Origin of the sequence: Pseudomonas putida (genome assembly GCF_030159595.1) — a bacterium.
Classification (GTDB): domain Bacteria; phylum Pseudomonadota; class Gammaproteobacteria; order Pseudomonadales; family Pseudomonadaceae; genus Aquipseudomonas; species Aquipseudomonas putida_AC.
Map to the genome: position 1 here is coordinate 57,672 of NZ_BSKJ01000011.1, position 56,553 is coordinate 114,224.

Annotated in this window: 56 protein-coding genes and 1 tRNA gene (2 of these 57 running past the window's edge); 26 read left to right on the forward strand and 31 right to left on the reverse strand. The window is 62.0% G+C overall.

The window, feature by feature from the left end; genetic code table 11:
* From QQL85_RS21885 to QQL85_RS21935, 11 genes are all read right to left on the reverse strand, one after another.
* On the reverse strand, positions 1-75 hold the 5' portion of the coding sequence (locus QQL85_RS21885) for an ABC transporter permease (protein ID WP_284356712.1). The gene continues 636 nt to the left of window position 1, outside the view; 75 of the gene's 711 nt are visible here — the first part of the coding sequence; it begins with the start codon at positions 73-75; the stop codon falls past the left edge of the window.
* The gene (locus QQL85_RS21890) at positions 68-784 is read right to left on the reverse strand and encodes an ABC transporter permease (RefSeq protein WP_284356711.1); all 717 of its coding nucleotides are present in this window, start codon (positions 782-784) and stop codon (positions 68-70) included. Before QQL85_RS21890 ends, QQL85_RS21885 begins: the two co-directional genes overlap by 8 nt.
* Positions 785-844: 60 nt before the next feature.
* Positions 845-1,624: an ABC transporter substrate-binding protein gene (locus tag QQL85_RS21895; RefSeq protein ID WP_284356669.1), complete on the reverse strand. Its 780-nt coding sequence runs from the start codon at positions 1,622-1,624 to the stop codon at positions 845-847.
* A 267-nt stretch (positions 1,625-1,891) separates the two neighbouring features.
* Positions 1,892-2,527 (reverse strand): RraA family protein, encoded by a 636-nt coding sequence (locus tag QQL85_RS21900; RefSeq protein ID WP_284356668.1) that lies wholly within the window; start codon positions 2,525-2,527, stop codon positions 1,892-1,894.
* Positions 2,527-2,910, reverse strand: coding sequence for a RidA family protein (locus QQL85_RS21905; RefSeq protein ID WP_284356667.1), 384 nt, complete (start codon positions 2,908-2,910; stop codon positions 2,527-2,529). Before QQL85_RS21905 ends, QQL85_RS21900 begins: the two co-directional genes overlap by 1 nt.
* A gap of 11 nt (positions 2,911-2,921) precedes the next feature.
* Positions 2,922-4,235: an OprD family porin gene (locus QQL85_RS21910; RefSeq protein ID WP_284356666.1), complete on the reverse strand. Its 1,314-nt coding sequence runs from the start codon at positions 4,233-4,235 to the stop codon at positions 2,922-2,924.
* 17 nt (positions 4,236-4,252) lie between these two features.
* Positions 4,253-5,581 (reverse strand): MFS transporter, encoded by a 1,329-nt coding sequence (locus QQL85_RS21915; RefSeq protein WP_284356665.1) that lies wholly within the window; start codon positions 5,579-5,581, stop codon positions 4,253-4,255.
* Positions 5,582-5,776: 195 nt separating this feature from the next.
* The gene (locus QQL85_RS21920) at positions 5,777-7,003 is read right to left on the reverse strand and encodes a Zn-dependent hydrolase (protein WP_284356664.1); all 1,227 of its coding nucleotides are present in this window, start codon (positions 7,001-7,003) and stop codon (positions 5,777-5,779) included.
* 32 nt (positions 7,004-7,035) lie between these two features.
* Positions 7,036-7,965: a 2-hydroxyacid dehydrogenase gene (locus tag QQL85_RS21925; protein WP_284356663.1), complete on the reverse strand. Its 930-nt coding sequence runs from the start codon at positions 7,963-7,965 to the stop codon at positions 7,036-7,038.
* Positions 7,962-8,717, reverse strand: a complete 756-nt coding sequence (locus QQL85_RS21930; RefSeq protein WP_284356662.1) for a class II aldolase/adducin family protein — start codon at positions 8,715-8,717, stop codon at positions 7,962-7,964. The genes QQL85_RS21925 and QQL85_RS21930 overlap by 4 nt, the downstream gene beginning before the upstream one ends.
* A 12-nt stretch (positions 8,718-8,729) precedes the next feature.
* Positions 8,730-10,022 (reverse strand): MFS transporter, encoded by a 1,293-nt coding sequence (locus QQL85_RS21935; protein ID WP_284356661.1) that lies wholly within the window; start codon positions 10,020-10,022, stop codon positions 8,730-8,732.
* A 155-nt stretch (positions 10,023-10,177) separates the two neighbouring features.
* On the opposite strand from QQL85_RS21935, the gene QQL85_RS21940 reads away from it, so the two are divergent.
* Complete coding sequence (locus QQL85_RS21940) at positions 10,178-11,155, forward strand: LysR family transcriptional regulator (protein WP_105946561.1); 978 nt, start codon at positions 10,178-10,180, stop codon at positions 11,153-11,155.
* A 198-nt stretch (positions 11,156-11,353) separates the two neighbouring features.
* Positions 11,354-12,592 (forward strand): alanine racemase, encoded by a 1,239-nt coding sequence (gene alr, locus QQL85_RS21945; RefSeq protein ID WP_284356660.1) that lies wholly within the window; start codon positions 11,354-11,356, stop codon positions 12,590-12,592.
* 192 nt (positions 12,593-12,784) lie between these two features.
* Here the strand turns inward: alr and QQL85_RS21950 are convergent.
* From QQL85_RS21950 to QQL85_RS21980, 7 genes are all read right to left on the reverse strand, one after another.
* Positions 12,785-12,860, reverse strand: a tRNA-Gly gene (locus QQL85_RS21950).
* A gap of 64 nt (positions 12,861-12,924) precedes the next feature.
* Positions 12,925-13,485: a CDP-diacylglycerol--glycerol-3-phosphate 3-phosphatidyltransferase gene (gene pgsA / locus QQL85_RS21955; protein WP_016711578.1), complete on the reverse strand. Its 561-nt coding sequence runs from the start codon at positions 13,483-13,485 to the stop codon at positions 12,925-12,927.
* A gap of 33 nt (positions 13,486-13,518) precedes the next feature.
* Positions 13,519-15,342 carry an excinuclease ABC subunit UvrC gene (gene uvrC / locus QQL85_RS21960; protein WP_284356659.1) on the reverse strand — a complete coding sequence of 608 codons (1,824 nt, stop codon included), beginning with the start codon at positions 15,340-15,342 and terminating at the stop codon, positions 13,519-13,521.
* 6 nt (positions 15,343-15,348) lie between these two features.
* Entirely contained in the window at positions 15,349-15,987 is a 639-nt protein-coding gene (gene gacA, locus QQL85_RS21965; RefSeq protein ID WP_233692591.1) for a response regulator transcription factor GacA, read from the reverse strand.
* A 63-nt stretch (positions 15,988-16,050) separates the two neighbouring features.
* Positions 16,051-16,440 carry a helix-turn-helix domain-containing protein gene (locus QQL85_RS21970; RefSeq protein WP_284356658.1) on the reverse strand — a complete coding sequence of 130 codons (390 nt, stop codon included), beginning with the start codon at positions 16,438-16,440 and terminating at the stop codon, positions 16,051-16,053.
* A 116-nt stretch (positions 16,441-16,556) separates the two neighbouring features.
* Positions 16,557-16,988, reverse strand: coding sequence for a GNAT family N-acetyltransferase (locus QQL85_RS21975; RefSeq protein ID WP_016711581.1), 432 nt, complete (start codon positions 16,986-16,988; stop codon positions 16,557-16,559).
* Positions 16,989-16,998: 10 nt separating this feature from the next.
* Complete coding sequence (locus QQL85_RS21980) at positions 16,999-17,385, reverse strand: DUF488 domain-containing protein (protein WP_284356657.1); 387 nt, start codon at positions 17,383-17,385, stop codon at positions 16,999-17,001.
* A gap of 128 nt (positions 17,386-17,513) precedes the next feature.
* Here QQL85_RS21980 and QQL85_RS21985 point away from each other — a divergent pair, with 128 nt between their 5' ends.
* On the forward strand, positions 17,514-19,130 hold the full coding sequence (locus tag QQL85_RS21985) for an inorganic phosphate transporter (protein WP_284356656.1): 1,617 nt from the start codon (positions 17,514-17,516) through the stop codon (positions 19,128-19,130).
* Between the two features lie 5 nt (positions 19,131-19,135).
* Here QQL85_RS21985 and QQL85_RS21990 read toward each other — a convergent pair whose 3' ends face one another.
* From QQL85_RS21990 to QQL85_RS22000, 3 genes are all read right to left on the reverse strand, one after another.
* Entirely contained in the window at positions 19,136-19,831 is a 696-nt protein-coding gene (locus tag QQL85_RS21990; RefSeq protein WP_284356655.1) for a glutathione S-transferase N-terminal domain-containing protein, read from the reverse strand.
* A gap of 87 nt (positions 19,832-19,918) precedes the next feature.
* The gene (locus QQL85_RS21995) at positions 19,919-20,416 is read right to left on the reverse strand and encodes a PaaI family thioesterase (RefSeq protein ID WP_284356654.1); all 498 of its coding nucleotides are present in this window, start codon (positions 20,414-20,416) and stop codon (positions 19,919-19,921) included.
* Between the two features lie 57 nt (positions 20,417-20,473).
* Complete coding sequence (locus QQL85_RS22000) at positions 20,474-21,856, reverse strand: amino acid permease (protein WP_284356653.1); 1,383 nt, start codon at positions 21,854-21,856, stop codon at positions 20,474-20,476.
* 255 nt (positions 21,857-22,111) lie between these two features.
* Here QQL85_RS22000 and gcvA point away from each other — a divergent pair, with 255 nt between their 5' ends.
* Entirely contained in the window at positions 22,112-23,008 is an 897-nt protein-coding gene (gcvA, locus tag QQL85_RS22005; RefSeq protein WP_016711586.1) for a transcriptional regulator GcvA, read from the forward strand.
* A 154-nt stretch (positions 23,009-23,162) separates the two neighbouring features.
* Positions 23,163-24,413 carry a 2-aminoadipate transaminase gene (locus QQL85_RS22010; protein ID WP_284356652.1) on the forward strand — a complete coding sequence of 417 codons (1,251 nt, stop codon included), beginning with the start codon at positions 23,163-23,165 and terminating at the stop codon, positions 24,411-24,413.
* A 3-nt stretch (positions 24,414-24,416) separates the two neighbouring features.
* Here QQL85_RS22010 and QQL85_RS22015 read toward each other — a convergent pair whose 3' ends face one another.
* Positions 24,417-24,719, reverse strand: a complete 303-nt coding sequence (locus QQL85_RS22015; protein WP_012051778.1) for a hypothetical protein — start codon at positions 24,717-24,719, stop codon at positions 24,417-24,419.
* A gap of 140 nt (positions 24,720-24,859) precedes the next feature.
* On the opposite strand from QQL85_RS22015, the gene QQL85_RS22020 reads away from it, so the two are divergent.
* Together QQL85_RS22020 and fusA are read left to right on the forward strand one after the other, a co-directional pair.
* Entirely contained in the window at positions 24,860-25,285 is a 426-nt protein-coding gene (locus QQL85_RS22020; RefSeq protein WP_105946548.1) for a hypothetical protein, read from the forward strand.
* A 73-nt stretch (positions 25,286-25,358) separates the two neighbouring features.
* Entirely contained in the window at positions 25,359-27,479 is a 2,121-nt protein-coding gene (gene fusA / locus QQL85_RS22025; protein WP_284356651.1) for an elongation factor G, read from the forward strand.
* A gap of 70 nt (positions 27,480-27,549) precedes the next feature.
* Here the strand turns inward: fusA and QQL85_RS22030 are convergent, their stop codons facing one another.
* Positions 27,550-28,992, reverse strand: a complete 1,443-nt coding sequence (locus QQL85_RS22030; RefSeq protein WP_284356650.1) for a SulP family inorganic anion transporter — start codon at positions 28,990-28,992, stop codon at positions 27,550-27,552.
* Between the two features lie 288 nt (positions 28,993-29,280).
* Between QQL85_RS22030 and QQL85_RS22035 the strand changes: the two genes are divergently transcribed.
* The 16 genes from QQL85_RS22035 (at position 29,281) to nuoN (ending at position 48,041) form a co-directional block, all read left to right on the forward strand.
* Positions 29,281-30,045, forward strand: coding sequence for a secretin N-terminal domain-containing protein (locus tag QQL85_RS22035; RefSeq protein WP_284356649.1), 765 nt, complete (start codon positions 29,281-29,283; stop codon positions 30,043-30,045).
* Between the two features lie 492 nt (positions 30,046-30,537).
* On the forward strand, positions 30,538-31,863 hold the full coding sequence (aceA, locus tag QQL85_RS22040; protein ID WP_203652037.1) for an isocitrate lyase: 1,326 nt from the start codon (positions 30,538-30,540) through the stop codon (positions 31,861-31,863).
* Positions 31,864-32,041: 178 nt separating this feature from the next.
* Positions 32,042-32,704, forward strand: a complete 663-nt coding sequence (locus tag QQL85_RS22045) for a lysoplasmalogenase (RefSeq protein WP_284356648.1) — start codon at positions 32,042-32,044, stop codon at positions 32,702-32,704.
* 381 nt (positions 32,705-33,085) lie between these two features.
* Positions 33,086-33,499 carry an NADH-quinone oxidoreductase subunit A gene (locus QQL85_RS22050; RefSeq protein ID WP_003251427.1) on the forward strand — a complete coding sequence of 138 codons (414 nt, stop codon included), beginning with the start codon at positions 33,086-33,088 and terminating at the stop codon, positions 33,497-33,499.
* Between the two features lie 10 nt (positions 33,500-33,509).
* On the forward strand, positions 33,510-34,187 hold the full coding sequence (locus QQL85_RS22055) for a NuoB/complex I 20 kDa subunit family protein (RefSeq protein ID WP_008096180.1): 678 nt from the start codon (positions 33,510-33,512) through the stop codon (positions 34,185-34,187).
* Between the two features lie 79 nt (positions 34,188-34,266).
* A complete protein-coding gene (nuoC, locus tag QQL85_RS22060; protein WP_284356647.1) occupies positions 34,267-36,048 on the forward strand; it encodes an NADH-quinone oxidoreductase subunit C/D in 1,782 nt (593 codons plus the stop codon).
* A gap of 2 nt (positions 36,049-36,050) precedes the next feature.
* Positions 36,051-36,548, forward strand: a complete 498-nt coding sequence (gene nuoE, locus QQL85_RS22065) for an NADH-quinone oxidoreductase subunit NuoE (protein ID WP_019470486.1) — start codon at positions 36,051-36,053, stop codon at positions 36,546-36,548.
* Positions 36,545-37,906 carry an NADH-quinone oxidoreductase subunit NuoF gene (gene nuoF, locus QQL85_RS22070; RefSeq protein ID WP_284356646.1) on the forward strand — a complete coding sequence of 454 codons (1,362 nt, stop codon included), beginning with the start codon at positions 36,545-36,547 and terminating at the stop codon, positions 37,904-37,906. Before nuoE ends, nuoF begins: the two co-directional genes overlap by 4 nt.
* Positions 37,907-38,039: 133 nt before the next feature.
* On the forward strand, positions 38,040-40,754 hold the full coding sequence (nuoG, locus tag QQL85_RS22075) for an NADH-quinone oxidoreductase subunit NuoG (protein ID WP_284356645.1): 2,715 nt from the start codon (positions 38,040-38,042) through the stop codon (positions 40,752-40,754).
* The gene (gene nuoH, locus QQL85_RS22080) at positions 40,751-41,758 is read left to right on the forward strand and encodes an NADH-quinone oxidoreductase subunit NuoH (RefSeq protein ID WP_264312382.1); all 1,008 of its coding nucleotides are present in this window, start codon (positions 40,751-40,753) and stop codon (positions 41,756-41,758) included. The genes nuoG and nuoH overlap by 4 nt, the downstream gene beginning before the upstream one ends.
* A gap of 11 nt (positions 41,759-41,769) precedes the next feature.
* A complete protein-coding gene (nuoI, locus tag QQL85_RS22085; protein ID WP_027592814.1) occupies positions 41,770-42,318 on the forward strand; it encodes an NADH-quinone oxidoreductase subunit NuoI in 549 nt (182 codons plus the stop codon).
* Positions 42,319-42,328: 10 nt separating this feature from the next.
* A complete protein-coding gene (nuoJ, locus tag QQL85_RS22090; RefSeq protein WP_284356644.1) occupies positions 42,329-42,829 on the forward strand; it encodes an NADH-quinone oxidoreductase subunit J in 501 nt (166 codons plus the stop codon).
* Between the two features lie 3 nt (positions 42,830-42,832).
* A complete protein-coding gene (nuoK, locus tag QQL85_RS22095) occupies positions 42,833-43,141 on the forward strand; it encodes an NADH-quinone oxidoreductase subunit NuoK (RefSeq protein ID WP_003251446.1) in 309 nt (102 codons plus the stop codon).
* Complete coding sequence (nuoL, locus tag QQL85_RS22100) at positions 43,138-44,991, forward strand: NADH-quinone oxidoreductase subunit L (protein ID WP_284356643.1); 1,854 nt, start codon at positions 43,138-43,140, stop codon at positions 44,989-44,991. The genes nuoK and nuoL overlap by 4 nt, the downstream gene beginning before the upstream one ends.
* Positions 44,992-45,031: 40 nt before the next feature.
* Positions 45,032-46,564 carry an NADH-quinone oxidoreductase subunit M gene (gene nuoM / locus QQL85_RS22105; protein ID WP_284356642.1) on the forward strand — a complete coding sequence of 511 codons (1,533 nt, stop codon included), beginning with the start codon at positions 45,032-45,034 and terminating at the stop codon, positions 46,562-46,564.
* 7 nt (positions 46,565-46,571) lie between these two features.
* A complete protein-coding gene (gene nuoN, locus QQL85_RS22110; RefSeq protein WP_264360116.1) occupies positions 46,572-48,041 on the forward strand; it encodes an NADH-quinone oxidoreductase subunit NuoN in 1,470 nt (489 codons plus the stop codon).
* An 89-nt stretch (positions 48,042-48,130) separates the two neighbouring features.
* On the opposite strand, the gene QQL85_RS22115 is transcribed toward nuoN, so the two are convergent.
* Positions 48,131-48,394, reverse strand: coding sequence for an ogr/Delta-like zinc finger family protein (locus QQL85_RS22115; protein WP_284356641.1), 264 nt, complete (start codon positions 48,392-48,394; stop codon positions 48,131-48,133).
* Positions 48,395-48,573: 179 nt separating this feature from the next.
* On the opposite strand from QQL85_RS22115, the gene QQL85_RS22120 reads away from it, so the two are divergent.
* Positions 48,574-48,966 (forward strand): helix-turn-helix domain-containing protein, encoded by a 393-nt coding sequence (locus QQL85_RS22120; protein ID WP_284356640.1) that lies wholly within the window; start codon positions 48,574-48,576, stop codon positions 48,964-48,966.
* Here the strand turns inward: QQL85_RS22120 and QQL85_RS22125 are convergent.
* From QQL85_RS22125 to QQL85_RS22135, 3 genes are read right to left on the reverse strand one after another with little or no spacing between them, the layout of a single operon-like run.
* On the reverse strand, positions 48,963-49,325 hold the full coding sequence (locus tag QQL85_RS22125) for a hypothetical protein (protein ID WP_284356639.1): 363 nt from the start codon (positions 49,323-49,325) through the stop codon (positions 48,963-48,965). The genes QQL85_RS22120 and QQL85_RS22125 overlap by 4 nt on opposite strands.
* Positions 49,318-49,665 carry a head completion/stabilization protein gene (locus QQL85_RS22130; protein WP_284356638.1) on the reverse strand — a complete coding sequence of 116 codons (348 nt, stop codon included), beginning with the start codon at positions 49,663-49,665 and terminating at the stop codon, positions 49,318-49,320. Before QQL85_RS22130 ends, QQL85_RS22125 begins: the two co-directional genes overlap by 8 nt.
* An 11-nt stretch (positions 49,666-49,676) precedes the next feature.
* Positions 49,677-49,925 carry a helix-turn-helix domain-containing protein gene (locus QQL85_RS22135; RefSeq protein ID WP_019470477.1) on the reverse strand — a complete coding sequence of 83 codons (249 nt, stop codon included), beginning with the start codon at positions 49,923-49,925 and terminating at the stop codon, positions 49,677-49,679.
* A 220-nt stretch (positions 49,926-50,145) separates the two neighbouring features.
* Between QQL85_RS22135 and QQL85_RS22140 the strand changes: the two genes are divergently transcribed.
* Complete coding sequence (locus tag QQL85_RS22140) at positions 50,146-52,218, forward strand: TonB-dependent receptor family protein (RefSeq protein ID WP_284356637.1); 2,073 nt, start codon at positions 50,146-50,148, stop codon at positions 52,216-52,218.
* A gap of 53 nt (positions 52,219-52,271) precedes the next feature.
* Here the strand turns inward: QQL85_RS22140 and chrR are convergent, their stop codons facing one another.
* Entirely contained in the window at positions 52,272-52,832 is a 561-nt protein-coding gene (chrR, locus tag QQL85_RS22145) for a class I chromate reductase ChrR (RefSeq protein ID WP_284356636.1), read from the reverse strand.
* Between the two features lie 157 nt (positions 52,833-52,989).
* On the opposite strand from chrR, the gene QQL85_RS22150 reads away from it, so the two are divergent.
* Positions 52,990-53,208 (forward strand): hypothetical protein, encoded by a 219-nt coding sequence (locus tag QQL85_RS22150; RefSeq protein ID WP_284356635.1) that lies wholly within the window; start codon positions 52,990-52,992, stop codon positions 53,206-53,208.
* Here the strand turns inward: QQL85_RS22150 and QQL85_RS22155 are convergent.
* The 3 genes from QQL85_RS22155 to rnhA all read right to left on the reverse strand — a co-directional run.
* Entirely contained in the window at positions 53,192-55,441 is a 2,250-nt protein-coding gene (locus tag QQL85_RS22155; RefSeq protein ID WP_284356710.1) for an Orn/Lys/Arg decarboxylase N-terminal domain-containing protein, read from the reverse strand. The genes QQL85_RS22150 and QQL85_RS22155 overlap by 17 nt on opposite strands.
* A 173-nt stretch (positions 55,442-55,614) precedes the next feature.
* Entirely contained in the window at positions 55,615-56,373 is a 759-nt protein-coding gene (dnaQ, locus tag QQL85_RS22160) for a DNA polymerase III subunit epsilon (RefSeq protein ID WP_284356634.1), read from the reverse strand.
* 51 nt (positions 56,374-56,424) lie between these two features.
* On the reverse strand, positions 56,425-56,553 hold the 3' portion of the coding sequence (gene rnhA, locus QQL85_RS22165; RefSeq protein WP_016498736.1) for a ribonuclease HI. 318 nt of this gene lie beyond the right edge of the window; 129 of the gene's 447 nt are visible here — the last part of the coding sequence; its start codon lies off the right edge, out of view — the gene reads right to left on this strand; the stop codon is at positions 56,425-56,427.

Below are 56,553 nucleotides of genomic sequence, written 5' to 3' on the forward strand. Positions count from 1 at the left end.
CATGGCGAGCCCGGTCATGTTGTAACCATCGCTGTAAAGGAAGGGTCTCCAGTACTCCTGAATCAGTTCAAGCATGATCATGCCCTCTCACCCCAATGTTGTATCGCGCTTCCAACCGGCGCAGAACGATGTTGGAAAAACTGGTGATAAGCAGGTAAAGCAGCGCGGCCAGGACCAGAAAATAGAGCATGTTGAACGTGGCCTTGCCGGCATCCTGGGCCACCTTGACGACGTCAGCCAGGCCGATGATCGACACAAGCGCGGTAGCCTTGAGCAAAACGAGCCAGTTGTTGCCCAGGCTCGGCAAGGCGAAGCGCATCATCTGCGGAAAGACCACCTGAACGAAGCGCTGGGTACGTCCCAGGCCATAAGCCGTGGCCGCTTCTACCTGGCTCCGTGGGACAGAAAGGATCGCGCCTCGGAATGTTTCGGCGAAGTACGCGCCATAGATGAACCCGAGCGTGACGACGCCGGCAGTGAAGGGGTCGACGTCAATGTGCTCCCAACCCATGACATCGGTCAGGCTGCTCAGCCAACCCTGCAGGCTATAGAAGATCAACAGCATCAGCACCAGGTCGGGAATACCACGGATCAGCGTCGTATAGAGGGTTGCCGGAACCCGCAAGATCGACAGGGGTGACAGCTTTGCCACCGCACCCAGCAAGCCGATACCAATGCTCAGCGCCAGCGAGAGTAATGAAAGCTTCAGGGTGACCCAAGTGCCGTGCAGCAGCAACGGCCCGAAACCCTGCAACGCCAGAGATTGAAAGAGATCGTTCACGATACCTACCTGATTGAAGACACCGCGCAGCTGCCGCAAGCAACCACGCGGATGACGAGAGCGTCAGTTGTTGTAGAGGTCCAGGTCGCCGAAGTGCTTGCGCTGGATCTCCTGGTAGGTGCCACTGGCGTGCATCTGTGCAATGGCCTTGTCGAGCAGGCCTTTCAATTCGTCGTCACCCTTGCGAATACCGATGGCGATATCGGAAGGCACCATAGGGTCACTGATGCCCTTGCTGCTCTGGAAGTCGGCGCCAAGCGCAGACTTGAGGAAGCCCAGTTCTGCTTCGAGCATGTCCTGGATCGAGGCGTCCAGACGGCCAGACACCAAGTCCGAGTACACCTGATCCTGGTTCTGGTACGCCTTTATCCGAACGCCCCCCGGCGCCAGCTTCGCCTTGGCATAGGCTTCCTGAATGGTGCCCTGCTGGAAGCCTACGGTCTTGTCCTTGAGCGATTCGGCGGTGGGCTCAAGGCCGGAGCCTTTGCGCGTCACGATGGAAGTCGGGCCGGAGAAGAGCCGATCAGAGAAGTCGACCTGTTTCTTGCGGGGTTCGGTCACCGTCATCGAGGACAGCACGGCATCGATCTTGCGGGCCTTCAGTGACGGGATCAGGCCATCGAAATCGTTGGTCACCCAGGTGCACTTGACCATGAGTTCAGCGCATATGGCATTGCCCAGGTCGATATCGAAACCTTGCAGGGAACCATCAGGGGCGGTGGATTCGAACGGGGGATAGGCCGGGTTCACACCAAAACGAATTTCCTTCCAGTCCTTGGCGTGCGCAGCGCCGGAGGACAGCGCGAGCATCATTGCGGACAAGGTCAACCAATTGATCTTCATGAGCAGGGTCCCAGTGAGTTTTGATTTATCGCGGGCCGATGAGGGGCGGCCCGCACTTTTCATCAGGGCAGAGAACATGGAGCGAGAGATGATGAAGCATCCTGTTTTTGTTTTGCCTCGTAGGTCGTCCGAAGCCGCATGAAACCGCTATCGGACGCAGCCAGAATGCCTTCTCGCCCTTCCCTGTTGTTGTCGTAAAACTGCACCGACACGACCAGAACAAGCTGTTTAACCAGGCAAAACAGCCGATTCTGTCGTGAGCCTTTCCTAAGCCTCGACCGGTTCGGTCATAAGCACCGATTCCACGGCCTCCCCTGCTCTCAAGCGGGCCAGTAGCGCCGGTTCGCCACGGTCCGACGCCTGCGCCTGCGCAATGGCTTTTGCGACCATCTGCGGTGACAAAATCAGCACGCCATTGTCATCGGCCATCACCACATCCCCCGGATTGACCACTACGCCACCACAACACACGGGTATGTTGAAGGCACTGGAAGCGCTACCCAGCAGCTTGGTCGTGAGTTGCGTGGTGCCACGAGCGAACACCGGCAACCCGGCGGCCCGTAACTCGACGAGGTCAGTGACCACACCGTCAACGACGATACCCATCGCGCCAACGCTTAGCGCAGCGCACTGGGTGACGGTGCCAATGCAGGCGTGGGCATGATCACCTGCCATGTCGATCACCAGTACATCGCCGTGCGTCAAAGAAGCCAGTGCACGGTTAACGGCAATGGCATCCGCATGGGCCACACGCAGGGTCACTGCCCGACCGACCAAGCGGACATTCGGCACCATCGCGCGAATCTCATGGCTGACGAAGCCTTGCTCCAGGAAGTGCCCAAGGGTGGCGAAACTCACTGACCGCAGTTGCCCGAGCAACTGGGAGAGGGCTACATCGTCCATCAGCAACCCCCTTCGACAAGCTCTGCTATGCAGTCAATTTCCAGGCTAACGCCCCAGAGTTGCACGCACACGGTCGTGCGCGCTGGCGGTGCATGGCCGAGGACTTCCTGGTAGACCTGGTTGAATTCCTCCAGCAACGCCGGGTCGGTGAGGTAGGCATTGACCTTGACGATGTGGCTCAGGCTGGACCCCGCCGCGTCGAGAATCGCCCCCAGGTTGGCAAACGTCTGGCGGACCTGGTCAGCGAACGTTTCAGGCTGATCTTCAAGGCTGCCGATCGAGGGAATCTGGCCAGCCGTGAACACGAGATGGCCACTCACCACCGCTTGCGAGTAAGGTCCGACCGGACCAATGGTGCCGGGTGCCGCGTTGATACGTTTCATGGCTGTCTCCTTTAGAAAAGCGCCAGGCTATAGCTCAGAATCAGGCGGTTCTGGTCCTGATTCGGATCGAGGTCGGAATGCAGCACACCGTTGCGCCAGGCCAGGCCCAGCCCCTTGAAGGTGCCACTCTGGATCACATAGTCCAGGCCGATGTCACGCTCCCATTCAGAACCGTCATCCGCCCCGACACGTTTGATGTCGTCACCCTTGAGGTACATCAGCGAGGCCTTGAGCCCGGGCACACCGGCAGCGGCGAAGTCGTAGCTGTATTGAGCGAAGCCTGTGCGCTCACCGGCGCGGTTGAAGCTGGCCAGCATGCGGTCGGTGTGCAGGTACACGCTCGCGCCACCGGCACCCTTGCCGGCCAGAGAGCCCTGGTTGGGCTGGACAAAGTTGCTGGCGTCGGAAACCACCTGGTAACCGGCCATCAGCGCATGGCCCTGCACGCTGTAGGTGAACGCCGCGCTCCAGGTGCGGTTGTCGATTTCACCATTGCCGTCCTCGGTGTAGCCGCCCACCTGGTAACCGCTCGCACGCCCGGCGGCGCTGCCGTTGGCGCCGTCAGACGTGGTGCGAAAGTAACGCAGCTCGGTCTTGAAGGACTGCCCGTCGGCGAACGGCAGCGTATGGGTCAGGCCGACGAAGTGCTGGTTGTAGTAGTCCTGCAGGTTGGCGAAGTAGTACTGCGCCAGCAGGTCTTTGCCCAACGTGTAGTCACCACCGGCAAACAGGAACGCATTGCTCTCGCGGCTGCCGCCTGCCACCGCCAGCCCAGTACGGTCACTGGAGCCACGCCCGGTGACATGCTCCAGGCGCCCGCCGGTCAGGGTCAGCCCATCGATCTCGCTAGAGGTTACCTGCCCGCCTTCGAAGGTTTGCGGCAACAGTCGGCCATCGTTGTACGTAAGCACCGGCAACTTGGGCAGCAGGCTGCCGTAGCGCAGCTCGGTTTTCGAAACCTTCACCTTGGGTGTAAGACCAAAGCGGCTCCACTCGCTGACTGCACCGGCACCGTCGTCCGGGATCATGCTGCTACCGCGATGGCGGCCGGCGCCGCTGTCCAGGGTTACGCCCAGCAGACCGATGGCGTCCAGGCCCACGCCCACAGTGCCGTCGGTGTAGCCGGAGGCGAAATTGAAGACGAAACCCTGGGCCCATTCCTCAGTCTTGCTCTGCCCGGCAGCCCCGGGCTTGTCACGGAAATCGTTGTTGAAGTAGAAGTTGCGCAGATTGAGGCTCGCCTGGCTGTCTTTCACCAGGTCGGCGAAGGCAGTCGGGCTAAGCGGCAAGGCAATGGCACTGACGGCCAGCAAGGTCTTTTTCATCGGTGCTCTCCCTGGGCTCAGCCACGTGCCTTGGTGTTGATGTCTTTGTTGAAGGTTTCGGTGAGCAGCAGCAAGGCCACAAGCGACACCACCGCCGAACCGACCATGTACCAGGCCACCGAAGAGCCTTTGCCGGTCATCGACAGCAATGCCGTGGTCACCAGCGGCGTGGCCGCACTGCCCAGCAGGCCCGAGAGCATGTAACTGATCGACAACCCCGAGTAACGCACGCGAGTACCGAACAATTCGGCCAGGAAGGTCGCGATGGGGCCGTAGTTGGCGGCGAAAGCGGTCATCAGCAACAGGTAACCGGCGAACACCAGCGGCAGCTCCTTGGTGTCCATCAGCCAGAACATCGGGAAGGCCACCAGCGCTTCGGCGATGATCCCGCCGATGATGATCGGCTTGCGCCCGATCCTGTCCGACAGCGCGCCGAAAAACGGCAGCATGAAGATGCACGCGGCGCAGGACACCAGCACCACACTGAGCATCTCGCCGCGAGAAAAGCCGAGGGTCTGGGTGCCGTAAGTAAGGCCAAAGGCGACGATCAGGTTGTAGGAAGTACCGGTGGACATGGTCGCCACACCGCCGAGGAGCACTTGTTTCCAGTACTTGCGGAACACCTCGAACAGCGGGACCTTCACCTGTTCACCGGTTTTCTCCACGGCCTTGAACGACGGGGTTTCGTGAATGTTCAGGCGGATGTACAGGCCCAGGGCGATCAGCAGTACGCTGCCCAGGAACGGAATGCGCCAGCCCCAGGCGAGCAGTTCTTCGTTGCTCAAGGTAGTGGCGATCAGCAGGAACACCAGGTTGGCGAGCATGGTGCCGGCGGGGACTCCAATCTGAACCCACGAACCGTACAGGCCGCGCTGGTGTTTGGGTGCATGCTCCACCGCCATCAGCACGGCGCCGCCCCATTCCCCCCCCAGAGCCAGGCCCTGGATGATGCGCAGCGTCAGCAGTGAAACGGGGGCCCAGATGCCGATGGACTGGTAGTCAGGCAGCAGACCGATGCCGAAGGTGGCAGCGCCCATGGTCAGCAGCGAGATCAGCAGCATCGACTTGCGCCCCAGGCGATCACCGAAGTGGCCGAACAGTGCGGCACCGACGATCCGCGCACCGTAGGCAGAGGCGAAGGTACCGAAGGCCAGCAGCGTGCCGACCAGCGGATCGAAGCCTGGAAAGAAGATCTTGTTGAACACCAGGGCCGAGGCCGTGGCGAAAAGGAACAGGTCGTACCATTCGACAGTGGTGCCGATCACGCTGGCGATGGCGACCTTTTTCATGTCGGTGGTCTGGGTGGGTTGCTCGCTGGCAACCTTGGTGTACGCAGGGCTGTTCATGCCATTTACTCCCGGAAGTGGGGTTTTGGTTGTTGTTTGGCAGGTGCAATCGGTACGGCGATTTCTTGTTTTTCGGGCAAAGCGAAGCCGTGGCGCGCCGCTGGCGGGCGCCGATTTCGGGTACGTTCATGACTTTTTATTGCCGCGACCGCTTCGCGGCCTATTGCTGGCGATGCCCGGCAACGCCGGGCCGTGTCAGCTCCGGTCGGCGCGTTTCAGCACGGCATTGAGCAACACATCACACCCTTTGCTCACATCGTCAGGCAGGGCATCCTCCGCCTCGTTATGGCTGAGCCCCCCCACACACGGAATGAACACCATGGTCGTCGGGCAATGTCGCGCCAGGTGAATGGCGTCATGCCCCGCTCCGCTGACAATTCGCTGGTGCGCATAACCCAGCTCGTCAACCGCCTGCTGCACTGCCGCAATGCATTGCGCATCGAACGGCGTCGCCGGGCTCAGCCAGTGACGCTCAACGCTCACAGATAACCCTCGGCGCAGTGCAATGGCATTGATCAGCTCACGCGCGCTGGCCTCCATCGCGGCGATCTGCTCATCCTCGTGGTGTCGCAGATCCAGCGTGAACGCCACCCGGCCTGGAATGGTATTGCGCGAAGACCGGGCGATCTCCAGTTGCCCCACCGTGACCAGACCCTTGGGCGCGAAGTCCCGGGCCAGTTGTTCCAGTGCCGTGACCATCTCACCCACCGCAAACATCGCATCACGGCGCAGCGGCATCGGCGTGGTGCCGGCGTGGGCGGGAATGCCCTTGACCTCGATGTCCAGCCAGCAGATCGCCTGTCCGCCCGTCACCACGCCAACCGGCAGACCGGCATCCTCAAGGATCGGCCCCTGCTCGATATGCGCTTCGAAATAGGCATCGAACTCACGCGCCAGGGGTAGGCTGCCGGCATGACCGGTTTCCTCCAGTGCCTGCGCCACGCTGACCCCGGCCGCGTCCTTCACCGTCAATGCATGCTCCAGCGCCAGGTCTCCGGTAAATACCGCCGAACCGAGCATCGCCGGGGTGAAGCGGGCGCCCTCCTCGTTGGTCCATACCGCAATCTCCAGCGTCCGCAGCGGTTCAATACCTTGATCGCGCAGGCTACGCAGCACTTCCAGTCCGGCCAGCACGCCGTAGATACCATCAAAGCGCCCGCCCTTGGGTTGGGTGTCCAGGTGGCTACCCATCACTACCGGCGGCAGCGACTCATCGCGCCCAGGCTTGCGGGCGAACAGGTTGCCAATGGCATCGAAATGGACAGTCATCCCCAGGTCGCGGCACCAGCCCGCAAACAACTCGCGCCCAGCCTTGTCCTCGACCGACAGCGCCAGCCGGCAATTGCCGCCGTTTTCCGTCGGGCCTACCTTGGCCATCTGCATCAGGCTGTCCCACAGCCGGTCCCCATTGCATTTCAGCATGGTCTGTTTCCTCATCAGTTCAGGCGGTGGATTCAGTAACCGAGGTGCACGTCCACCCGGTTGAGCAACGGCTGGCCTTCATGAAGGCGCAGGGCATTCGCGGCAATCTGCTGGGCGATGCAGTCATGAGACGCCGCCGACGCCATGTGCGGCGTGACGACGATGCCCGGCGTGCTCCAGAGCCGGCTGTCCGGTGACAATGGCTCCTTCTCGAACACGTCCAGCACGGCCCCGCGCAGGCGGCCGCTTTCCACCGCGCCGATCAGCTCGTCTACCTGCACATGCTGGCCACGCCCGCAGTTCACCACGGCCGCGCCAGGCGCCAGTGAGTCAAAGGTCTTCTGGCAGAGAATGCCGCGTGTGGCGTTGGTCAGCGGCAGCAGGTTCACCAGCAGATCAAGGCCATCGAGAAACGCGAAGAAGGACGCTTCGCCGGCGAACGTCTGCACGCCCTCGATCGCTTTCAGGGTGCGCGACCAGCCGCGTACAGCGTAACCAGCAGCACTCAGTTCTTCGGCAATGACGCCGCCGAGCGAGCCGAGCCCCATGATGCCCACGCGGTACTGTTCGGCGGGTTTCTGCGGGTGACGTTGCCACACCTGACGCACCTGTTGCTGCATCGCCCGGTCGAAATCCCGGTGGTAGTGGGTCACCGCCCAGCGCACATACTCGGCCATGCCCTGGCGGTGCGCAGGGTCGACCACGCGGCATATCGGCAGGTTACGGTGGTCGGTGTCGGTGCCCAGATGATCGACACCGGCAGCCACCGAGTGGATCAGCTTCAGGCAGGGCAACGCCTTCAGGCTGCCCGCAGGTGGAAACCAGCAGGCGGCGACTTCTGCATCCACGGCAGCCGGGTCGTCAGCCAGCACCACGCGCAGCGCCGGCGCCTGGCGGGCGAACGCCGCCTGCAACTGCCCAAGCAACACTTTGTCGGCGGATAAAAGCACCAGCGGTTTCATGAGCAGTAAGACTCGCGTTGGGTTTCGATCAGGGTCAGGGCAGCGTTCCAGCTCAGGGCGATGATCTCGTCTGCCTCATCCCGGTCGAACTGCGCCGCGGTATGCCGGCACACGGCTTCCGAGGGGAAGATCAGCTTGCTGCCACCCGCCAGGGCCTGCACCTGGGCCTGGCAGGCGCGCTCCAGGAAATGCAGTTCGTGGAAGGCATGGGCCACACTCTGCCCACCGGCCAGCAGGCCGTGGTTACGCAGGATCATCGCCTTGTGCGGGCCAAGGTCGGCGATCAGTCGCTCGCGCTCGTCCAGCGACAGCGCGATGCCCTCGTACTGGTGGTAGGCGAGCTTGCCGTAGAACTTCAGCGCATGCTGGCTGATCGGCAACAGCCCATGCTCCTGGGCCGACACCGCAATGCCGGCGGCAGTATGGGTGTGCACCACGCAGGCCATGTCCGGGCGGGCCATGTGGATGGCCGAATGGATCACGAACCCAGCGGCGTTCACCCGTTGCGCTTCGGTGTTACCGCCAACGACATTGCCATACTGGTCGATGCGCACCAGGTCCGAGGCGCGCATACGGTCGAAGATCACCCCGTAGCGGTTGATCAGGAAGTGATGCTCCGGCCCCGGGATACGCAGGGTGATGTGGGTGTCGATCAGGTCGGTCATGCGGAAGTGCGCGACCAGGCGGTACAGCGCGGCCAGTTCGCAGCGGGCCTGCCATTCGACGTCGCTGATGTGATGGGGCTTGCTCATGGAAACTCCTGGTTAGCGAGCGAGTACGGCGTCGGGTTGAGTGTCGCTGCGCAGGCGCGACAGGCCGCAGACACCGATCAGGGAAAGTGTGGACAGCAAGGTGAAGAACAGCGCCAGCGGCAGCCATTGCCCGGCGAACTGATTGGCCAGCAGTGTGCCGATGATCGGCGTACTGCCCCCGGCCAGGGCGCAGATCAGCTGGTAGGCCAGCGAGATACCCGAGTAGCGAAGGTGGGCCGGGAAGGCTTGGGCCATGTAACCCGCGATTACCGCGTAGAGGGCCGACAAGGTGACTACCGCCAAGGCGATGCCAAGGGTCATCAGCAACAAATTCTGGGTACCCACCAGCATGAACATCGGATAAGGCACGGCCATGCACAGCAATGCGACCCCTTTGAGGAAGCACCCTTCGCCGATGCGCTCGGCCAACAATGCGGCCAAAGGCTGGGTGAGGAGCTGCAGGATGGTCACCAGGAACAGGCAGTCCAGAATCGTCGAGCGCGCAATGCCCTGGTAGGTGGTGACGTAAGTGATCATGAAGGTATTGGTGAAGAAGAACCCAGCCGAGCCGATGGTTACGGCGAGCGCGGCAAAGAGGATCTGTCGCCAGCAACTGCGGATCACTTCGGCGACCGGATATTCGACGACTTCTTTATTCTCGCGCGCGGCCTTGAACTCGGGCGACTCGTCGACACCGAAGCGGATCGCCAGACCCACCATCATCAGCAGCCCGCTGATCAGAAACGGAATGCGCCAACCCCAGCTGACGAAGTCGTCCTGGTCAAGCATCGAGGCCAGGCGGAAGGCGATCAGCGCCAGCAGCAGGCCGGTCGGGCTACCCAGTTGAGCAAAAGAGGCATAGAAGGTCTTGCGCTTGGCCGGGGCGTGTTCGCTGGCCATCAACACGGCACCGCCCCACTCCCCACCTACCGAGATGCCCTGCACGATACGCAGCGCAATCAACCCGATGGGTGCCCAGATGCCGGCACTTGCGTAGCTGGGCAGCAGGCCGATGCCGGTAGTGGCCAGCCCCATCAGCGCCATGGTCACCAACAGCATCTTCTTGCGCCCCAGACGGTCGCCCAAATGGCCGAAGACCATGCCGGCCATGGGCCGGGCGATGAAGCCGACGGCGAAGGTGCCAAAAGCGCCAAGGGTGCTGAGCAGTGGATTGGAGCTGGGGAAGAACACCTGGCCGAGCACCAGCGCCGCGGCGGTGGCGTAGATGTAAAAGTCGTAAAACTCGATGGTGGTGCCGACGAATGCGGCAGCCGCAGCGCGCCTCGGCTGAGTGGACGTGTGCATGGCAAGGCCCTTCTTGAAATAATTGTAAAGGCAGTGTTTCTGGCTAAAACGGTGCGCTCTTTGGCGCTTTTGTCTTTTATCGCTCCGCTGGCTATGATTAGTCAATTTGCTAATTCTTAATCGCCGTATTAGCAGTACTACTAATGGAGCCTGGGATGAAAGTGCCTGCGTCGCAAGCTGACGGCTTGGTCAACAAATGGGAGGGCCGCCGTTTCCTCAACGACCGGCTCGACTGGAACCTGTTACGTACCTACCTGGTGATCGGCCAGGAAGGCAGTGTCAGCCGCGCAGCCGCGCGCTTGCACATCACCCAGTCGGCGGTAAGCCAAGCGCTGAAGCGCCTGGAGGAGCAGCTGGACTGTGCGCTGATTCTGCGGCGTGGGCCGCGTTTTGACCTTACCTCTGCCGGCGAGGAAGTGTTGCGAATTGCCACGGATATCTATGGGGATGTTTCGCGGATCAGCGCTGCTGTCGAGGAACGAAACGATGGCGTGGCCGGCAAGGTTCGGCTGCTGACCATCAGCGGGCTGCAGTCGACGCTGTACGACGAATTTCTTGCAGATTTTCACGAAGCGCACCCCCGGGTGGAGGTGGAGATCGAGGTGCTACGCAGTTCGGACATCATCAGTTCGCTGCTGCAGAAGACGGCGACGGTGGGTTTAGGCCTGTGCCGGATACCGCAACAGAAACTGGAGCAGCGACAGCTGCTGCGCCAGCGTTATGCATTTTTCTGCGGACGACGTCATCGGTTGTTCGGGCGCGCAGACGTGGCGCTGGAGGAGATGCAGGGGGAGAACTTTGTCAGCTTCGTGAGCGATCAGTTGGGCGGAAACTTGTCGCCGTTGGCGGTGTTTCGGGATCAACAGGGGTTCACCGGGCGGATCGTGGCCTCCTCCTCCAGCTTCGAGGAGATTCACCGACTGGTGTGTGCGGGGTACGGAATCGGGTGTTTGCCGGACCATATGCTGCAAAAGGATATCGAGGAAGGGTTGCTGTGGCGATTGCCGCCGGCCGAGGGAATCGTTGATGTAGACGTGTATCTGCTGTGGAATCGAGAGCAGAAGTTGACAATGGCTGAGGGGGTATTTCTGGAGGGGTTACAACATAAGTTGGCGACTGTCGATAAATCCTGAGGCGTGCGTAACGAACCCGCTGCGCTATCTGAGCTTCAGCGCAAACCGTCGTTTTCCCGGTCGCAACGACCTGATCCGCCGTCAGCCACCTGCATCACGACAGGTTTCGCGTCTCTTTATCCGAGAAACTTTCAAGACGGGTCTGCGCTCCCGAGGGGGGCGCCGGCTCGCTCTACTCAATAAGAACGGAAGCCAGACATGACCCGACACGCCCTCAGTCGCATCGCTATCGCCATGGCGCTCGCCAGCAGCGCAAGCTTCGTACACGCCGCCCCACTGCTAGAGGCCAGCAGCAACGACGTACCTGCCGCAGCACGCATGGCGCAAAGCAATGCCTGGCTGGAAATCGACCAGGTTGCCTTCGAACACAACATCGCACGCATACAGAAGCTGGTCGCCGGCAAAAGTCAGGTCTGCGCAGTCATGAAAGCCGACGCCTATGGCAACGGGATTGCCCTGCTGGTGCCATCGGCCATTCGTATGGGTATCGGTTGCATTGGCGTTGCCAGTAACGAAGAGGCTCGCGTCGCCCGCGAGAAAGGCTTCAAGGGCCGGCTCATGCGACTGCGAACTGCCAGCCTTGGCGAGGTACAGGATGCACTTCCCTACGACATGGACGAACTGGTAGGCAACCTGGAGGTGGCACAGCAACTGGATGCCTTGGCCAAACGCAGTGGCCACCCATTGAAGGTGCACCTGGCACTCAACTCGGCCGGAATGGGACGCAACGGCGTGGAGATGGGGACGCCCCAGGGTCGTAAAGACGCGATCGCCATGGCCACCCTCGCGCACCTGCAAGTGGTCGGCATCATGACCCACTTCCCGGAGGAGGCGCGTGAGGATGTCCTCAAAGGGCTTGCCACATTCAAGGAACAGTCAGCGTTGCTGATCGAACAGGCCAAACTGGATCGCAGCAAACTGCTACTGCACTGCGCCAATACCTTTACCACGCTAGAAGTACCTGAGGGCTGGCTGGACATGGTTCGCCCCGGCGCGGCGCTGTATGGCTACCCCGTTGGCGGCCACGAAGAGTTCCAGCGTGTCATGCAGTTCAAGTCGCAGGTCGCAGCTGTCAACCGCTACCCCGCCGGCAGTACCATCAGCTACGACCGCACCTACACCCTCAATCGCGACTCGCTGGTTGCCAACATTCCCGCGGGCTACTCAGACGGCTATCGCCGGGCCTTCTCCAACAAGGCCTCGGTGCTGATCAATGGCAAGCGTGCGCCAGTCATTGGCAAGGTCACCATGAACACCCTCATGGTCGATGTGACCGATATCCCGGGGGTCAAGCCTGGTAATGAAGTGGTGCTCTACGGCAAGCAGGGCGATCAGGAAATCACCCAGGCAGAGCTCGAAACCATCAACGGCGCGTTGCTGGCCGACCTCTACACGATTTGGGGCAACTCGAATCCGAAGGTGCTGAAAGCACAGTGATGGACCGGTACGCTGCCTGAAGACGGCGTACCTTGTACTGCCCCCGAGGCTATTGCTGGACGGTCTTCACTACTGCCAGCACGGGGTGAATAACCAGCTTGCCAGGATGATTACCGCCGAAACGAAAAAAGGGCCCGAAGGCCCTTTTTTCACGACTTACAGACTTCGAATAAAAATCTGTAGATCTTTATTTGGAGCGGGAAACGAGACTCGAACTCGCGACCCCGACCTTGGCAAGGTCGTGCTCTACCAACTGAGCTATTCCCGCGTCGTGATGGGTGCCATTCTAGCGATTTCTAAAACAGCGTCAACCCCTTGATTCAAAAAAACTTTTATTTCTGCTCCGAACCTTCGCGCAGGTGCGGCCAGGCAGCCAGCAGGTAGTGCACCATCGACCACAGCGTCAGCCCCGCCGCCACCAGCAGCAGCCCGTAGCCCAGGATCACCCAGAAGGTCACCGCCGGTGGGTTGGCCAGCAGAATCACCAGCGCCAGCATCTGCGCTGCAGTCTTCCACTTGCCAAGGTTGGACACCGCCACATGCGCCCGTGCGCCCAGTTCGGCCATCCACTCGCGCAGTGCCGACACCACGATCTCGCGGCCGATGATGACCGCGGCCGGCAGGGTCAGCCAGAAGTTGGCGTGGGTCTGCACCAGCAGCACCAGGGCCACGGCCACCATCAGCTTGTCGGCCACCGGGTCCAGGAAGGCACCGAACGGCGTGCTCTGCTGCAGGCGACGCGCCAGATAACCGTCCAGCCAGTCGGTGGCGGCGGCTACGGCAAACACGCTGCTGGCGGCCATATAGCTCCAATGGTAGGGCATATAGAACAGCAGGATGAAAATCGGGATGAGCAGGACGCGTAGAACGGTGAGCAGGTTTGGAATATTCATCGGTACGACTGGCTGCAAGTTGAGCCCGGCATTCTACTCGCTATGCAGGCTGGCATAAATTGATTCGGCAAGCTTTTTACTGATGCCGGGGGCTTTGGCGATTTCATCGATACTGGCGCGGTTGAGCTCTTGCAGGCCGCCGAAATGTTTCAGCAGGTCGCGGCGGCGCTTCGGCCCTACCCCGGCTACATCTTCAAGACTGGAGACGCGACGGGCCTTGCCACGACGGGCGCGGTGACCCGTGATGGCAAAACGGTGGGCTTCATCGCGGATCTGCTGGATCAGGTGCAGGGCGGCAGAATCGCCCTTCAGGGTAAATTCGTGGTGCACGTCGTTCAGATACAGGGTCTCGAAGCCTGCCTTGCGCGTGACGCCTTTTGCCACACCAAGCAGGGTCAGGTCGTTGAAGCCCAGTTCCTGCATCACATCGCGGGCCATGTTCAACTGCCCCTTGCCGCCGTCCACCAGCAACACATCGGGCAGCTTGCCCTCGCCGTCCTTGATACGCCCGTAGCGGCGAGTCAGGGCCTGATGCATGGCGGCATAATCATCACCACCCGTGATGCCTTCGATGTTGAAGCGGCGGTAATCGGACTTCAGCGGGCCTTCGGGGCCAAACACCACGCAACTGGCCACGGTAGCCTCGCCACTGGAATGGCTGATGTCATAGCACTCCAGGCGCTGCGGTACTTCATCCAGGCCCAGCACTTCGGCCAGGGCTTCGAAGCGTGCAGCCATGTGCTGGCGGTTGGCCAGGCGGGCGTTCAGTGCCTGCTCGGCGTTGGTCACTGCCAGCTGCTGCCAGCGGGCGCGCGTGCCGCGCACCCGGTGGCTGATGGTCAGCTCGCGGCCACGCAGCGTGTGCAGCGCCTCGATGATAGCGTCGAAGTCTTCGTGAACCACGTTGACGATCAACTCGCCAGGCAGCTCGCGCTCTGCGTTGCCCAGGTAGTACTGGGAAAGGAATGCGGCCATGACTTCAGCCACTTCTTCCTCGATGCCCACCTGCGGGAAAAAGTTCTTGCTCCCCAGTACTCGCCCACCGCGCACGCTGATCAGGTGCACGCAGGCACCGCCCGGGTTGACGAAAGCGGCAATGACGTCGACGTCGCCACTGCCACCTTCTATGTACTGTTGGTCCTGCACGCGCCGCAACAGGGCGATCTGGTCACGCAGTTCGGCAGCCTTCTCGAAATTGAGGGCCATGGCGGCCGTTTCCATCTCGACATTCAGTTCGTTGCCCAACTGCTGGCTACGCCCTTCCAGGAACATCACCGAGTGGCGCACATCCTCAGCATATTCCTCAGCAGTCACCAGGCCGGTGCAGGGCCCTTTGCAGCGTTTGATCTGGTACTGCAGGCAAGGCCGGGTGCGGTTTGCGTAATAGCTGTCTTCGCACTGGCGCACGGAAAAGGCCTTTTGCAACAGGCTGAGGCTTTCGCGGATGGCCCCGGCGCTGGGGTACGGGCCGAAGTAGCGGCCCTTGGCCTTTTTCGCCCCACGGTGAATACCCAGCCGTGGGAACTCGCCATCGGACAGGAACACATAGGGGTAGGATTTGTCGTCGCGCAGGAGGATGTTGTAGGGCGGGCGCCACTCCTTGATCAGGTTCTGCTCCAGCAGCAACGCCTCGGTTTCGTTGGCGGTGATGGTGGTTTCGACCTGGGCAATGCGCGCTACCAGCGCGGCGGTCTTGGGCGCCAGGCCAGTCTTGCGAAAATAGCTGGCAAGGCGCTTCTTGAGGTTCTTGGCCTTGCCCACATAAAGCAGCCGGGCTTCGGCATCGAACATCCGGTAAACGCCCGGGCGACCGCTGCAGGTCGCCAGGAATGCGCTGGCATCAAACACTTGAGACATGAGGTTCTACAGGCTTGCGTCGACCATACCGTGGCGAACGGCCAGCAAGGTCAGTTCGACGTCGCTGGTGACCGAGAGTTTTTCAAAGATCCGATAACGGTAAGTATTGACGGTCTTGGGCGAGAGGCACAACTTGTCGGAGATGATCTGCACTTTCTGGCAGCCGACGATCATCAGGGCAATCTGGATTTCCCGTTCAGATAACGCATCAAACGGTGAGCCCTGCGGCTGGAACGGTTTCAGTGCCAGCTGCTGAGCGATCTGCGGGCTGATATAGCGCTGGCCGGCAAAGGCCAGCCGGATCGCCTGGACCATTTCATCAAGGCCTGCCCCCTTGGTCAGATAGCCGGCAGCGCCGGCCTGCAGCAAGCGCGTGGGGAACGGGTCTTCTTCGCACACAGTCACGGCGACTACCTTGATGTCCGGATGACTGCGCAGCAACTTGCGGGTGGCCTCCAGGCCACCGATGCCGGGCATTTTCACGTCCATCAGCACCACATCGGGCTTGAGCTCACGGGCCAGTTTGAGCGCCGCCTCGCCCGAGTCTCCCTCACCCACTACCTGCAGGCCGTCGATGTCGGCGAGCATGCGCGTAATACCGGTTCGTACCAGATCGTGATCATCGACCACTAAGACCCTAATCAAGCACACACCTCGTCAGCAGGGCGATTGGATCCCGCCACCTTAACAAAATTTTTCACGGTGGGCCTAACGCATTGATTCCGTCAGAAACGCCTGACGTTCAACGGCGAGCGGCCTCATTGTTTGCCGGGGTTGACCGTTGCTGGACAAGCGCCCCAACAGGTGCCATAACGCCGCCTGATCGTCGAACGATAACTGCCGGAATGCCCCAAGCAAACCAGACTCATCGGTACTCAAACCTTCCAGCTGTGCTGGGGTACGAATACCGCTGAGCACATACAGCGCGTCCACGCCCCGAACCGACAACGCCGCCAGGTAATCGACCCGAGGGGTACGCTCACCGCTTTCATACTTGCCCTGAGCGTTGGGTTCAACACCGCCGATTTCGCCAAATACTCGCTGGGTCATGCCCAGTCGTTCACGCTCTTCCCGCAGCCGCGGACCGATTCCATTCATTGGGGCTCTCCTCTTCCCTGATATCCCAGATGCCCGCCCTACCGTCCGTAGGCGGCCCAAACATGTGGATCCACTATGCCCATGGTCTGGGGTCACGACAAGCCATCATTGGGCTATTAATTGATGGCTCGCTGCATACGCACAAAGCAATCGTCTTCTCCCATTTCAACGAAACCGTGGCGCTGATACAGCTGACGGGCCGGATTGCTGCGAAATACCATCAGCCGTAGCAGCGGCAGGCGCCGCTGCCTGGCCCATAGCGCCAGCTGCTCCAACACCCAGCTGCCGACCCCGCGCCCACGGTGCTCGGGCAACAGGTGCAACTCGCGGATAAACAACGCCTGGCGGTCCTGGCTGAGGCTGCAGAAACCCAGCAGGGTGTCGCCTTCGGTCACCAGCCACTGTTCGCGCCAGCCCCAGGCCTCGTCGAAGGCTTCCTCGATCCACAACAGGTCGTATTCGCGGTAGTACGGCAACATGGCGCGGCGCGTGAGGTCACGGGCAAAGGTGCAGTGGCGGTCGTTGGCAGGGGTTAACTGTAAAGGCATCGCATATCGCTCATCGGGCGTAACACACTGGCGAACTGCCAGGCCCACGCCTGTCCAGTTCGGCTTCCAGCCACTCGGCCAGCACCTGGGCATTGTTATGCCGCGTGTCCTTGCCGGCATACAGCAATGTCAGCGTGCCCTTCGCGGCCATATCCAGCAGCGGATACCAGTGTTCGGGGTGGGCCGCCAACTCTTGCCGGTAGCACTGGGTAAAACCGGCAAAATCGACCTCGCCCTGGTGAAATGCCTTGCGCAATACCGACGAGGGTGCCACTTCGCGCAACCACTGCCCATGCAGGTCTTCCTTGCGTTTGTTGCGCGGCCACAGGCGGTCGACCAGCACGCGCTGGCCATCTTCATCCTCAACCGCATCGTAGACACGCTTGCAGCGAATCATCAGTTACTCCTGCCATTACCGTCTGTCTTGAGACTAGATAATTCATTGATCGAGGTCACGGCCGGGTTACCAATTGTTTCTATGCTCAAGGCCTTTGGCACCCTCGCCCAACGCCAACCGGAGCCCCCATGGCAACCCCGTCACTGGCCAGCCAGCCGCAACTGGCTCAACGCGATTCCCGTCCGCAGCTTACCCATAAGCCTGGGCGTGCCACCCTCGTGTTGTTCTTCGGCCTGCTCCTGGCCGGTATTGCCTATACCGTCTGGAGCCTGAAACAGGATGTGACGGCCAGCGGCACGGTGATCACCACGGTCACACCGTTCCTTCTACTGGGCCTGGCGTTGCTGATCGCCCTGGGCTTCGAATTCGTCAATGGCTTCCATGACACCGCCAATGCGGTAGCCACGGTCATCTACACCCACTCGCTGCCTGCACCGGTGGCGGTCGTCTGGTCCGGGCTTTGCAACTTCCTTGGCGTGTTGCTTTCCAGCGGCGCGGTAGCGTTCGGCATCATTGCCCTGCTGCCGGTGGAGCTGATTTTGCAGGTCGGCTCCTCGGCCGGCTTTGCCATGGTCTTCGCCCTGCTGCTGGCAGCCATCATCTGGAACCTCGGCACCTGGTGGCTGGGCCTGCCGGCCTCGTCCTCACACACCTTGATCGGTTCGATCATCGGCGTGGGTGTGGCCAACGCGCTGATGCATGGGCGTGACGGCACCAGCGGGGTAGACTGGACCCAAGCCAGCAAGGTCGGCTATGCCCTGCTGTTTTCACCCCTGATCGGTTTTGCCTGCGCGGCCCTGTTGCTGATGGCGTTACGCGCACTGGTCAAGCGCAAGGAACTGTATCAGGCGCCGGAAGGCCGCACCCCACCACCGTGGTGGATTCGCAGTGTCCTGATCCTGACCTGCACCGGGGTGTCCTTCGCCCACGGCTCCAACGACGGCCAGAAAGGCATGGGCCTGATCATGCTGATTCTGGTCGGCACCCTGCCGATGGCTTACGCACTGAACAAGACCATGCCCAACGAACAGGCCCTGCAGTTTTCCGCCATCGCCGAGGTCACCCGCCAGGCGCTAGTGCGCAGCGACCCGCAAGCGGCCCCGGCCGACCCACGCCAGGTACTGACCCTGTTCATTGCCGAACCCAAGGCCAGCCCGCAACTGGTACCGGCACTGGCGGCGCTGACCGGGATGATCGGCGACCAGGTCAAAGGCTATGGCTCGCTCAAGCGCGTGCCGGCTGAGGCCATGGCCAACGTACGCAACGATATGTACCTGACCAGTGAAGCCATCCGCCTGATGGAGAAAAACCACCTGGTGGCATTCGATGCCGACACCCGCAGCCATGTGCAGCTGTTCAAGACCCAGCTGGACGACGCCACTCGCTATATTCCGCTGTGGGTGAAGGTAGCTGTGGCCATCGCGCTGGGGCTGGGCACCATGGTTGGCTGGCGACGTATCGTGGTGACGGTGGGCGAGAAGATCGGCAAGACCCACCTGAGCTATGCCCAAGGCGCCTCGGCTGAAGTGGTTGCGATGTGCACCATCGGCGCGGCGGACATGTTCGGGCTGCCGGTTTCGACCACCCATGTGCTGAGCTCTGGCGTGGCCGGCACCATGGTCGCCAACGGCTCAGGCATTCAGAAACGCACACTGATCAACCTGCTGATGGCCTGGGTGCTGACCCTGCCGGCAGCCATGGTGCTGGCAGGGTCGCTGTACTGGTTGTTGAACCAGGTCTTCTAGGTCCGTCAGGCAGGAATCTTCAGACCGCGCTGCACGGCTGGCCGTTCAAGGAAGGCGGCCAGCACGCGCTGCACTTCCTTGAACGCATCGAAACCAATCAACTCGCGAGCGTTGTAACGCTCCACCAGGTTGCGCACCCATGGGAAGATGGCGATATCGGCGATGCTGTATTCGTCAACCATCCACTCCCGCCCTTTCAAGTGCCGATCCAGCACGCCCAACAGGCGCTTGGACTCATTCACATAGCGGTCACGCGGACGCTTGTCTTCAAAGTCCTTGCCAGCAAAGAAGTGGAAAAAGCCAACCTGGCCGAACATCGGCCCGATGCCGCCCATCTGGAACATCAGCCATTGCAAGGTCTGATAACGCTGGGCAGGATCCTGGCTGAGCAGTTGTCCACTTTTCTCCGCCAGGTACTGCAAGATCGCCCCAGACTCGAACAACGGCAGCGGCTGCCCGCCCGGACCGTTGGGGTCGAGGATGGCGGGGATCTTGTTGTTGGCGCTGAGCGAGATGAACGCGGGGCTCAACTGGTCATCGTTGTCGAAGCTGACCTTGTGCGCCTCGTAGGCCAGGCCGATTTCTTCAAGCATGATCGACACCTTGACGCCGTTGGGCGTCGGCAGCGAGTAAAGCTGCAGGCGTTCGGGGTGTTTGGCGGGCCACTTGCGGGTAATGGGGAAAGCACTGAGATCGGTCATGATCAACCTTGCCTGGGGGATGAACCTGTCACTCTAGAGACATCCTCGGCGGCTGACCATTACCGACCACTCATCAGCGCGGGCAACTCAGGCCTGACCGTGAGCCTTGAGCTTGAGCTTTTCGGTGTCGACGCGGACAAACACCGAATCGGCGGTCACGGTCAGCACATCCTCGGCCCAAACCTCACAGATCACCCGGCTCTTGCGCCCCACCTCACCCTCCACACGCGCCTTGAGCAACAGCTCGACGCCCATCGGCGTGGGTTTCAGGTAAGTCAGGTTGAGCGTGCCAGTGACGCAGTCGATACGCGGCAGACTGCCCGGCTCGCGGCCTTCGTTGCGGTAGTGGTAAGCCATTGCCGTCCAGTTGGAATGACAGTCGACCAGCATCGCCAGCAGACCGCCGTAGACCAAGCCAGGCCAGCCAATGAAGGTGCTGTCGGGCGCATGGCGGCACAACAGGTGAACCCCGTCGGCATCCCAGTGGCTTTGCAGGTGCAGCCCGCTGGGGTGGGAGCAGCCGCAGCCATAGCAAGTACCGTCGGGTGCTGCGAGGGCCTGGAGGGAAAGGGAGTGGTCGTTCATACGCTTCCTGTGCTTATTGATATGGGGGCGCGCAACGCCCCCATTAAAGCAGAAACATCAGGCCGTCTGGGCAACCACCTTGGCACGCCGCTGGGTCAGCGAAACCAGCAGGATGAACATGGTGACACCCGCGGTCATGAGGGTTTCGTAGCGGTAGGCATCGCTGAACAGCATATAGCCCAGCACCATGACAATGGTGCCGATCACCAGCCAGGTCAGCCATGGGAACAGCCACATCTTCAGCTCCAGCGGGCGTCCTTCACGCTCGGCACGGGCACGCATGCGCAGTTGTGACACCGCAATGACCAGGTACACCAGCAAGGCGATGGCGCCCGTGGTGGACAACAGGAAACCGAACACTTTGCCTGGGAACACATAGTTGACCAGGCACCCGGCAAAACCGGCCAGGGTCGAGAAGATGACTGCCACGGTCGGCACGCCGGAGCCGGAGATGCGCTTGGTCACGCTCAGTGCCTGGCCACGCGCACCCAGCGAATAGAGCATGCGCGACGCGGTGTACAGGCCCGAGTTCATGCAGCTGGTGACCGCCACCAGTACCACCAGGTCGACCAGCAACTTGGCGCCTGGCACGTTCAGCACTTCCAGCACGCGTTGGAACGAGCCGACCGCTTTCAGCGCGGGGTCATTCCAGGCTACCAGCGACACCACCAGGAAGATCGACGCCAGGTAGAAGATGGCGATGCGGTACACCACCAGGTTGGTAGCGCGGCGGATCTTGTCTTTCGGGTTGGCGGTTTCGTCAGCGGCAATGGTGACGATCTCAGCGCCGAAGAACGAGAAGATGGTGATCAGCACACCGCCGAGCACGGTACCAAACCCGTTAGGCATGAAGCCGCCGTTGTCCCACAGCCGGCTGACCCCGGACACCTCGGCCAACGGCCAGAAGCCAAACACGGCCAAGGTGCAGACCACGATGAAGGCAATGATCGCCACCACCTTGACCAAGGCGAACCAGTACTCGAAGGCGCCAAAGTTCTTCACGCTGATCAGGTTGGTGCCCGACAGCACCAGCATGATCAGGAAGGCAAACAGCCAGGACGGCACACCGGGGAAGTAGGCATGCAGGATATCGGCCCCGGCAATGGCCTCGACCGGAATGATCAGCACCCAGAACCACCAGTACAACCAGCCAATGGTGAAGCCCGCCCAAGGGCCGATGGCTTCGGAGGCATAGGTGGAGAACGAGCCGCTGTTGGGGTTGGCAATGGCCATTTCGCCGAGCATGCGCATCACCAGCAAGACCAGCAGACCGGTCATGGCGTAGGAGATGAGGATGGCGGGGCCAGCGGTGGCGATGGCGTTGGAGGAACCGATGAACAGACCAGCGCCGATGATGCCGGCAATGGAGATCATGGACACCTGACGGGACGTCAAGCCGTGCTGCAGGGAACGCTGTTTCTTGTTGTCTTGCGAAGCCATGAAGAACCCTCTAATGGGTCGGCCGCGACGAAGCGGCTGAAGGTCGGAGCAGAATTCTTATCAATTTCTGATTGTCGTTGTTGTTGTTTTGCAGATGCCGGAAGCGGGTACTGACCTCCTCTTCGCATGACCGGTTGTAATCGTTGATCCAGGTCAGTATTAATCTATAGGCCGGGGTCAACAAACGACCTTTTCGAACCACATGATTCCAATTTGGAATGAACTCTTTCCTTTTTTGCTCGGTATTTGCCCGTCATGTCCAAACGCCTGATGCCTTCGACCACCGCCCTTCAGTGCTTCGAAGCGGCCGCCCGCCACCTCAGCTTTACCCGCGCGGCCCAGGAACTGCACCTGACCCAGAGCGCCGTCAGCAAGCAGGTGGCACAGCTCGAGGACATGCTCTCGCACTCGCTGTTCCAGCGTATTCGCCGGCGCCTGCACCTGACCCCGGCCGGCGCGCTGTACCTCACCGAAGTGAACAAGATCCTCACCCAGATCGACATCTCCAGCCGCTACATCCTCAGCTACGGCGACGAAACCGAAGTGCTGCGCATTGCCACCCAACCCACCTTCGGTGCACGCTGGCTGGTGCCCAGACTCAAGGGTTTCGGCGACCGTTACCCGCGCATTCACCTGGACGTGCGCAACGAACTGGAGCCTTTCGACCTGGTGCAGGCCAAGGCCGACATCGCGTTTTTCTTCGGCCAAGGCACCTGGCCCGGGGCAACCTGCATCGAACTGTTCAGCGAAGAAGTGGTGCCGGTGTGCAGCCCGCAGCTATTGGCCAACCACCCTTTCGACAGTGCCCAGGCGCTGACCGAGCACCGGCTGCTGCAGTGCGTGTCGCGACCGGAGGCCTGGCACGAATGGTTTCTGGGGCTGGGCCTGCATAGCCAGAACAGCTACCACGGGCCGCGTTTCGACACGTTCTACCTGTGCATTCGCGCAGCGATTGCAGGCTGCGGTATCGCCCTGATTCCACGCTACCTGGTGGCAGAGGAGCTAAGCGAGGGCAAGCTGGTGGTGGCCTGGGACCACCCGGTGGCGAGCAATGGCCGGCACTTCATCGCCCATGCCGAGCATGCGGCCGAAGTGCCCAAGATCCGGGCTTTTGTACAATGGATCCGGGAGCGGGTGGCTGAGGGCGATTGATTACTCCTGCACTGGCCCTATCGCCGGCAATGGCAGATACAAAAACCAACCAGTTCACGAATCCAGGGAATGACCGCAATCGAATAATTCGTTTGCGGAATAACCCGCCAACACGCTTGGATAATAAGAAACTCGAACAAGGTCCCGCGTGCCCATGAACCAGGAAAGTATCAGCCAATCCATTGCCATCGTTCACCCGATCACACTTTCCCATGGCCGCAATGCCGAAGTCTGGGACACCGACGGCAAACGCTACATCGACTTCGTCGGCGGCATCGGTGTGCTCAACCTGGGCCACTGCAACCCGGCCGTAGTCGAAGCAATCCAGACCCAGGCCACCCGCCTGACCCACTACGCCTTCAACGCTGCCCCTCACGGCCCCTATCTGGCATTGATGGAGCAACTGAGCCAGTTCGTGCCCGTCAGCTACCCATTGGCCGGCATGCTCACCAACAGCGGTGCGGAAGCGGCGGAAAACGCCCTGAAAGTTGCCCGCGGCGCCACCGGCAAGCGGGCCATCATCGCCTTCGACGGCGGCTTCCATGGCCGCACCCTGGCCACCCTGAACCTCAACGGCAAGGTCGCACCATACAAACAGCGGGTCGGTGAACTGCCTGGGCCGGTGTACCACCTGCCCTACCCCAGCGCCGACACCGGCGTGACCTGCGAGCAGGCGCTCAAGGCCATGGACCGCCTGTTCAGCGTCGAACTGGCTGTGGAAGACGTGGCAGCGTTCATTTTCGAGCCGGTGCAGGGTGAAGGCGGCTTCCTCGCCCTTGACCCCGCCTTCGCCCAGGCCCTGCGCCGCTTCTGCGACGAGCGCGGCATCCTGATCATCATCGACGAAATCCAGTCGGGCTTCGGCCGCACCGGCCAACGCTTCGCCTTCCCACGCCTTGGCATCGAGCCCGACCTGTTGCTGCTGGCCAAGAGCATTGCCGGCGGCATGCCCCTGGGTGCGGTGGTCGGGCGCAAGGAATTGATGGCATCCCTGCCCAAGGGCGGCCTTGGCGGCACCTATTCGGGCAACCCGATTGCCTGTGCCGCGGCGCTGGCCAGCCTGGCGCAGATGACTGACGAGAACATCGCCACCTGGGGTGAGCGCCAGGAGCAGGCCATCGTCAGCCGCCACCAGCGCTGGCAGGCTTCGGGCCTGAGCCCGTTCATCGGCCGCCTGACCGGCGTGGGCGCCATGCGTGGCATCGAGTTCGTCACTGCCGATGGCAGCCCGGCGCCGGCACAACTGGCCAAGGTGATGGAAGCCGCACGGGCCAAGGGCCTGCTGCTGATGCCCAGCGGCAAGGCACGGCACATCATCCGCCTGTTGGCACCACTGACCATCGAGACCGAGGTGCTCGAAGAAGGCCTGGATATCCTCGAGCAGTGCCTGGCGGAGCTGAGCTGAGGCTTAGAGACCCAGTTCTTCCGGGGTCAGCATGTCGGACTCGAAGGCGATCCAGCCGCCTTCGAGTTCGGCGTGGCCGTTGACGATCGGGCCGTAATAGGTCAGGCCGTTCTCCAGGGTCACGCAGATGTGCGTGGCCGGCTTCTCAGGGGCTGCGAGCGTACCGACGAAATGCACCTTCTTAAGGGTTTCGGTCACCGCCTCCAGGCCAACGCGCATCTTGGGGTTTTCCGATGCCTCGGTATCTCCACCACGGTCTTCAGCGCTGATGGTCACGGTGGCGATGTACGGGTACTTGGTGCTCAAGCGGGGTTACCTCAGTGGATGTGTAGGCGTATGGGCGCGTAGAGTACGGCAGGCGGTCCCGGTTGTCTCTACAGGTGATCTGAATGCCCCGATCTGTTAGGGTGCCCGCCGATGCACGCCACACCACACGAGGATCCCGAGTGAGCGCCGAAGAACCCCTGATCGCCGACCTGTTCGATGTCGACAAACGCCTGTCCCTCAAGCCCGTCGTGGACTTCAACAGCTACCTGCGCAACGCCTTCGGCGAAGGCCCGTGCCGCTGCCACCGTTGCGCCGAAGGTGGCGACGAGAGCACCTACAGCCACGCCCACAGCTTCACCTTCGACGGCCGTCAGTGGCACCGCCGCTTCGCCAGCACCTCGGGTAGCGATGTTGCCCAAGCGCTGAAAAAGGCTTGGCTGTCGTACACCAAAGCCGACCTCAACCTGGTCGGCGCGCTGGACCTGACCACCCTCAAGACCTTCACCGAAGCCGCCCTGCACCCGCGCCTGCTGGCCCTGCTGCCAGCCAGCGGCCTGGCCCGGGAAGTGGATGGCCAGTGGATGCTGCAAGCCCAGGCCGACTGACGGCCCGGCGGCAGGGCAGGATTCCACCGGTCTGCTAACGTGGTGGAATCCGCCCATCCGCAGGTAGTCCGCCATGGCCCGCACAACGCCCATCGAGCTGTACCGCAATATCGGCATCGTCGCCCACGTGGACGCCGGCAAGACCACGACGACCGAGCGGATCCTGTTTTACACCGGGGTCAACCACAAGATGGGCGAGGTGCACGATGGCGCCGCGACCATGGACTGGATGGCCCAAGAGCAAGAGCGCGGCATCACCATCACCTCCGCGGCAACCACCGCCTTCTGGCAGGGCTCGACCAAGCAATTTCCCGACAAGTACCGCTTTAACATCATTGATACCCCCGGCCACGTCGACTTCACCATCGAGGTGGAGCGCTCGTTGCGCGTGCTCGATGGCGCGGTGGTGGTGTTCAGCGGTGCTGACGGGGTAGAGCCACAGTCCGAGACAGTCTGGCGCCAAGCCAACAAATACCATGTGCCACGCCTGGCCTACATCAACAAGATGGACCGCCAGGGCGCCGATTTCCTGCGCGTGGTCAAGCAGATCGACAAGCGTCTGGGGCATCACCCGGTGCCGATACAGCTCGCCATCGGCAGTGAAGAGAACTTCATTGGCCAGATCGACCTGGTGAAGATGAAGGCGATCTACTGGAACGATGACGACCATGGCACCAGTTATCGCGAAGAAGAGATCCCCGATGAGCTCAAGGCACTGGCCGACGAATGGCGCGCGCACATGCTCGAAGCTGCGGCCGAGGCCAATGACGAGTTGACCATGAAGTTTCTCGACGGCGAGGAACTGAGCATCGATGAGGTCAAGGCGGCTCTGCGCCAGCGTACTATCGCCAACGAGATCGTGCCGACCATCCTTGGTTCATCGTTCAAGAACAAGGGTGTGCCGCTGATGCTTGATGCCGTCATCGACTACCTGCCCGCCCCGTCCGAAATCCCGGCGATCAAAGGCACCGACCCGGATGACGAAGAAAAACACCTGGAGCGCCACGCAGACGACAAGGAGCCATTCTCGGCATTGGCCTTCAAGATTGCCACCGACCCGTTTGTCGGCACCCTCACGTTTGCCCGGGTGTACTCCGGCGTGCTCAGCTCCGGCCATGCTGTGCTCAACTCGGTCAAGGGCAAAAAAGAACGCATCGGCCGCATGGTGCAGATGCACGCCAACCAGCGCGCCGAAATCAAGGACGTGTGCGCCGGCGACATCGCCGCACTGATCGGCATGAAAGATGTGACCACCGGCGACACCCTGTGCGACATCGACAAACCGATCATCCTGGAGCGCATGGACTTCCCCGACCCGGTAATCTCCGTGGCCGTGGAGCCGAAGACCAAGGCCGACCAGGAAAAAATGGGCATCGCCCTCGGCAAGCTGGCCCAGGAAGACCCGTCGTTTCGCGTGCGCACCGATGAGGAAACCGGCCAGACCATCATCTCCGGCATGGGTGAATTGCACCTGGATATCATCGTTGACCGCATGCGCCGCGAGTTCAACGTCGAAGCCAACATCGGCAAGCCGCAGGTGGCCTACCGCGAGAAAATCCGTAATACCTGCGAAATCGAGGGGCGCTTCGTCCGTCAGTCGGGTGGCCGAGGCCAGTATGGCCATTGCTGGATCCGCTTTGCGCCTGGCGATGAGGGCAAAGAAGGCCTGGAGTTCGTCAACGAGATTGTCGGCGGCGTCGTGCCCCGCGAGTACATCCCGGCGATCCAGAAAGGCATCGAGGAACAGATGAAGAACGGCGTGCTCGCCGGCTACCCACTGATCAACCTCAAGGCCGCGGTGTTCGACGGCTCCTACCACGACGTCGACTCCAACGAAATGGCCTACAAGATCGCCGCCTCGATGGCCACCAAGCAGCTGTCGCAGAAAGGCGGCGCGGTGCTGCTGGAGCCGGTGATGAAGGTCGAGGTGGTTACGCCCGAGGAGTATCAGGGCGACATCATGGGCGACCTGAGCCGGCGCCGCGGGATGATCCAGGACGGCGACGAGACGCCTGCAGGCAAGGTCATACGCGCCGAAGTGCCGCTGGGAGAGATGTTCGGCTATGCCACCTCGATGCGCTCGATGACCCAAGGGCGCGCCAGCTACACGATGGAGTTCACCAAGTACGCCGAGGCACCGGCCAACATTGTCGAGACGATCATCAACAAGGGTCAGGGAAAAACCAAAACCTAGCACTCCAACGCGGGGCCAGTCCTCCAGGTTTACGCGAAAGTCCTGGAGGACTGATGCTACCCCGCAAGCCTCAGTGCTGCTCGCCCGCCCGTTTCAACAGCTTCTTGCACCGCTCCGACAAGTGCACCACCCGCAGCTGCTTCCCCGCCTTGGCATACCGCTCCCGCAAGGTCTTCAACGCCGCAATCGCCGAGTAGTCGACAAAGCTCAAATGCTGGCAATCAAGCGTGACCTTCTCCGGGTCGTTGGCCGGGTCAAACTGGTTGAGGAACGGTGTGGTCGAGGCAAAGAACAGCGTGCCATGCACCTGGTAACGCTTGCTCCCTTCGCCATCCTCATGGCTGTCGGCATACAGCTCACGCGCATGCTGCCAGGCGAAGTTCACCGCCGCGATCACAATGCCGAACATTACCGCCATGGCCAGATCGGTGAAGACCGTGACCACGGTCACTGCAATGATCGCCAGCACATCACTCACCGGCACCTTGTGCAGCACGCGTAGCGAAGCCCAGGCGAAGGTCTGCTGGGCCACCACGAACATCACCCCCACCAGCGCCGCCAGCGGGATCCGCTCGATCAGCGGCGACAGGAACAACACGAACAACAGAATCATCACCCCGGCCACCACCCCGGACAGCCGGCCACGGCCATTGGAGCTGAGGTTGATCACTGTCTGCCCGATCATCGCGCAACCGCCCATGCCGCCGCACAGGCCCGAGACCATGTTCGCCGCGCCCAACGCCACACACTCGCGGTCCGGGAAACCACGGCTCTCAGTGATTTCATCGGTCAGGTTGAGGGTAAGCAGGGTTTCCAGCAGGCCGACCATGGCCATCAGCACCGCGTAGGGGGCGATGATCTTCAGGGTTTCCAGGTTCCAGGGCACATCCGGCAGCGCCAGGCCCGGCAGACCGCCGGCGATATGCGCCATGTCACCCAGCGTGCGGGTAGGCAGCCCGAGCAGGTAAACCAGCAGGCCAACGCTCAAGATTGCCACCAGCGCTGGCGGTACCGCACGGGTCAGTTTCGGCAGCACATACACCACCGCCATGGTCAGCACCACCAGGCCGATCATCAGGTAAAGCGGCGTGCCACTGAGCCAGTGCTCACCGTCTTTGAAATGCTCCAGCTGGGCCATGGCGATGACGATGGCCAGACCGTTCACGAAGCCGAGCATTACCGGGTACGGCACCAACCGCACCAGCTTGCCTAGACGCAGCAGGCCGAACAGAATCATCACCACCCCGCCCAGCAGCACCGTGGCCAGCAGGTATTGCACACCGTGCTGCACCACCAGCGCGACAATCACCACGGCCATCGAGCCAGCCGCACCCGAGATCATCCCAGGCCGGCCGCCGAACAGCGCCGTCAGCGTGCAGATGATGAAGGCGCCATACAGGCCCATCAGCGGGTTGAGGTGGGCCACCAGGGCAAAGGCGATGCACTCGGGCACCAGGGCGAACGAGGTGGTCAGGCCGGCGAGCAGGTCGGCGCGTAGTCGGGCGGGTTTCATGAGGTTCCTGTGTATGGCGAGTACTTGCCTGGTGCACTCCCACAAAGCCGCGGGAGCGCCCGAGGCACCTGTACAGCCTCTAGAGCGGGTAAAAAATAGAATCAGGAATGTTACGTAATTAGTCCGACAGCAGCCACCGTGCGATGTGCTCGGGCTGACTGGCCAAGCCTGTGTCAAGGAATTATCTGCAATTATCTGGCTGACTATAATTTATAGTTTCGTGGATAAAGCCAGTATAAAAGGCCCGTTTGAATATGCACCCATCGCAATCAGGATGCCTGCATCCTCATGGCGATTCCCCCTGCGGAGATCATGGACATGCCGCTACGCCCCCTTTTCGCCTCCCTGCTGCTGGCAGCCAGCCTCGCCGCCCAGGCCGCCACCGAGGTCGTGCCGCTGCAGCACCGCGCCAGCGCCGAACTGCTGCCTGCGGCGCAGGCTTTCATCGGCAAGGACGGCACGGTCAGCGCCTTCGAGAACAAGCTGATCGTCAACGCCAGCCCAGAGCGCATTGACGACCTGCGCGCCCTGTTGCAACAGCTGGACACCGCCCCCAAGCGCCTGCTGATCAGCGTCGACAACAACGACAGCAACTTCCAGGACAACCGCGGCAATGCACGCGTGATTCGCTACAGCACCAGCAACCGGGACGGCGGCATGCAGCAGGTCCAGGCCAGCGAAGGCCAACCGGCACTGATCCAGGTTGGCCAGAGCATCCCGATCACCAGCACCAGTACCGACGGTTACGGGCGCATCCAGAGCAACACCGAATACCGCAACGTGACCCAGGGTTTCTACGTCACGCCAAGCCTCAGCGGCGACACGGTTCGTCTGCAAATCAGCACCAATAATGACCGCATCAGCCATGAACGCGCAGATGTAGTGAAGGTACAAAGCACCGACACGACCGTCACCGGCAAGCTCGGTGAGTGGATCACCCTGGCAGGCTACAACCAGCAGAGCCAAGCTGACCGCAGTACGTCAAGCCGCAGCTACAGCACCCAACGGGGTGAAAACATGACTTTGCGTGTCAAAGTCGACCTTCTCGACTGATCCCAGGCAATTCAAGGCCTCGACCAAAGGCCTTGAAACTGACTGCCAAGTCGCATTAGACCAAAGATGTAGTAAGTGAAAATATCCACTACAAAACATTTGACAGGGTCTTTTTCCCAAGGGCATGATGGCCTCGCTCCCGCTAATCAGGGGCCCTGGCAAGGGCCTTCGAGGCGTGCTCCTCCCACCCCTGGAGGCGCCTCGTGTCTATACGGCCCACAAGGCGGTTCGACGGGATTGCGACTGCAACGAAGAAGTTGTCCCGAGGGACGGAAGCGCATCACCGCAGTACTGGCAATCGCGTAGCACCGCAGCAAGGCAACCACGAGCCGACCTGCTGGAGCACACCTTCGCCTGGCCTGCCCACCCTTCCCCTTCGAGCCTTCGCGTTCGCCGCCGCACTCTCTAGAACAGGACAGCCGCCAAGCACCCTGATCTGCACCCGAGCATCAGCACAATTAACCCAAGATCGATGCGACGAGGTTTATTTCCATGGCACTGACACGCGAACAGCAAATTGCAGCCCTCGAGAAAGACTGGGCCGAGAACCCGCGCTGGAAAGGCGTGACCCGTACCTACACCGCCGCTGATGTCGTTCGCCTGCGTGGCTCCCTGCAGCCAGAGCACACCTTTGCTCGCCAAGGCGCAGAAAAACTGTGGAAGCTGGTCACCCAAGGTGCCCACCCGTCCTTCCGCCCAGAAAAAGATTTCGTCAACTGCATGGGCGCCCTGACCGGCGGCCAGGCAGTGCAACAGGTGAAAGCCGGCATCCAGGCTATCTACCTGTCCGGCTGGCAGGTTGCCGCCGACAACAACTCGGCCGAGTCGATGTACCCTGACCAGTCGCTGTACCCGGTCGACTCGGTACCGACCGTGGTCAAACGCATCAACAACTCGTTCCGTCGCGCCGACCAGATCCAGTGGAAAGCCGGCAAGAACCCGGGCGACGAAGGTTACATCGACTACTTCGCGCCAATCGTGGCTGACGCCGAAGCCGGTTTCGGTGGCGTACTGAACGCCTACGAGCTGATGAAGAACATGATCGAAGCAGGCGCCGCCGGCGTGCACTTCGAAGACCAGCTGGCCTCGGTGAAAAAATGCGGTCACATGGGTGGCAAGGTACTGGTCCCAACCCAGGAAGCCGTTCAGAAGCTGGTTGCCGCCCGCCTGGCCGCTGACGTTGCCGGCGTGCCGACCATCATCCTGGCCCGCACCGATGCCAACGCCGCCGACCTGCTGACCAGCGACTGCGACCCGTACGACCAGCCGTTCGTGATCGGTGAGCGTACCCGTGAAGGCTTCTACAAAGTACGCGCCGGCCTTGACCAGGCCATCTCCCGCGGCCTGGCCTACGCGCCGTATGCCGACCTGATCTGGTGCGAAACCGCCAAGCCGGACCTGGACGAAGCCCGTCGCTTCGCCGAAGCGATCAAGAAGGAGTACCCGGACCAGATCCTGTCGTACAACTGCTCGCCTTCCTTCAACTGGAAGAAGAACCTGGACGACGCCACCATCGCCAAGTTCCAGCGCGAACTGTCGGCCATGGGCTACAAGCACCAGTTCATCACCCTGGCCGGCATCCACAACATGTGGCACGGCATGTTCAACCTGGCGCACGACTACGCCCGCAACGACATGACTGCCTATGTGAAGCTGCAAGAGCAGGAATTCGCTGATGCCAGCAAAGGCTACACCTTCGTGGCGCACCAGCAGGAAGTGGGCACGGGCTACTTCGACGACATGACCACCGTGATCCAGGGTGGCGCATCGTCGGTGACGGCACTGACCGGTTCGACCGAGGAAGAGCAGTTCCACTGATAGTGGGCTGCTGCTGAACGAAGGCCCGGGGCTTTTGAAAGCCCCGGGCCTTTCTTTTTATCTGCACCAGGCCTACCAGGAATACACGCAACCTTGCGCCGCGAAAGGGCCGGGACAGGCCGCAGCAAAACCCAGGATCAGGTCTATGCTTGAGGCAGCACAGCAGCAAGGACCGCCCATGCCTCGTCCAAGCCACCTGATCATTCTCGCCCTGGCCGCCGCCGCCCTCTATATATATGCACTGGCCAGCGACAACGCCGTGCTCGCACTGCTGGCCAAGCCCGTCCCAGTGCTGGCCCTGATCGCCTGGCTGCGCAGCACCCCCGCTTCACCCTATCGCAAATGGATCACGATCGGCCTGGGCTTCTCGGTACTCGGCGACATCTTGCTCGCCATCCCCGCCGACCTCTTCGTGATTGGCCTGGCCGCCTTCCTCTGCGCCCACCTGGCCTACCTGCGCGCCTATTGCGGACAAACCTTGCGTCCCGCCCTGCCCGCACTGGCGTTCAGCGCAATCACCGGCATCACCCTGTTCAGCATACTCGCCAGCCACGGCCTCGGCCCATTGCTGGTCCCGGTCGCGCTTTATGCGCTGGCCATCAGCGCCATGCTCTGGCGCGCCTTGGCCTGCGGTGGAGTGGTAGCACTCGGCGCCGGCCTGTTCGTGCTGTCCGACAGCCTGATCGGCATCGATCGTTTCGTCAGCCCGTTCGACAACGCGCCCTACCTGATCATCCTCACCTACTGGCTAGGCCAGTGGGCGATTGCTTCATCAGTGAGTCATCGGTCAACCGATAAAGTATTGACCCAGAGCGGTACGGACCGCGTCGAAAGCTGCTAGAACAAGAGTCTTTCGCATTTGCAAGTAGGGGGAATCGCCAGATGAACTTTACAAGACGCAGAACAGCCCAATTAGAAGGCATCAGGTCAAATGATATTAATTATCATTACGAAACTTGTAATTCGTTACCCGTCGCAAGAAACATAATTAACAAAACCGCACGCAATGCCCGAATCTCAAGGCTTTCAGCCAGTTACACGCGTGTTTTGTTCTTAATCCTACGAATAAATTTGCGACAGAAATTTTACTTGCACCGGGTTTACCCATAAAATCAGCGCGATTGATTCAGCTGCGACATTTGGTCACTGCACCTGCGACACCACGTCGCCGCTTTACTTATTTCAGACTGCAGAGCTGGGTCTCTGTATAAGGATCTCTAGCATGTCCGATTCGGCAGGACTCATCGCCCACAACTGGGGCTTTGCCATCTTCCTCCTGGGTGTCGTCGGCCTGTGTGCCTTCATGCTCGGCCTGTCCAGCCTGCTCGGTAGCAAGGCCTGGGGCCGCGCCAAGAACGAACCCTTCGAATCCGGCATGCTGCCCGTCGGCAGCGCCCGCCTGCGCCTGTCCGCCAAATTCTATCTGGTCGCGATGCTGTTCGTGATCTTCGATATCGAAGCCCTCTTTCTCTTTGCATGGTCTGTGTCCGTCCGCGAAAGCGGCTGGACCGGGTTCGTCGAAGCTCTCGTTTTCATAGCAATTCTGTTGGCAGGTCTTGTCTACCTATGGCGCGTCGGTGCTCTTGATTGGGCTCCCGAAGGTCGCCGCAAGCGGCAAGCGAAGCTGAAACAATGAGGCTTTGGCAATGCAATACAATCTCACCAGAATCGATCCGGATGCGCCTAACGAGCAGTACCCGGTAGGTGAACGGGAAACCGTCACCGACCAACTGCTAGAGGACCAGGTCCACAAGAACATCTACATGGGGAAACTCGAAGATGTGCTGCGTGGCGCGGTCAACTGGGGTCGCAAGAACTCCCTCTGGCCGTACAACTTCGGCCTGTCCTGCTGCTATGTGGAAATGACCACGGCCTTCACGGCACCCCATGACATCGCCCGCTTCGGCGCCGAAGTCATCCGGGCATCGCCGCGCCAGGCCGACTTCATGGTCATCGCCGGCACCTGCTTCGTGAAAATGGCGCCGATCATCCAGCGCCTGTATGAGCAGATGCTCGAGCCCAAGTGGGTCATCTCCATGGGTTCGTGCGCCAACTCGGGTGGCATGTACGACATTTACTCGGTCGTTCAGGGGGTCGACAAGTTCCTCCCCGTGGACGTCTATGTGCCTGGCTGCCCGCCACGCCCTGAGGCTTTCCTGCAAGGCTTGATGCTGCTGCAGGAGTCGATCGGCCAAGAACGACGCCCGCTTTCCTGGGTTGTTGGTGATCAAGGTATTTACCGTGCCGAGATGCCAGCCCAGAAAGACCTGCGTCGTGAGCAGCGCATTGCAGTAACCAACCTGCGCAGCCCCGACGAAGTCTGATCCAGCGACCTGCCGCCCGCTCCCGAAGGAGCCGGCGGCCTGGCTTCATTCTTAACGTTGACCCAAAGCGACCGAGACCATGACAGCGGACAACGCTATTTTTATTCCGCCCTACAAGGCTGACGACCAGGATGTGGTCGTCGAACTGAACAACCGTTTTGGCGCCGAAGCATTCGTCGCCCAGGAAACCCGCACCGGCATGCCCGTGCTGTGGGTCAAGCGCGCCCAGCTCAAAGAGGTGCTCAGCTTCCTGCGCGGTGTCGCCAAGCCTTACAGCATGCTGTACGACCTGCATGGCGTCGACGAACGTCTGCGCACCCAGCGCCGAGGCCTGCCGGCTGCCGATTTCAGCGTGTTCTACCACCTGATGTCGATCGAGCGTAACAGCGACGTGATGATCAAGGTGTCGCTCAGCGAAGGCGACCTGAACCTGCCGACCGTGACCGGCATCTGGCCAAACGCCAACTGGTACGAGCGTGAAGTCTGGGACATGTTCGGCATCGACTTTGCCGGCCACCCGCACCTCAGCCGCATCATGATGCCGCCGACCTGGGAAGGTCACCCGCTGCGCAAGGACTACCCGGCCCGTGCCACCGAGTTCGACCCCTACAGCCTGACCCTGGCCAAGCAGCAGCTTGAAGAGGAATCGGCGCGTTTCAACCCGGAAGCCTGGGGCATGAAGCGTCAGGGCGCCAACGAGGACTACATGTTCCTCAACCTGGGCCCTAACCACCCTTCGGCGCACGGTGCGTTCCGTATCGTCCTGCAGCTGGACGGTGAAGAGATCGTCGACTGCGTTCCGGACATCGGCTACCACCACCGTGGCGCCGAAAAAATGGCCGAGCGCCAGTCCTGGCACAGCTTCATCCCCTACACCGACCGTATCGACTACCTCGGCGGGGTGATGAACAACCTGCCGTATGTGCTCGCGGTCGAGAAGCTGGCCGGTATCAAGGTGCCGCAGAAAGTCGACGTGATTCGCATCATGCTGGCCGAGTTCTTCCGCATCACCAGCCACCTGCTGTTCCTGGGTACCTACATCCAGGACGTGGGCGCCATGACCCCGGTGTTCTTCACCTTTACCGACCGCCAGCGCGCCTACACCGTGATCGAAGCGATCACCGGCTTCCGCCTGCACCCGGCCTGGTACCGCATCGGTGGCGTCGCCCACGACCTGCCGCGCGGCTGGGACAAGCTGGTCAAGGATTTCGTCGAATGGCTGCCCAAGCGCCTCGACGAATACACCAAGGCTGCCTTGCAGAACAGCATCCTCAAGGGCCGTACCATTGGCGTTGCCGCGTACAACACCAAGGAAGCCCTGGAATGGGGTACCACCGGTGCCGGCCTGCGCTCCACCGGTTGCGACTTCGACCTGCGTAAAGCCCGCCCTTATTCCGGCTACGAGAACTTCGAGTTCGAAGTACCGCTGGCCCACAACGGCGATGCCTACGATCGCTGCATGGTCCGTGTCGAGGAGATGCGCCAGAGTATCCGCATCATCGACCAGTGCCTGCGCAATATGCCGGAAGGCCCGTACAAGGCGGACCACCCGCTGACCACGCCGCCGCCGAAAGAGCGCACCCTGCAGCACATCGAAACCCTCATCACGCACTTCCTGCAAGTCTCGTGGGGCCCGGTCATGCCGGCCAACGAGTCGTTCCAGATGATCGAGGCGACCAAGGGCATCAACAGTTACTACCTGACGAGCGATGGCGGCACCATGAGCTACCGCACCCGGATCCGTACCCCGAGCTACCCGCACCTGCAGCAGATCCCTTCGGTGATCAAAGGCAGCATGGTCGCCGACCTCATTGCGTACCTGGGCAGTATCGACTTCGTTATGGCTGACGTGGACCGCTAAGCATGAACAGCACGCTTATCCAGACAGACCGTTTCGCCCTGAGCGAAACCGAGCGCTCGGCCATCGAGCACGAGATGCATCACTACGAGGACCCGCGCGCGGCGTCCATCGAAGCCCTGAAGATCGTCCAGAAGGAACGTGGCTGGGTGCCGGACGGCGCCATCCACGCCATCGGCGACGTGCTGGGTATCCCGGCCAGCGACGTCGAGGGTGTCGCCACCTTCTACAGCCAGATCTTCCGTCAGCCGGTCGGCCGCCACATCATCCGCGTGTGCGACAGCATGGTCTGCTACATCGGCGGCCATGAGTCGGTCGTCAGCCAGATCCAGAGCGAACTGGGCATCGGCCTTGGCCAGACCACCGCCGACGGCCGTTTCACCCTGCTGCCCGTATGCTGCCTGGGCAACTGCGACAAGGCCCCGGCACTGATGATCGACGACGACACCTTTGGCGACGTACAGCCGGCTGGCGTTACCAAACTGCTGGAGGGTTACGTATGACCATTACTTCCTTCGGCCCGGCCAACCGCATTGCGCGTACCGCCGAAACCCACCCGCTGACCTGGCGCCTGCGTGACGACGGCGAGCCGGTATGGCTGGCCGAGTACCAGGCCAAGAACGGTTACGCCGCTGCCCGCAAGGCACTGAGCGAGATGTCGCAGGACGACATCGTGCAGAACGTCAAGGACTCCGGCCTCAAGGGCCGTGGCGGTGCAGGCTTCCCCACTGGCGTGAAGTGGGGCCTGATGCCCAAAGACGAATCCATGAACATCCGCTACCTGCTGTGCAACGCGGACGAAATGGAGCCGAACACCTGGAAGGACCGCATGCTGATGGAGCAACAGCCCCATCTGCTGGTCGAGGGCATGCTGATCAGCGCCCGCGCCCTGAAAGCCTACCGTGGCTACATCTTCCTGCGTGGCGAATACACCACTGCAGCGAAAAACCTTAACCGCGCCATTGATGAAGCCAAGGCCGCAGGCCTCTTGGGCAAGAACATCCTGGGCAGCGGTTTCGATTTCGAGCTGTTCGTGCACACCGGTGCCGGCCGCTACATCTGCGGTGAAGAAACCGCACTGATCAACTCGCTGGAAGGCCGCCGTGCCAACCCGCGCTCCAAGCCGCCCTTCCCTGCCGCCGTGGGCGTCTGGGGCAAGCCGACGTGCGTGAACAACGTCGAAACCCTGTGCAACGTGCCGGCCATCGTCGCCAACGGCAACGACTGGTACAAATCGCTGGCCCGCGAAGGCAGCGAAGACCACGGCACCAAGCTGATGGGCTTCTCCGGCAAGGTGAAGAACCCGGGCCTGTGGGAGCTGCCCTTCGGCGTCACCGCCCGCGAGCTGTTCGAAGACTACGCCGGCGGCATGCGCGACGGCTTCAAGCTCAAGTGCTGGCAGCCAGGCGGCGCCGGTACCGGCTTCCTGCTGCCCGAGCACCTCGACGCACAGATGTACGCCGGTGGCATCGCCAAGGTTGGCACCCGTATGGGTACTGGCCTTGCCATGGCGGTCGACGACAGCATCAACATGGTGTCGCTGCTGCGCAACATGGAAGAGTTCTTCGCCCGCGAGTCGTGCGGCTGGTGCACCCCATGCCGTGACGGCCTGCCGTGGAGCGTGAAGATGCTGCGCGCACTGGAAAAAGGCCAGGGCCGCGCCGAAGACATCGAAACGCTGCTGGGGCTGGTCAACTTCCTCGGCCCAGGCCGTACCTTCTGTGCTCACGCACCCGGTGCCGTCGAGCCGCTGGGCAGTGCCATCAAGTACTTCCGCTCGGAGTTCGAGGCCGGTGTGGCGCCTGAAAGCGCTGGCACCCTGCGCCCGAACCTGGCGAAGCCGATCGTGGTCGGCGCATAACAAGATGATAAGGCGAGTGGTCCGTGCCACTCGCCAGCCTGCCGGCCGGCCCGAATGATTCGAGGCGTGCCCCAGGCTCACCGATTTCCATTAGCCACGCCCGCTCACGCGGGCCAACGAAGAACTTTGAACAATGGCCACTATCCACGTAGACGGCAAAGCGCTCGAAGTCAACGGTGCAGACAACCTGTTACAGGCGTGTCTGTCACTCGGCCTCGACATCCCTTATTTCTGCTGGCACCCGGCGCTTGGTAGCGTTGGCGCCTGCCGGCAGTGCGCGGTCAAGCAGTACACCGACGAGAACGACACGCGTGGTCGTATCGTCATGTCCTGCATGACCCCGGCCTCCGACGGCACCTGGATCTCCATCGAAGATGACGAGTCCAAGGCGTTTCGCGCCAGCGTCGTCGAATGGCTGATGACCAACCACCCGCACGACTGCCCAGTGTGCGAGGAAGGCGGTCACTGCCACCTGCAAGACATGACGGTCATGACCGGCCATAACGAGCGCCGCTACCGTTTCACCAAGCGTACCCACCAGAACCAGGACCTCGGCCCGTTCATCGCCCATGAGATGAACCGCTGCATCGCCTGCTACCGCTGCGTGCGTTACTACAAGGACTACGCCGGTGGTACCGACCTGGGCGTCTACGGCGCCCACGACAACGTGTACTTCGGTCGCGTCGAAGACGGCGTGCTGGAAAGCGAATTCTCCGGCAACCTGACCGAGGTCTGCCCGACTGGTGTGTTCACCGACAAGACCCACTCCGAGCGCTACAACCGCAAGTGGGACATGCAGTTCGCCCCAAGCATCTGCCACGGCTGCTCCAGCGGCTGCAACATCAGCCCGGGCGAGCGCTACGGCGAACTGCGTCGTATCGAAAACCGCTTCAACGGCTCGGTCAACCAGTACTTCCTGTGCGACCGCGGCCGCTTCGGCTACGGCTACGTCAACCGCAAGGACCGCCCTCGCCAGCCACACCTGGCCGACGGCACCAAGCTGGGCCTGGACGCTGCCCTGGACAAGGCCGCTGACCTGCTGCGCGGCCGCACCATCGTCGGTATCGGCTCGCCACGCGCCAGCCTGGAAAGCAACTACGGCCTGCGTGAACTGGTCGGCGCCGACTACTTCTACGCCGGTATGGAAGCAGGCGAACTGGCCCGCGTGCGCCTGGCCCTGAACGTGCTGAACAACAGCCCGCTGCCAGTGCCGACCCTGCGCGACATCGAAGACCACGACGCGGTGTTCGTGCTCGGTGAAGACCTGACCCAGACCGCTGCCCGCGTTGCCCTGGCCGTGCGCCAGGCCACCAAAGGCAAGGCCGAGGCCATGGCCGAAGCGATGAAAGTGCAGCCGTGGCTCGACGCTGCGGTGAAGAACATCGGCCAGCACGCGCTGTACCCGCTGTTCATCGCCTCCCTGGCTGAAACCAAGCTGGACGACGTCGCCGAAGAATGCGTGCACGCCGCCCCGGCCGACCTGGCCCGCATCGGCTTCGCCGTGGCCCACGCCATCGACCCGAGCGCACCTGCCGTTGCCGGCCTGGACGACGAAGCCAAGGCCCTGGCCCAGCGCATCGCCGACGCCCTGGTCGCTGCCAAGCGCCCACTCGTAGTCGCCGGCACGTCCCTGGCCGACCCGGCGCTGATCGAAGCCGCCGCCAACATCGCCAAGGCCCTGAAGCTGCGCGAGAAGAACGGCTCGCTGAGCCTGGTGGTGCCTGAAGCCAACAGCATTGGCCTGGCCATGCTCGGTGGCGAGTCCGTCGATGCCGCGCTGGACGCGGTCATCAGCGGCAAGGCTGACGCCATCGTCGTGCTGGAAAACGACCTGTACGCCCGCGTACCGGCCGCCAAGGTCGACGCTGCCCTGGCGGCAGCCAAGGTGGTGATCGTTGCCGACCACTCGAAAACCCCGACTGTCGACCGCGCCCACCTGGTGCTTCCGGCCGCCTCGTTCGCCGAAGGCGACGGCACCTTGGTCAGCCAGGAGGGCCGCGCCCAGCGCTTCTTCCAGGTGTTCGACCCGCAGTACCTGGACAGCAGCATCCAGATCCACGAAGGCTGGCGCTGGATGCACGCCCTGCGTGCCACCCTGCTGAACAAGCCGGTCGACTGGACCCAGCTGGACCACGTTACCAGCGCCTGCGCCGAAGCCGCCCCGCAACTGGCCGGCATCGTCAACGCCGCACCAAGCGCCGCGTTCCGCATCAAGGGCATGAAGCTGGCCCGCGAGCCGCTGCGCTACTCCGGCCGCACCGCCATGCGCGCCAACATCAGCGTGCACGAACCGCGCACCCCGCAAGACAAGGACACCGCGTTCGCCTTCTCCATGGAAGGTTACTCGGGCTCCGCCGAACCGCGCCAACAGGTGCCGTTCGCCTGGTCGCCGGGCTGGAACTCGCCACAAGCCTGGAACAAGTTTCAGGATGAGGTCGGTGGCCACCTGCGTGCTGGTGACCCAGGCGTGCGCCTGATTGAATCGCAAGGCGACCGCCTGAACTGGTTCAACGCCATTCCGGGTGCCTTCAACCCGGCCCGTGGCACCTGGACCGCCGTGCCGTTCTTCCACCTGTTCGGCAGCGAGGAAAGCTCGTCGCGCGCCGCCCCGGTGCAACAACGCATCCCGGCTGCCTATGTGGCCCTGGCCAAGTCCGAAGCCGACCGCCTGGGCGTCAACGACGGTGCCCTGCTGAGCCTTAACGTTGCCGGTGTGGCCCTGCGCCTGCCGCTGCGCATCAATGAAGAGCTGGGCGCTGGCCTGGTCGCGTTGCCGAAAGGCCTGGCCGGTATTCCGCCTGCCATCTTCGGTGCATCCGTCGAAGGCCTGCAGGAGGCAGCACAATGAGCTGGTTCACCCCCGAAGTGATCGATGTGATCATCCAGGTCGTCAAGGCTATCGTGGTGCTGCTGGCCGTGGTGGTCTGCGGCGCCCTGCTCAGCTTCGTCGAGCGCCGCCTGCTGGGCTGGTGGCAGGACCGCTACGGTCCGAACCGTGTCGGCCCGTTCGGTATGTTCCAGATCGCTGCCGACATGCTGAAGATGTTCTTCAAGGAAGACTGGAACCCGCCCTTCGTCGATCGCATGATCTTCACCCTGGCGCCAGTCGTGGCCATGAGCGCCCTGCTGATCGGCTTCTCGATCATCCCGATCACACCGGGCTGGGGCGTTGCCGACCTGAACATCGGCCTGCTGTTCTTCTTCGCCATGGCCGGCCTGTCGGTCTACGCGGTGCTGTTCGCCGGCTGGTCGTCGAACAACAAGTACGCCCTGCTGGGCAGCTTGCGTGCTTCGGCACAGACCGTGTCGTACGAAGTGTTCCTGGGCCTGGCGCTGATGGGCGTGGTGGTTCAGGTGGGCTCGTTCAACATGCGCGACATCGTCGAGTACCAGGCGCAGAACCTGTGGTTCATCATTCCGCAGTTCTTCGGCTTCTGCACCTTCTTCATCGCTGGCGTCGCCGTGACTCACCGTCACCCGTTCGACCAGCCGGAAGCAGAACAGGAACTGGCCGACGGCTACCACATCGAGTATGCCGGCATGAAATGGGGCATGTTCTTCGTCGGTGAGTACATCGGCATCATCCTCATCTCGGCGCTGCTGGTAACCCTGTTCTTCGGTGGCTGGCACGGCCCGTTCGGCATCCTGCCGCAAGTGCCGTTCCTGTGGTTCGCCCTGAAGACCGCGTTCTTCATCATGCTGTTCATCCTGCTGCGCGCCTCGATCCCGCGCCCACGCTATGACCAGGTGATGGACTTCAGCTGGAAGTTCTGCCTGCCGCTGACCCTGATCAATTTGCTGGTGACCGCTGCGATCGTGCTCTACAACACGCCAGCCGTCGCGGCCCAGTGAGGATTTGACCCATGTTCAAGTATATCGGCGACATCGTTAAGGGCACCGGCACACAGCTGCGCAGCCTGGCCATGGTGTTCTCCCACGGGTTCCGCAAGCGCGACACCCTGCAGTACCCCGAAGAAGCTGTGTACCTGCCGCCGCGCTACCGCGGCCGCATCGTCCTCACCCGCGACCCCGATGGCGAGGAGCGCTGCGTAGCGTGCAACCTCTGCGCGGTGGCCTGCCCGGTTGGCTGCATTTCGCTGCAGAAGGCCGAGACCGAGGACGGTCGTTGGTACCCGGAATTCTTCCGCATCAACTTCTCGCGTTGCATTTTCTGCGGCCTGTGTGAAGAAGCGTGCCCGACCACCGCGATCCAGCTGACACCGGATTTCGAAATGGCCGAGTTCAAGCGTCAGGACCTGGTGTACGAGAAAGAAGATCTGCTGATCTCCGGCCCCGGCAAGAACCCTGACTACAACTTCTACCGTGTTGCGGGTATGGCCATCGCTGGCAAGCCGAAAGGCTCTGCGCAGAACGAAGCCGAGCCGATCAACGTGAAGAGCTTGCTCCCATAAGGACAGAAAGATGGAATTCGCTTTCTACTTCGCATCCGGGATCGCCGTGGTCTCCACCCTTCGGGTGGTGACCGGCACAAACCCCGTGCACGCCTTGCTTTACCTGATCATTTCGCTGATTTCCGTGGCCATGATCTTCTTCTCCCTGGGTGCGCCGTTCGCCGGCGCCCTGGAAGTGATCGCCTATGCCGGCGCCATCATGGTGCTGTTCGTGTTCGTGGTGATGATGCTCAACCTGGGGCCGGCTTCGGTCGCCCAGGAGCGCGGCTGGCTCAAGCCCGGTATCTGGGCAGGGCCGGTGATCCTCGGCACCCTGCTGCTGCTGGAACTGCTGTATGTGCTGTTCGTCACCCCGAGCGGCGCTGGCATCAGCGGTACCACCGTGGGCCCGAAAGCCGTGGGCATCAGCCTGTTCGGCCCGTACCTGCTGGTGGTCGAACTGGCCTCGATGCTGCTGCTGGCTGCAGCCGTCACCGCCTTCCACCTGGGCCGCAACGAGGCGAAGGAGTAAATCATGGGTGCTATCCCTCTCGAGCATGGTCTGGCGGTCGCCGGCATCCTGTTCTGCTTAGGTCTGGTTGGCCTGATGGTCCGCCGCAACATCCTCTTCGTGCTCATGAGCCTGGAAGTCATGATGAACGCCTCTGCCCTGGCGTTCGTCGTCGCCGGTGCCCGTTGGGTTCAGCCCGACGGTCAGGTGATGTTCATTCTGGTGATCAGCCTGGCAGCTGCCGAGGCCAGCATTGGCCTGGCCATCCTGCTGCAGCTGTATCGCCGCTTCCACACTCTCGACATCGATGCTGCCAGTGAGATGCGCGGATGAACCTTATCTTCCTGACTTTCGTCTTCCCCCTGATCGGCTTCCTGCTGCTGTCGTTCTCGCGCGGGCGGTTCTCGGAGAACCTCTCCGCCCTGATCGGCGTCGGTTCGGTCGGTCTCTCGGCTGCGACGGCCGCCTACGTCATCTGGCAGTTCAACGTCGCCCCGCCTGAAGGCGGCGCGTACAGCCAGCTGCTGTGGCAGTGGATGTCGGTGGACGGCTTCGCGCCGAACTTCACCCTCTATGTGGATGGCCTGTCGGTCACCATGCTGGGTGTGGTCACCGGTGTGGGCTTCCTGATCCACCTGTTCGCCTCCTGGTACATGCGTGGCGAAGCCGGCTACTCGCGCTTCTTCTCGTACACCAACCTGTTCATCGCCAGCATGCTGTTCCTGATTCTGGGCGATAACCTGCTGTTCATCTACTTCGGTTGGGAAGGCGTGGGCCTGTGCTCGTACCTGTTGATCGGTTTCTACTACAGCAACCGCAACAACGGTAACGCAGCACTCAAGGCATTCATCGTCACCCGTATCGGCGACGTGTTCCTGGCCATCGGCCTGTTCATCCTGTTCGCCCAGCTGGGTACCCTGAACGTGCAGGAACTGCTGGTGCTGGCACCGCAGAAGTTCCAGGCCGGTGACACCTGGATGGTGCTGGCAACCCTGATGCTGCTGGGCGGTGCGGTCGGTAAGTCGGCCCAGCTGCCGCTGCAGACCTGGCTGGCCGACGCGATGGCGGGCCCGACCCCGGTTTCGGCACTGATCCACGCCGCCACCATGGTGACCGCGGGCGTGTACCTGATCGCCCGTACCAACGGCCTGTTCCTGCTGGCGCCGGATATCCTGCACCTGGTAGGCGTAGTCGGTGGCGTGACCCTGGTACTGGCCGGCTTCGCCGCGCTGGTACAGACCGACATCAAGCGTATCCTCGCCTACTCGACCATGAGCCAGATCGGCTACATGTTCCTGGCCCTGGGCGTTGGTGCCTGGGATGCGGCGATCTTCCACCTGATGACCCACGCCTTCTTCAAGGCCCTGCTGTTCCTTGCCTCCGGTGCGGTGATCGTTGCCTGCCACCACGAGCAGAACATCTTCAAGATGGGCGGCCTGTGGAAAAAACTGCCGCTGGCCTACGCCAGCTTCGTGGTCGGTGGTGCTGCCCTGGCCGCCCTGCCGATCGTGACCGTGGGCTTCTACTCCAAGGACGAGATCCTCTGGGAAGCCTTCGCCAGCGGCAACACCGGCCTGCTGTACGCCGGCCTGGTGGGTGCGTTCATGACCTCGCTGTACACCTTCCGCCTGATCTTCATCGCCTTCCACGGCGAAGCCAAGACCGAAGCTCATGCAGGCCACGGCATCAGCCACTGGCTGCCGCTGGGCGTGCTGATCGTGCTGTCGACCTTCGTCGGTGCCTGGATTCACCCGCCGCTGGCAGGCGTATTGCCTGAAAGCACCGGCCACGCCGGTGGCGAAGCCAAGCACGCACTGGAGATCACCTCCGGTGCCATCGCCATCGCCGGTATCCTGCTGTCGGCCCTGCTGTTCCTGGGCAAGCGCACCTTTGTCAGCGCGGTTGCCAACAGCGGCATCGGTCGTGTCCTGTCGGCCTGGTGGTTCGCCGCCTGGGGCTTCGACTGGATCTACGACAAGCTTTTCGTCAAACCGTACCTGCTGATCTGCCACATCCTGCGCAAGGACCCGGTAGACCGCAGCATCGGCCTGATTCCTCGGATGGCGCGTGGCGGCCACGTCGCCATGAGCAAGACCGAGACAGGCCAACTGCGCTGGTACACCGCCTCTATCGCCGTCGGTGCCGTGCTGGTACTCGGTGCCGTGCTAGTGGCTGCGGTATGACTATGAATCTTGCGACTTTGCCAAAGGAAACCAACCCGTCATGATTTTGCCTTGGCTGATCCTGATCCCCTTCATCGGCGGCTTCCTGTGCTGGCTGGGTGAGCGCTTCGGCGCCACCCTGCCACGCTGGATCGCGCTGCTGACCATGTCCCTGCTGCTTGGCATCGGCCTGTGGCTGTGGGGCACCGGCGACTACACCCTGGCCCCCGCTCCGGGCGCCGAGCCTGCCTGGGCCGTGGAATACAAAATCCAGTGGATCCAGCGCTTCGGCATCAGCATCCACCTGGCCCTCGACGGCCTGTCGCTGCTGATGATCCTGCTTACCGGCCTGCTCGGTGTGCTGTCGGTACTGTGCTCCTGGAAAGAGATCCAGCGCCACGTCGGCTTCTTCCACCTCAACCTGATGTGGATCCTCGGCGGCGTGGTCGGTGTGTTCCTGGCCCTGGACCTGTTCCTGTTCTTCTTCTTCTGGGAAATGATGCTGGTGCCGATGTACTTCCTCATCGCGCTCTGGGGTCACAGTTCGTCGGACGGCAAGAAGACCCGGATCTACGCGGCGACCAAGTTCTTCATCTTCACCCAGGCCAGCGGCCTGATCATGTTGGTGGCGATCCTGGGCCTGGTACTGGTCAACTACAACACCACCGGTGTGCTCACCTTCAACTACAGCGACCTGCTCAAGGCCGAGCTGCCAGCCGGTGTCGAGTATGTGCTGATGCTGGGCTTCTTCATCGCCTTCGCGGTGAAGCTGCCGGTGGTGCCGTTCCACTCCTGGCTGCCTGACGCTCACGCCCAGGCACCAACCGCAGGCTCCGTGGACCTGGCCGGTATCTTGCTGAAGACAGCGGCCTACGGCCTGCTGCGCTTCGCCCTGCCGCTGTTCCCGAACGCCTCGGCCGAGTTCGCGCCGATCGCCATGACCCTGGGCCTGATCGGTATCTTCTACGGTGCCTTCCTGGCCTTCGCGCAAACCGACATCAAGCGCCTGATCGCCTTCTCCAGCGTCTCGCACATGGGCTTCGTGCTGATCGGTATCTACTCCGGCAGCCAACAGGCCCTGCAAGGCGCCGTGATCCAGATGCTGGCCCACGGCCTGTCGGCTGCCGCGCTGTTCATCCTGTCCGGCCAGCTGTACGAGCGCCTGCACACGCGTGACATGCGTCAGATGGGCGGCCTGTGGCACCGTATCGCCTACCTGCCAGCCATCAGCCTGTTCTTCGCTGCGGCCTCCCTGGGCCTGCCAGGTACCGGCAACTTCGTTGGTGAGTTCCTGATCCTGATCGGCAGCTTCGCGCATGTCCCATGGATCACCGTGATCGCCACCACCGGCCTGGTATTCGGTTCGGTCTACTCGCTGATCATGATCCACCGCGCCTACTTCGGCCCGGCCAAGGCCGACACCGTGCTGGCCGGCATGGACGGTCGCGAACTGATCATGGTGCTGGGCCTGGCGGTATTGCTGATCCTGCTGGGCGTGTATCCGCAGCCGTTCCTCGACACCTCTGCCGCCACCATGAGTGGTGTGCAGCAGTGGCTCGGTTCCGCTTTCACTCAACTCGCTTCGGCCCGGTAAGAGCGCTATGGAATTCACCACTCAACACTTCATCGCATTGGCGCCGATGCTGATCACCACCATCACCACGGTGGTGGTGATGCTGGCGATCGCCTGGAAGCGCAACCACTCGCAGACCTTCCTGCTGTCCACCGTGGGCCTGAACCTGGCCCTGCTGTCGATCCTGCCAGCGCTGAAGGTCGCGCCGCTGGCGGTCACCCCGCTGATCACCATCGACAAGTTCGCCTGCCTGTACATGGCGATCATCCTGGTGGCGACGCTGGCGTGCGTCACCTTGGCCCACGCCTACCTCGGCGAAGGCTCCAAGGGCTTCCCGGGCAACCGTGAAGAACTGTACCTGCTGCTGCTGATGTCGGCCCTCGGTGGCCTGGTGCTGGTCAGCGCCAACCACCTGGCCGGCCTGTTCATCGGCCTGGAGCTGCTGTCGGTACCGGTCTACGGCCTGGTGGCGTATGCCTTCTTCAACAAGCGATCACTGGAAGCCGGCATCAAGTACATGGTGCTGTCGGCAGCCGGTTCGGCGTTCCTGCTGTTCGGCATGGCCCTGCTGTACGCGGATGCAGGTAGCCTGAGCTTCGACCAGATCGGCAAGGCCCTGGCTACCACCAGCATGCCAAGCCTGGTGGCCCAGCTGGGCCTGGGCATGATGCTGGTCGGCCTGGCCTTCAAGCTGTCGCTGGTCCCGTTCCACCTGTGGACCCCGGACGTGTACGAAGGCGCCCCGGCGCCGGTCGCCGCCTTCCTGGCCACCGCCAGCAAAGTGGCAGTATTCGCCGTGGTCGTTCGCCTGTTCATGCTCTCCCCTGCTGCCAGCAGTGGCGTGCTGAGCACCGTGCTGGCGGTGATTGCCGTGGCATCGATTCTGGTCGGTAACCTGCTGGCGCTGACCCAGAGCAACCTCAAGCGCCTGCTGGGTTACTCGTCCATCGCCCACTTCGGCTACCTGGTCATTGCCCTGGTTGCCAGCAAGGGCTTGGCCCTGGAAGCCATGGGCGTGTACCTGGTCACCTATGTGATCACCAGCCTGGGTGCCTTTGGTGTCATCACCCTGATGTCCTCGCCTTACGGCGGCCGTGACGCCGATGCCCTGTACGAGTACCGCGGCCTGTTCTGGCGCCGTCCTTATCTGACCGCGGTACTGACCGTGATGATGCTGTCGCTGGCGGGTATCCCGTTGACCGCTGGCTTCATCGGCAAGTTCTACATCATCGCCACCGGCGTCGAGTCGCACCTGTGGTGGCTGGTCGGTGCCCTGGTGATCGGTAGCGCCATCGGCGTTTACTACTACCTGCGCGTCATGGTCACCCTGTACCTGGTCGAGCCGAACCTGCGTCGCCACGACGCCCCGCTGAAGTGGGAACAGCGCACCGGTGGCGTCATGCTGCTGGCCATCGCCATTCTTGCCTTCGTGCTTGGCGTGTACCCGCAGCCACTGCTGGAACTGGTTCAGCAAGCGGGCCTGCAATTGATCGGCTGATCGCTGCAACGCTCCGGTGAAACAAAACACCCCGCCTATGCGGGGTGTTTTTTTATCTGCACATTTTTTTGCCTGCCCGCAATGACGCCTCACTCAACCGGGTTGGCCAGGCCCGCCCCAGGCAGGGCAGCCTTGCGCAAATCACCGTTGGCTGAAGGCAGATAGACTTCCGGGTTGGGCATGCCACTGGGGGAGAGTTCGTGGGTCATTTCAAATTCGGCGCGCACTGACCAGCCACACGCCTCGGTGGTGCATTGCAAATAGGCGATCCGCAGGAAAATATGGCGCCCTTCGCTAGTACGTATACGCATCCGGCTGTGGCAGTGGGGGCAAACCAGCTTGTAAGTACTCACGACAAGTACCTGCTAGCATTGCCCAGGCTAGCCTGTGTGTAGGTATTGGCTGCAACTGTGGGTGTATTCTTCAATTTGATGGTTCTCATTGCAGAAATGCTCCTTAAAACGCAGGGCTGTATTCATAACGAGTAGTTTAAGCCCATGGAATATCATTAAACCAGTCATGGATATTTGTTATGAGTACTCACGTACTTGCTGCGGTGCTTACGCGCCTAAAGCTTCTAACCGGCGCAAACTCTGATGCCGAGCTATCCAGAGCGCTGTCCATCAGCCCGCAAACGCTGAGCAGCTGGAAGGTTCGCGATAGCATTCCGTACTCACTCTGCGTAGACCTAGCCAGGCAGCATGCATGCTCACTGGATTGGCTACTGCTGGGTGACGTGGATCAACACCCGACAACCCAACGTGAAACAGGCTGGGAGTGCGAGATGCTCGAACGGCTACGATCGTTATCATCAAGCGATCGCCAGGCCATCCTGCTGCTCATCAAGGACAAGCAGCGCATCCAGCAGCTGGAACAGCAATTGAGCGAGCTGAACAATCACCTGCCCAACGCCGTCAGCGGCTAACCCCGACGGCGCCAACGCTGGATGAGTTCGCGCGGGTCGAGCGTGTCCAGCCAGACCATGACCTTGAGGCTGATGGGGATCACCACCACGGCGGCCACGAATGCCGCCATGCCTCGGGTCAGCAAGGGCGCCAGCGAGGAAACCAGCGGCTCGAACAGGTGGCCCACGCCCACGGTCACGAACACCAGCAGCAGCTTCTTGCCAAGCGTCAGGCGCCGGGAAGCATTGGTGACCAACCGGTCTCGCGCCGCACTTACCAACAGCGCCCCCAGCAAGGCCGCGAACAATACGCTGCCGTCCACGCCCAACAGTTCAATCAGCGCCGGGGCCAAGCGGTCGATAAAGGCATTCTCAGGCATGGGCAGCACTCCGACGGGAAGTCGGCAGGTACGCGCTCGTGCCAAGGCTGTACATGATCGCGGCTTCGACAAAGCGGATGTAGCACACTCGCAATGCGCGCCCCTGGTCATGCCCGGCCACATCTTCAAGGCGCTTGTAGCCCCGCTCTCGCAGCACCGCGCGCCAACGCGCGAACTCACGTGCAGCATCAACCGCGGCGCAACGTGCAGCCACCTCCAGCGCGGCTTCACTGACGGGCCGCTGAAAGTTCAGGCGCTCGCGCAATCTGTCCAGGTCTACGCGTGGCCAGAACGGGTCATGGCTATCGGCATAACGTGGCAGCAAAGGACCGTTGCTCATGCCTCCCCCCCTCACTGCTCAGCCAGCATGCCGTAGCGAATGGCCTTGATCACCGCCGCCACGCGGGTAGGCACATCGAACTTGCGCAGGATATTGGACACATGGAAGTTCACCGTCGATTCCTTGCACTCAAGGATACGGCCGATCTCCCACGAGCTCTTGCCATAGGCACACCACAACAGCACCTGCCGTTCACGTGGCGTCAGGCGAACCGGGGCGTCCGCCGGGGGTTGCTGCGGGTGTCGTGCGTTGTCAGTCATGCTTGTACTCCACGGGTGATTGAGCGGGGCATCGCTGCCGATCTGCAGTCACCTTACGAAGGGCACACCGCCGCTCTCCACCGCTGTGGCTTGTAAAGAACTTTCGTACAAAACCGTCTGACGAAGGTTACGCAAGATTTGCTGACTTTCTTCGTGCTCCAAGCGGCATTTCGCTCGTCTCAACGCCGTTGTCCATTCGCCTTTCGCCTGGAGTCGTACAATGCGTTCCGATTTACCCCTCTCGTCCTGCCTCGGCCTGCTGGCTGCCTTGACTGCTGCCCAGCCCGCCCTGGCAGCATCCTCGGTCGAACTGGGCCAGGTGCTGATCACCGATGAGGAGCAGAACGAACTGACGGCAGCCAGCGAACGCCTGCGCGAAGTACCAGGCGCCAGCAACCTGGTGGACATGCAGCGCGTGGGGCAAGGCCGGGTGGCCAGCAACCAGGACGTGCTGGCCTACCAGCCAGGGGTATTCGCCCAGTCGGCGGGTAACGACGGCATCAAGCTGTCCATCCGCGGCTCGGGTATCAACCGCGCGCCAGGGGCCCACGGTTCCGGGGTATACACGATGTTCGACGGCCTGCCGCTGACCGGCCCAGGCGGCACGCCCTACGAGCTGTTCGAGCCGCTGTGGCTGAGCCGTGCCGAAGTGCTGCGCGGTGCCAATGGTTTCGACCACGGCGCGCTGGCCCTGGGTGGCGCCATCAATTACGTCACCCACACCGGCTACGACGCCGCACCGCTGCAGGTGCGCTACGAAGTTGGCAGCCGTGGTTACCAGCACCGGCACATCAGCTCAGGGCAGGTCCTGGGCAACCTTGATTACTATGTGGCCCTGACCGATTCAGAATACGACGGCTACCAGGCGCACAGCAGCGGCAGCGCCAAAGGCATTGCTGCCAACGTCGGCTACCGCTTCAACCCCAACCTGGAAACCCGCTTCTACCTGCGCTACCGGGAAACCGAAAACGAGCTGGCCGGCCGCCTGACCAAGGACCAGATCAAGCACCACCCGCGCGCGGCCAACCCGGCTTACCTGGCCCGAGATGACAGCCGCCCGCAACCGGGCAGCACCTGGGTCGGCAACAAGACCACCTTCTACCTCGACGACGATGCACGCCTGGAAGCCGGCCTGGTCTACCACGACTATCCGATGGACCTGCGTGAAGGCCCGATGCGCCTGAAGGTGGCCTACACCGATGTCAGCGGTACGCTGAACTATGTGCGCCGCGACACCCTGTTCGGCCACGAGAGCAAGACCACTGTCGGCTGGCGTACTACCAAGCACCTGCCCAACAGTGGCGCGTCACAGTTCGCGCGCAGTGGTGACATGTTCGGTCCACGCACCCGCGACTTCACCTACCAGGGCTCGGACACCGTGCTGCATGCCGGCAACGACCTGGAGCTGGTCCCTGACCTGTGGCTGACCACGGGTCTTGCGATGATCTACACCCGCCGCGAAAGTGACGTGACCTACCCGGCCGAAGGCGGCAAGGTGAGCATGCATGACTGGGACTATGCGCCGCGCCTGGGGCTGCGCTACGACATCCGCCCGGACCTGCAGGTGTATGGCAACCTGAGCCGCTCGGTAGAACCGCCACACCCGTGGTCGCTGATCTGGAGCTCGCCAAGCGTAGGCGGCAAGCAGATCCAGCCGATCGAGATGCAGAACCAGACCGCCACTACCCTGGAAGTGGGCGCGCGTGGCGACTCGGCGCTCGGCCGCTGGGACCTGGCCTGGTACTACTCGCAAGTGCGCCACGAACTGCTGGCCGTGGAAGTAGTGCCGAACTTCACCTCCGAATTCAACGCCAGCGCGACCGTGCACCAAGGCGTGGAGGCCGGCCTCGACAGCACCCTGTGGGAACACACCGGTACTGGCAAGCTGAGCCTGCGACAGGCGTACACCTTCAGCGACTTCCACTACCGTGATGACGACACGTTTGGCGACAACCGCCTGCCCGGCATCCCCATGCACTACTACCAGGCCGAACTGCGCTATGACTGGCCGAGCGGGTTCTATGCCGGGGTCAACACGCAAATGGCGTCGAAGGTGCAGGTGGACTACGCCAACAGCTATCACGCCGATGAATATGCCTTGCTCGGCGCGCGCCTGGGATGGGACTCGCCGAAGCAGGACTGGCAGACCTGGCTGGACCTGCGCAACCTGACCAACAAACGCTATGCAGCGACGGTGACGCCGGCCTACAACGATGCCGGCAAGGACAATGCCCGTTCGACGCCGGGCGAAGGCTTCGGCGTGTACGCAGGGGTTTCCTATAGCTTCCGCTAAACAGCAGGGGCCGCTATGCGGCCCCAATGAAACCAGCCCCGAATGAGCAGGTATCAAACCGCCCTGTTCAATTTCACCCACGAAGCAAACTTGTCGACAAACGCCTGTAAAAACGGTCGGGTCTTGTCATTGAGCTTGCCAGTGTCCTCGAACAGGCTCGCAGCCCCGCCAATGTAGGCTTCAGGCATCTGCATGCACGGCATGTCGAGAAACACCAGCGACTGACGCACGGCATGATTGGCACCAAAGCCACCAACGGCTCCCGGCGACACACTCACCACCGCCGTCGGCTTGCCACTCCACGCGCTTTGCCCGTAGGGCCGCGAGCCCACGTCGATGGCATTCTTCAGGCAGCCTGGCACCGAGCGGTTGTATTCAGGCGTGACGAACAGCACGGCATCACTGCGGCGGATCTCGTCGCGAAAACGCTTCCACGCCTCTGGCAGCGCTTCGGCCTCGACGTCTTCGTTGTATAACGGTAGATCACCAATTTCGACGATCTTGAGGGCAAGACTGGGCGGCGCCAGCTCCGAAAGTGCGAGAGCGACCTTGCGGTTGTAGGACTCCTTGCGCAAGCTGCCAACGACAACCGCTACCGAATACACCTGGCTCATGGCGTTTTCCATCCTTTGCTGGGTAAAGGGACGTAGTAGTTATAGATGACCGCTCCTCGGCACTTTGGTTTTTTTTCCGCAATGCGAAAACTTCCGAGGCAGTTCCACGGTCTATGCCTTCAGACATTTCTTACGTAATTCAGAGGTTTCCACCCAAATGGCAGCAGTAATGGTCGGCCAATTCCACGCCCGTGACGCCGAAGGCCGTATCTACCCCGTGCACGAGTTCCAGGAGTCCACCCTGCAACTTGACGGCAGCACGCTGGGCGCCCCCATCACCTCCTACCGCCTGGCCATCGGCGACAAGGTCAACCACCTGGGTGAAAACCGCTTCGAACTGGCACGCAGCGGCGTCGAGATCATTCGCATTCCGTGATGCAATCCACGGTGTAGCGGCCGCTCTCGTTCTGCAGGCCATGCACATCGGCGACAAATCCGGGGAAGCCCTGGTTGAAGGCCCGGGCGAACGCCAGGTAGTCGACTATCGAGCGGGTCGCCTCGGTGAACCGCTCCCCCGGCATGATCAATGGAATGCCGGGCGGGTACGGCACCAGCATCACCGCCGCCACTCGCCCCAACAATGCCTCGATCGGCACCGCCTCCACCTCACCACGCACCATCTGGTCATAGGCCCGAGCCGGGCTTACGGCCACCTCCGGTAAACGCGTGAACAGCCGCTTCAATTGCTTGGCCGTCGCATTGGTGCGGTAACAGCCGTGCAACTGGTCGCACAGGTCACGCAAGCCCATGCCCAGGTAACGTGACGCATCGGCAGCCACCACACTTGGCAGGCAGTTGCTCAGGGCCGTATTGCCATCATAGTGGCGTTTGAACTCCAGCAACTCGGTCAACAACGTGCTCCACTTACCCTTGGTGATACCCATGGAGAACAGCACAAGGAAGCTGTACAGGCCGGTTTTCTCCACCACCAGCCCCCGCTCCCAGAGAAACTTGCTGACCACCGCCGCCGGGATACCGTGCTCGCCCAGCGCACCGCCCGCGCTCAGGCCCGGCATTACCAGGGTCACCTTCAGCGGGTCGAGCAACACATAATCGTCCACCACCTCGCCAAAGCCATGCCACTCCGCCCCCGGCTGCAGCAGCCAGTCCTGCGCAGCCAGGCGTTGAATACCTTCGGCGCTCGGCGGCTGCCAGATACTGAACCACCAATCGTTCGCAGCAAGGTGCTCGCGCAAGTTGGCCAGGGCGCGGCGAAAGCTCAGTGCCTCGTCGAACATTTCTTGCAACAGCGACCGCCCCGCCGGCCCCTCCATCATCGTAGAAGCCACGTCCAGCGAGGCGAGGATGCTGTACTGCGGCGAGGTCGAGATATGCATCATGAACGCTTCGTTGAAGCGGTCACGGTCCAGTTGGCGTCTGGCCCCGTCCTGCACATGGATCATCGAAGCCTGGCTGAACGCCGCCAGCAGTTTGTGGGTGGAATGGGTGCTGAACACCAGCGGGCTGTCCTCCGAGCAGGCAGTGCCCATGGCATAGCGCCCGGTGAAAAAGTCATGGAACGCCGCATAGGCAAACCAGGCCTCGTCGAAATGCAGCACCTCGACACTGCTGCCCAGGGTCTGCTTGATCAGCCCGGCGTGGTAGCACAGCCCGTCGTAGGTGGAGTTGGTCACGACCGCCAGCTTGATGCGCGGCTCCCGGTCACGGGCGAGCGGGTTGGCCTGGATCTTCGCCTGGATGGCCTCAGGGCTGAACTCGCTGAGCGGGATCGGGCCGATGATGCCCAGTTCGTTGCGCTCCGGGCACAGGTACAACGGAATGGCGCCCGTCATGATGATCGCGTGTACCACCGACTTGTGGCAGTTGCGGTCCACCAGCACCAGGTCGTCACGGCCGACCATGGCGTGCCAGACGATCTTGTTGGCCGTAGAGGTGCCATTGATGACGAAAAAGGTGTGGTCCGCACCGAAGTTACGCGCAGCCCTGGCCTCGGCTTCCGCCAAGGGGCCGGTGTGGTCAAGCAGCGAACCCAGCTCCGGTACGGAGACGGACAAGTCCGAGCGCAGGGTGTTTTCGCCGAAGAACTGATGAAAGGCCTGGCCCACCGGGCTTTTATGGTAGGCCACACCGCCGCCATGGCCCGGCGTGTGCCAGGAATAGTTGGATTGCGCGGTGTGCTGCACCAGCGCCTTGAAGAAAGGCGGCAACAGGCCATCGAGGTAAGTGTGTGCGGCACGCGCCACCTGGCGGGCGAGAAACGGTACGGTGTCTTCGAACAGGTACAGGATGCCGCGCAGCTGGTTGAGCTCGCTCATGGCTTCGGCGGGGGCGTTTTCCAGGGTGACCTGTTCACCCAGGGCGAAGATCGGCAGGTTGGGGGCACGCAGGCGGGCCAGGCGGATCAGCTCGGCCATGTTCTGCAACAGGTGGGTATTTTCGCCGGCGCCTTCTGCGGCGATCAGCATGCAGGCCAGGCCGTGGTGGGTGGCGGCGACCAGCCGCGCTTCGGCGTGGTCGGCGGCGGCGAGGATGGCGAAGCCGTCCTGGCGCAGTTCCTCGGCAATGCCCCTCACGCGCTCGCCGGCGACACTGTCAGCCTTGATGGCGCGGTGGACGATGAGGATCGGGAACTTGAGGTCCTTGTACATCAGGTGGCTACCTCCGAAGGACATGGCGTCCATTTCAGGGTAGTTGAACCTATGTTTTCAGGGCCGGCCTCTTCGCGGGCAAGCCCGCTCCCACAGGAACCCCACTCGCTCAGGCTTTGTGGGATCCCTGTGGGAGCGGGCTTGCCCGCGAAAGGGCCGGTACAGGCAGACAATCAGCCAGCAGGTGTCTCGGTAAGAGACTGCCACATGGACGGCCCACCCGCCGACTTGGCAACAGCCGCCAACCGCTCGGCATGCGCCTCCAGCTCTTCGGCACTGGCCATGATCACCCGCCCCGGCGCACGCCCGGTAATACGGCGAATCTCGCTGCCCCCACTGCCGTGCCCATCACCCTCGGCATCAGCACCGTGCCCAGCCAGCGACAGGCTGGTCTGGCCACCGGTCATCGCCAGGTAAACGTCTGCCAGCAGTTCCGAGTCGAGCAGTGCGCCGTGCAGTTCACGGCCCGAGTTGTCGATGTCGTAGCGTTTGCACAGCGCATCGAGGCTGTTGCGCTGCCCCGGGTGACGCGAACGTGCCAACAACAGGGTATCGAGGATGGTGCAATACTGCGAAGCGTCCGCACGGTCGTGCTGACCGAGCAAGGCAAATTCGTTGTTGATGAAGCCAACGTCGAACGCCGCGTTGTGGATGACCAGCGTGGCGCCCTGGATGAACTCGAAGAACTCCTCGGCGACATCGCCAAAGCGTGGCTTGCCGACCAGGAAGGTATCCGTGATACCGTGGACGTTGATAGCGCCCTCGTCACTCTCACGGTCCGGCTGCAGGTAAACGTGGAAGTGCCGCCCGGTCAGGCGCCGGCCAATCACCTCGACACAGCCGATCTCGATGATCCGGTGGCCTTCGCTGACCGGCATACCCGTGGTTTCGGTATCGAGAATGACGAACCGTTTATCTTGCTGCTGCTCCACGCGGGGCGCTCCAACTTGCATCAGTTACAAAGGCCGCAATTGTACCCCAGCTCAACGCTGGGCGCGCACTTCGTCCACGCCACGGTTGGCCAACTGGTCGGCGCGTTCGTTGCCGGGGTGGCCGATGTGGCCGCGGACCCACTTCCAGCTCACCTTGTGGCGGTTGACCTGCTCATCCAG

Coding starts and splice junctions, on each gene's coding strand:
- QQL85_RS21985 (WP_284356656.1), top strand. CDS start 17,514: ATGGCAACCCCGTCACTGGCCAGCCAGCCGCAACTGGCTCAACGCGAT.
- QQL85_RS21905 (WP_284356667.1), bottom strand. CDS start 2,910: ATGAAACGTATCAACGCGGCACCCGGCACCATTGGTCCGGTCGGACCT.
- chrR (WP_284356636.1), bottom strand. CDS start 52,832: ATGAGCCAGGTGTATTCGGTAGCGGTTGTCGTTGGCAGCTTGCGCAAG.
- nuoN (WP_264360116.1), top strand. CDS start 46,572: ATGGAATTCACCACTCAACACTTCATCGCATTGGCGCCGATGCTGATC.
- nuoF (WP_284356646.1), top strand. CDS start 36,545: ATGACCATTACTTCCTTCGGCCCGGCCAACCGCATTGCGCGTACCGCC.
- QQL85_RS21900 (WP_284356668.1), bottom strand. CDS start 2,527: ATGGACGATGTAGCCCTCTCCCAGTTGCTCGGGCAACTGCGGTCAGTG.
- QQL85_RS22000 (WP_284356653.1), bottom strand. CDS start 21,856: ATGGCTTCGCAAGACAACAAGAAACAGCGTTCCCTGCAGCACGGCTTG.
- QQL85_RS22120 (WP_284356640.1), top strand. CDS start 48,574: ATGAGTACTCACGTACTTGCTGCGGTGCTTACGCGCCTAAAGCTTCTA.
- uvrC (WP_284356659.1), bottom strand. CDS start 15,342: ATGTCTCAAGTGTTTGATGCCAGCGCATTCCTGGCGACCTGCAGCGGT.
- pgsA (WP_016711578.1), bottom strand. CDS start 13,485: ATGAATATTCCAAACCTGCTCACCGTTCTACGCGTCCTGCTCATCCCG.
- nuoM (WP_284356642.1), top strand. CDS start 45,032: ATGATTTTGCCTTGGCTGATCCTGATCCCCTTCATCGGCGGCTTCCTG.
- alr (WP_284356660.1), top strand. CDS start 11,354: ATGACCCGACACGCCCTCAGTCGCATCGCTATCGCCATGGCGCTCGCC.
- QQL85_RS22055 (WP_008096180.1), top strand. CDS start 33,510: ATGCAATACAATCTCACCAGAATCGATCCGGATGCGCCTAACGAGCAG.
- QQL85_RS22135 (WP_019470477.1), bottom strand. CDS start 49,925: ATGACTGACAACGCACGACACCCGCAGCAACCCCCGGCGGACGCCCCG.
- QQL85_RS22045 (WP_284356648.1), top strand. CDS start 32,042: ATGCCTCGTCCAAGCCACCTGATCATTCTCGCCCTGGCCGCCGCCGCC.
- nuoH (WP_264312382.1), top strand. CDS start 40,751: ATGAGCTGGTTCACCCCCGAAGTGATCGATGTGATCATCCAGGTCGTC.
- QQL85_RS22030 (WP_284356650.1), bottom strand. CDS start 28,992: ATGAAACCCGCCCGACTACGCGCCGACCTGCTCGCCGGCCTGACCACC.
- QQL85_RS22125 (WP_284356639.1), bottom strand. CDS start 49,325: ATGCCTGAGAATGCCTTTATCGACCGCTTGGCCCCGGCGCTGATTGAA.
- QQL85_RS22035 (WP_284356649.1), top strand. CDS start 29,281: ATGGCGATTCCCCCTGCGGAGATCATGGACATGCCGCTACGCCCCCTT.
- QQL85_RS22155 (WP_284356710.1), bottom strand. CDS start 55,441: ATGTACAAGGACCTCAAGTTCCCGATCCTCATCGTCCACCGCGCCATC.
- QQL85_RS22010 (WP_284356652.1), top strand. CDS start 23,163: ATGAACCAGGAAAGTATCAGCCAATCCATTGCCATCGTTCACCCGATC.
- nuoC (WP_284356647.1), top strand. CDS start 34,267: ATGACAGCGGACAACGCTATTTTTATTCCGCCCTACAAGGCTGACGAC.
- aceA (WP_203652037.1), top strand. CDS start 30,538: ATGGCACTGACACGCGAACAGCAAATTGCAGCCCTCGAGAAAGACTGG.
- QQL85_RS21920 (WP_284356664.1), bottom strand. CDS start 7,003: ATGCTGAAATGCAATGGGGACCGGCTGTGGGACAGCCTGATGCAGATG.
- nuoL (WP_284356643.1), top strand. CDS start 43,138: ATGAACCTTATCTTCCTGACTTTCGTCTTCCCCCTGATCGGCTTCCTG.
- QQL85_RS21975 (WP_016711581.1), bottom strand. CDS start 16,988: ATGCCTTTACAGTTAACCCCTGCCAACGACCGCCACTGCACCTTTGCC.
- nuoJ (WP_284356644.1), top strand. CDS start 42,329: ATGGAATTCGCTTTCTACTTCGCATCCGGGATCGCCGTGGTCTCCACC.
- QQL85_RS21935 (WP_284356661.1), bottom strand. CDS start 10,022: ATGCACACGTCCACTCAGCCGAGGCGCGCTGCGGCTGCCGCATTCGTC.
- QQL85_RS21925 (WP_284356663.1), bottom strand. CDS start 7,965: ATGAAACCGCTGGTGCTTTTATCCGCCGACAAAGTGTTGCTTGGGCAG.
- QQL85_RS22140 (WP_284356637.1), top strand. CDS start 50,146: ATGCGTTCCGATTTACCCCTCTCGTCCTGCCTCGGCCTGCTGGCTGCC.
- QQL85_RS21995 (WP_284356654.1), bottom strand. CDS start 20,416: ATGAACGACCACTCCCTTTCCCTCCAGGCCCTCGCAGCACCCGACGGT.
- gcvA (WP_016711586.1), top strand. CDS start 22,112: ATGTCCAAACGCCTGATGCCTTCGACCACCGCCCTTCAGTGCTTCGAA.
- QQL85_RS21930 (WP_284356662.1), bottom strand. CDS start 8,717: ATGAGCAAGCCCCATCACATCAGCGACGTCGAATGGCAGGCCCGCTGC.
- nuoI (WP_027592814.1), top strand. CDS start 41,770: ATGTTCAAGTATATCGGCGACATCGTTAAGGGCACCGGCACACAGCTG.
- QQL85_RS21940 (WP_105946561.1), top strand. CDS start 10,178: ATGAAAGTGCCTGCGTCGCAAGCTGACGGCTTGGTCAACAAATGGGAG.
- QQL85_RS21915 (WP_284356665.1), bottom strand. CDS start 5,581: ATGAACAGCCCTGCGTACACCAAGGTTGCCAGCGAGCAACCCACCCAG.
- nuoK (WP_003251446.1), top strand. CDS start 42,833: ATGGGTGCTATCCCTCTCGAGCATGGTCTGGCGGTCGCCGGCATCCTG.
- QQL85_RS22150 (WP_284356635.1), top strand. CDS start 52,990: ATGGCAGCAGTAATGGTCGGCCAATTCCACGCCCGTGACGCCGAAGGC.
- QQL85_RS21980 (WP_284356657.1), bottom strand. CDS start 17,385: ATGATTCGCTGCAAGCGTGTCTACGATGCGGTTGAGGATGAAGATGGC.
- QQL85_RS22050 (WP_003251427.1), top strand. CDS start 33,086: ATGTCCGATTCGGCAGGACTCATCGCCCACAACTGGGGCTTTGCCATC.
- QQL85_RS21970 (WP_284356658.1), bottom strand. CDS start 16,440: ATGAATGGAATCGGTCCGCGGCTGCGGGAAGAGCGTGAACGACTGGGC.
- nuoE (WP_019470486.1), top strand. CDS start 36,051: ATGAACAGCACGCTTATCCAGACAGACCGTTTCGCCCTGAGCGAAACC.
- nuoG (WP_284356645.1), top strand. CDS start 38,040: ATGGCCACTATCCACGTAGACGGCAAAGCGCTCGAAGTCAACGGTGCA.
- QQL85_RS22130 (WP_284356638.1), bottom strand. CDS start 49,665: ATGAGCAACGGTCCTTTGCTGCCACGTTATGCCGATAGCCATGACCCG.
- fusA (WP_284356651.1), top strand. CDS start 25,359: ATGGCCCGCACAACGCCCATCGAGCTGTACCGCAATATCGGCATCGTC.
- QQL85_RS21910 (WP_284356666.1), bottom strand. CDS start 4,235: ATGAAAAAGACCTTGCTGGCCGTCAGTGCCATTGCCTTGCCGCTTAGC.
- QQL85_RS21895 (WP_284356669.1), bottom strand. CDS start 1,624: ATGAAGATCAATTGGTTGACCTTGTCCGCAATGATGCTCGCGCTGTCC.
- QQL85_RS21990 (WP_284356655.1), bottom strand. CDS start 19,831: ATGACCGATCTCAGTGCTTTCCCCATTACCCGCAAGTGGCCCGCCAAA.